Here is a 56218-nt window from a genome sequence, read left to right as displayed (position 1 = left end):
TCGCGCCCTTGCCCTGATAGGCCACGCGGCGGCTTGTCGGATCGGCGGGCTCGGCGATGAGGATGGCGTGGTCGCTCGAGCCCTTCACCGCGCGCGACCAAGCCAGCACCTTCCCGTCCGTGCTGAGCACCGGCGACTGGTTGCGGGTGCCCGGCTCGGTGAGCTGGACCGGCGCACCGGTGATCCCCATTGCGTAGAGCTGAAACCATTCGTCGCCGCCCGCATCGCGGGATAGCAGAAACCGTTCGCTGCCGGGAATGTGCCAAACGCCCGAGACAGGCTCGGAGAAGAACGTAAGCTGGCTGCGGTCAGCGCCGGGGCCGAGCACGCGGTGAACCTGACGCGTCGTGCCGAAGCGCGTGGTGATCAGCATCGACCCGTCGTCCAGCCAGTCTTCGAATTCGGCTTCGCGGTAATTCTGGAAGCGCTGGACGGCCTCGCGCACGATGCTGGGTATCTCTGGCACGTTCTGCAGGGTTGCGCTTCCCACCTGCTGCGTCTCGACCGGACGCGGTTGGGCGGGCAGCGGCGCGGCGGCGGTGAACAGCAGAGCGGCGAGGCAGAAAGCGCGCATGTCGATCCTTCGGCAGTGAAGCGCATTATCCTGCCGCCGCCGAGACCAAAAGAAAAGCGCCCGGCCGGAGGACCGAGGCGCTTTCTTCCGTGTGTCGCTTTGGCGTTAGCGGCAGCGGCTGATCACGTTACGCTGCACGTGCCGGCCAAGGAGCGCTCCGACGGCGGCGCCGAGAACCGTGCCGGTCGCGCGGCTGCCACGGCTGTCGATCTCTCGGCCGACGAGGGCGCCGGCGGCGCCGCCGACGACAAGGCCGGTCGTGCCGTTCGGCTTGCGGCAATAGGTCCTGCCATCCGAGCCGCGCCACGTCTGTCCGTGATAGACTCCCGTGTCGCGGGCGAAGGCGGTGCTCGCCGGCAAGGCCGGAACGGTGAGGCTGGTGGCCGCCAGGGCGAGAACGATCTTACGCATGACTAACTCCTCCGAATCGATGAGAAGTGTCTAGCGCGAGTCGCTTGAGCCCTCGCTGAACTTGGTCGACAGGCGAGGTTCAGCCCTCGCTCTTGTCTCCCTTGCCGCGCCGATTGGCGTAGAGGAGCGCGGCGACGATCGCTGCCGAGCCGATTCCGATCGCAGCCCCGGCGACGATCTTCTTGTTGCGATCGCCCTCGCCGTCTTCCGCCCGCGTGGCCGTTCCGGTCTTCCTTGAGGGGCGGGGAGGGGTTGGTTTCTTGGTCATCGGCTGTTCTCCTGCGTTTATCGCCCTCCTAGAGGAGGGATCCGGCGGTCGCCAAGTCCGCACCGCGACGCAAGCCACGCACGGTCCACCCGCCGGGCGCAGGGGAGGGGCACCCCGTCTCCCGTCGCGCGTTGCCGGGACAATGATGATGCGAAGGAGCAGTGGCCATGACCAACAATAGCGGCGGCGCCACCAACAACCAGGGCGGCGCGTCCAAGCCGCCCCAAGGCGAGCGTGACGCGGAGTATGACGACACCACCGGCAACGTTGCCGTGCGCGGCGAGAAGCCTTCGCCTGAGAGCCGGGCTCGCTCCGAGACCACCAGCCACGCCGTGGGCGGCGCGATCGACGTCGATCACACCCACGATCGCGCGAGTTGACGACGTCATGACCGGTCCCGGCGCTTGCCCGTCGCGGCCCGCACCTGTAGCGCTCTCGGCATGCACTTCGTCGTCATCGGCAAGGACAAGGGCGCCGGCGAACTTCGCCGTCGCAATCGCGCGGCCCATCTCGACTTTGTGGCGGGCGAGCAGGACAAGATCGTCTATGGCGGTCCGCTGATCGAAGATGGTCGAATGATCGGGAGTCTGTTCGTGTTCGATCTGCCAGATCGCGCCGCCCTGGACACCTATCTCGCCTCGGATCCCTATTTCGTGCAGGCGATCTTCGAGACGATCGAAATCTACGAAAGTCGCTGGCTGGTGCCTGAGCGCGAGCCGGGCTTCCTCACGGCTGAGGCGGAGCGCGCACGAGCCGCGTCCTGACGGCAATCGACAAAGCTGAGAGGCGCGGCGGCCGTCATGCCGTCCGCCGCGCCATCCCCGTCATTCTTTGATCGACGCCATGTCGATGACGAAGCGGTACTTGACGTCGCTCTTCAACATCCGCTCGTAAGCCGTTTCGATCTCCTGGATGCGGATCGGCTCGATGTCGGAGACGATGTTGTGCTCGGCGCAGAAGTCCAGCATCTCCTGGGTCTCCGCGATGCCCCCGATCAGGGAGCCGGCGAGGCTGCGGCGACGGAAGATGAGCAGCCCGACGGAGGGGGAAGGATGCGGCTCGGCGGGCACGCCGACCAGCGTCATGGTGCCGTCGCGCTTCAGCAGCATCAGAAACTGATCAAGGTCGTGGGGTGCTGCGACGGTGTTGAGGATGAAATCGAAGCTGCCGGTGTGCGCCTTCATTTCGCTGCGTTCGCGCGACACGACGACCTCATCGGCGCCGAGTGCCTTCGCGTCCTCGCGCTTGGAAGGTGAGGTGGTGAAGGCGACGACATGGGCGCCGAGCGCCTTGGCGAGCTTGATCCCCATATGTCCGAGGCCGCCGATGCCGACCACGCCGACCTTTTGCCCGGGCCCGACCTTCCAGTGGCGCAGCGGCGACCATGTGGTGATGCCGGCACACAGCAAAGGTGCGACCGCAGGCAGCTGATCGCGCGAATGGCGGATCTTGAGAACGAACTCCTCGCGCACCACGATGTGATCGGAATAGCCGCCATAGGTGTTGCCGCCATCTTCCTGAGCGGGGCCATTGTAGGTGCCGGTGAAGCCACGCTCGCAATATTGCTCGAGCCCCTCCTGGCAGGACGGGCAGCTGAGGCAGGAATCGACCATGCAGCCGACGCCGACCACGTCGCCGACCGCGAACTTGGTGACGTCACTGCCGACCGCGGTCACCGTGCCGACGATCTCGTGCCCAGGAACGCAGGGATAGCGAGTGCCGCCCCATTCGCTGCGCGCGGTATGGAGATCGGAGTGGCAGACGCCGCAATGCTCGATTGCGATCGCGACGTCGTTCGGCCGAGGATCGCGCCGTTCGAACGAGAAAGGCTCGAACGGCGTGGTTGCGGATTGGGCGGCATAGGCACGGGTGGGGATCATGACGGTTCCTCCGAAGGGCGTTGCCGCGCGCTTAGCAGAGGTGAAGCGCCTCGCAAGGGCTCGGCGCCCAGGCGCCCGCGGGGATCGACCGGTGCGCGATCGATCCCAGAGCGGGTCAGGCCGCGCGGCGGATCATCGTTCCGCTGCGCACCGACGAGTCCACCCGGAAGCTGCCGGTCTCGGTCGCGAGCGCCTCGGCTTGCGACGTCAAGGAGGCAGCCGCCGCGGAGGTCTGCTCGACCATCGCTGCATTCTGCTGGGTCATCCGATCCATTTCGGTGATCGCGATGTTGACCTGGGCAAGCGCCGAGCTCTGCTGGTCGGCGGCAAGCGCGATCTGACCGACGAGACCCGAGACTTCGTCGATCGAGCCGATGATCCGTGCGAGCGCCTCGCCGGCCTCGCCGACCAGGGTCACCCCGCCTTCGACCTGCTTGGAGCTGTTGGAGATGAGCGTTCCGATCTCCTGTGCCGCGTCCGCCGAGCGTTGGGCGAGGGCACGCACCTCATTGGCGACCACCGCGAAAGCCCGGCCAGCTTCCCCGGCATGCGCCGCTTCCACCGAGGCGTTGAGCGCGAGGAGATTGGTTTGGAACGCAATCTTGTCGATCACGGCGATGATCTTGGTGATCTCCTGCGAGCTCCTCTCGATCTCCGCCATCGCGGCAACCGCGTCGCCGACGACTTTGCTGCTTTCCTGGGCATCCGCCTGGGTGGCGCGAACAAGCTTATTGGCTTCGTTGGCTCCCGCCGCGCTGTTGTGCACGGTTGCGGTGATCTCGGTCATCGCCGCTGCGGTCTCCTCCAGCGAGGCGGCCTGCTGCTCGGTGCGGCGCGAAAGATCATTCGACGCCTGGCTGACTTCGGTCGATCCGGTGCGGATTGCCGACGCATTGGCGCTGACGCTGCCGATCGTGTCGCGCATGCGCGCCAGCGTCTGATTGTAGCTGCGCTCGAGCCCCGCAAAGCTCTGCGGAAGACCGCTGACCTCCGCGGTAAGATCGCCATCGGCCAAACGCTTGAGCGCACCGTCCAAAGCCTCGGTGGCACGGGTCCGTTCAGACTGCGCTTCCTCGATATAGATCGAGATCGAGAGCTCCATATCCATCAACGCCGCCTTGACGATCGCTGCGGTGACGTCTTCTGCGGCGGGCAAGCGGAACAGGCTGAGCAGCCGGCGCCAGGGCGAGTAGCGCTGCGCGACACCCTTGATCAGATTCTCCACGACCAGCGCATAGGCTGCGACATACCATTTCGGCTCGAGGCCGATGCGTGCGTGGACGGATCCGATCCGGCGGACGCTATCATGATAATCCTGGTCGAACCGACCGCTTGCGATCCGGCGCCAATGGGATTGCTGGGCGGCCTTCGCCTGGTTCATGTGCCCTGCATCACGGAAGAAGGCATTCGTCTCAGAATTGGCCCGTGCAGCGGCGTAGAAGCGGTCGAGCGCCGGACCGATCAGTTCGGCCACGTCCGACTGGGCGGACGCAAGCAGATCGCGTTGCGCCCGATCCATCTGCATGAAGTCGAGGCGGGATCGAAGATGATCGGTCATGGAAACTCCGTTCAGACAGGCACCGCTTAGTGCAGCGCTCCTTTGCTAAAGTTTATAGCGGCGTCGATGGCGCCAACCTGCTGCTCCACCTCCGTATTTTCCCGGAATGGACGGCATGACGGCACCGATCTCCGGCCGCGAGGCTTCACATTGCCCGCCACTTCCCCGAGAGAAGGCGCATGTCCCGTCGCCTCCGCCCCCTCAACCAGCTCAAGGACGAGCAGCAGCTTGCCTCAAGTCCCCGCGACCATGCGGCGCTTTCGGCATCGGCCGGCACCGGCAAGACCCACGTCCTTACCGCCCGGGTGCTGCGCCTGCTCCTTTCCGGTGTCGATCCATCCTCGATCCTGTGCCTTACCTTCACCAAGGCGGGCGCCGCCGAGATGGCCGATCGCATCCACGAACGGCTGGCTTATTGGGTCAGGCTCGAAACCACGGAGCTTCGCAGGGAGTTGTTCGCGCTCGGGGAGCCGACGGACGACCCGAGCGTCGCGCGGGCCCGCACTCTGTTCGCACGGGTGCTCGACGCCGCCGGCGGCGGGCTCCGCATCCAGACCATCCATGCCTTCTCGCAAAGCCTGCTTGCCGCCTTTCCGACCGAAGCCGGATTGGTGCCCGGATTCCGACCGCTCGATGGCCGCGAAGAGCAATTGCTGGCGCGCCAGACGCTTGCCGAGATGCTGGTCCGCGCGGAAGAGGGCAGCGATCTACCTTTGATCCGCGATGTCCAGGCGCTCAGCCACCGGTTGGGCGAAGCCGGCGCTGAGGCATTCCTCCGCGCCTGCGCGCGTGCGCAGGCACCGATCGAGGCACTTGGCGCCCGTGAAGGAATTGAAGCCAAGCTCCGCCGAGTCTTCGATCTTCCTGCCGGCGATATCGACGCAGCGCTCGCCGACGGCTGCTGCGACGACGCCTTCGACGTCCGCAGCCTGGAACGGATCGCAGACGCGAATCGCCTCTGGGGCACGGCGACAGGCCTTAGTTGCTGCGACGTAATCTCTGCCTGGCGTGGCCGCGGCAACCCGGCGCGCGCGGATACTTTAGAGGAGCTGGCGGCACTTGTGCTGACCAAGTCCGGTGATCCGCGCAAGGTGACCGCCGGATTGGCCAAGGTGGACCCGAACTATACCGAGCATGCGGGACGGTTGGCCGAATGTTGCCGCGCGCTCCTCCAGATGCGGAGGACGGCAGGTCTGGTGGCGTGCCTCGCCGCCGGACTGCGGGCCGGGCAGACCTTCGCCCTCGCCTATGGCGCTGCGAAGCGCGCCGCAGGGGCCGTCGATTTCGACGATCTCATTCGCCGCGCCGAGGCCCTGCTGCTGACGCCCGGAATCAGCGAGTGGGTGCGCTACAAGCTCGATCAGGCGACCGACCACATCCTGGTCGACGAAGCCCAGGACACGAACGAGCGGCAGTGGAACATCGTCCGCGCGCTCACCCTCGAATTCTTTGCCGGCGAGAGCGCCTCGCAGCGGCCGCGGACCATCTTCACCGTTGGCGACTACAAACAGGCGATCTTCGGCTTCCAAGGCACCGATCCGCAGGCGTTCGAGGTCGCCCGCGCATGGTTCGCCGGAGAGGCGGGCGCGGTCGACCGCGATTTCCTCGATCTCTCGATGGATCGAAGCTTTCGATCCTCGCCCGAGATTCTAGCCGTCGTCGATCGTGTGATCGAAGAACTCGGTCACGGGGCTCTCGGCCTGCCGCGCGCTCCCAATCCCCATGTGGCACATCATGCCAGCCGGCCGGGCTCCGTCACCTTATGGGCGCCGTTCACCGGGGACGGGGGCGAGCCGGAGGACGAAGCCGGCGAGGAGGGCTGGGTCTCCGACACCGTGCGCGTCTACGCCGGTAGGATCGCCAGGCAGATCCGCCTCTGGCTGGACGATCCATTCTTCGTAGCGTCGAAGGCGCGCCCGCTGCGGCCGGAAGACATTCTCGTCCTCGTCCGCCGCCGCGGCGACTTGGCATCGTTGATCGTGGCCAGGCTTCACGCGGAAGGGGTGCCGGTCGCGGGCGTCGACCGCCTGCTGCTGACGGCGCCGCTTGCCGTTCAGGATCTGCTGGCCGCAGCCCGCTTCGCCATGCAACCGCTCGACGACCTCAACCTGGCTTCGCTGCTCGTCTCGCCCCTGTTCGGCTGGACCCAGGACGATCTCTATGCCGCCGCTATTGGCCGTGAAGGCGGGCTCTGGCCGCGGCTGCGCACGCTGGCAGACCGGCCATCGCAGCTTGCCGAAGGGTTCCGGGATCGTCTTGCGGAGACGATGCGCGGTCTGTCGGATATCCTGAGCATGGCTGATTATGCCACGCCCCACCAGTTCCTGGAGACGATCCTCTCCGGCCCTTCCGGCAGCCGCAGGAAGTTGCTCGAACGCCTCGGCCCTGAAGCACGCGATCCGATCGAGGAATTGCTCGCCTCCGCGCTGGAGTTCGAGGCGAATTCGGCGCCTTCGCTGCAGCGTTTCCTCGAATGGTTCGCCCGCGGGGACGTCGAGATCGTTCGCGACCCTTCGGCGCCGCTCGACGCGGTGCGAGTGATGACCGTGCACGGCTCGAAGGGTCTGCAATCGCCGGTGCTGATCCTCGCCGACGCCTGCGCCGACCCGGATCGGAAGGGCGGCGGCATCGGCGGAAGCTTCACCAGCCTGACGCTCGCCGAGGAGGACATCGAAGTGCCGATCTTTCGCCCCCGCAAGGACGAGCTGGTGGAGCCACTCGCCTCCGACATTGCCGCGATTGATGCGGCCGAGCGCCGCGAGCATTGGCGCCTGCTCTACGTCGCGCTGACCCGCGCTGAGGAACGTCTCTACGTCGGCGGTGCGTTGGGTCCGATGGCCAAGGGCGCACCGCCTTTGGCGAGCTGGTATCGCGCGATCGAGACCGCGCTGTCTACGCTCGGCGGCGGTTGGGAAGAGGACATGCTGTGGGGGCGGAGCCTCCGCCATGGCCCGTTGCCGAAGCCGGCGTCGGCCGACCCGCGCCGCGTGCCCGCCGCAGTCGCTCTGCCCGAATGGATTCGCAGGTCCGCGCCGCTCGAAGCCCGTCCGCCGCGGCCGCTTGCCCCGTCCGCGCTCGGGGAAGACGATGTCAGCGATCCGCCGCCGTCTCCAGCCCTGCGCGACGCGGCGGCCCGCGGCCGACTGCTCCACCAGCTGTTCGAGCGCTTGCCGGATGTGCCGCCGGCCGAGCGTGCAACCCGCGCCGAGCGCTGGCTGCAGCAAGCCGCCGGCGTTGGCGACGCAGCACTGCGGCAGTCTCTGGTCGAGGATGCATGCCGCGTGATCTCCGATCCGCGCCACGCCGAGCTGTTCGGGCCGGAGGCACTTGCCGAAGCCCCCATCGCAGCCGTGGTTGCGGACGGACTGGTGGTCTCCGGGACGGTCGACCGACTGCTCGTCCAGCCAGGGCGCGTCGTTGTCGCCGATTTCAAGACGGGACGGCGCGCACCGACGTCTCGTGATGCGATCCCGGTCCCCCATCTGCGTCAGATGGCGGCCTATGCCGAGGCGCTGCGCGTGATCTTCCCGGGTCGTCGGATCGAGGCGAAGCTCCTCTACACCTCGGTGCCGATGCTCCACGATCTGCCGGACGAACTGCTTGCGCGCTACCTGCCGCAAGCCGCTTGAGACGGCGCACCGGGCTCCTTACATCAGGGTCAACTTCAGGAGACTGCAATGGCTACCAAGAGTGTCACCGACGCTTCCTTCGAAACCGATGTGCTCGGCGCGTCCAAGCCGGTTCTGGTCGATTTCTGGGCGGAATGGTGCGGCCCGTGCCGGATGATCGCGCCGGCGCTGGAAGAGATCAGCAACGAACTCGGTGAGAGGGTCGAAGTCGTGAAGCTCAACATCGACGACAATCCCGAGGCGCCGTCCAAATACGGGGTCCGCGGCATCCCGACGATGATCCTGTTCAAGGACGGCCTTCCCGCGGCGACCAAGGTCGGCGCGGCACCGAAGACTCAGCTGCAGACCTGGCTCGAAGGCCAGCTCTGATCAGAATTGCCGTTTAGGCCGACCAAGGAGGATGCGGCTCAGGCCGCATCCTCCTTTTGCTTTTCGACCGGTGCGCGTCCGAGCCAGCGATCGAACGCCTGCTCGGCGCGCAACGTGTAGAGGCGCTTACGATTGGCCTTTTTCGCCTTGCCTTCGACCGGCGGGAACAGGCCGAAATTGACGTTCATCGGCTGGTAAAGATCGACTTCCGCCCCGCCCGTGATGTGGCCGAGCAAGGCCCCGAGCGCAGTCTCGACAGGCGGCGGCGCCAACATCTGCCCCAGCAACTCCGCCGCGGCGAAGCGCCCGGCCAACAAGCCGACCGCGGAGGATTCCACATAGCCTTCGCAGCCGGTGATCTGGCCGGCAAAGCGGATGTGCAGCGCTTTCTTGAGCCGCAGCGTGCGATCGAGCAATTGCGGGGAATTGATGAAGGTGTTGCGGTGAAGGCCGCCGAGCCGAGCGAATTCCGCATTCTCAAGCCCCGGGATGGTCCGGAAGAGCCGAACCTGCTCGGCATATTTGAGCTTGGTCTGGAAGCCGACCATATTCCACAAGGTGCCAAGCGCATTGTCCTGGCGGAGTTGGACGACGGCATATGGCCACCGCCCGGTTCTGGGATCGTCGAGCCCGACCGGCTTCATCGGTCCATAGCGGAGCGTATCGACGCCGCGCTCGGCCATCACTTCAATCGGCATGCACCCTTCGAAATAGGGCGTGTCCTTTTCCCACTCGCGGAATTCGGTCTTCTCGCCATGGAGAAGATCCTGGTGGAATGCGAGATACTGCTCCTTGGTCATGGGACAGTTGATGTAATCCTTGCCGTCGCCTCCGTCGGCACCCGATTTGTCCCACCGCGACGCCATCCAGGCGACATCCATGTCGATGCTGTCGCGATGCACGATCGGCGCGATCGCGTCGAAGAAAGCGAGCGCATCGGATCCGGTCGCGGCACCGATCGACTCGGCCAGGGCCATCGCAGTCAGCGGTCCTGTGGCGACGATCGTTGGGCCGGAGGCGGGCAGAGCATCCACTCGCTCGCGGACGATCTCGATGTTGGGATGCGCCAGCAGCCGCTGCGTCACCGCTTCCGAGAAGCCGTCGCGGTCGACTGCGAGGGCGGAGCCGGCGGGGACCTTGTGCGCATCGGCGCAGGCCATGATCACCGATCCGAGCGCCCGCATTTCCGAGTGGAGGAGCCCCACCGCATTATGCTCGGCATCGTCGGAGCGAAACGAATTGGAGCAGACCAGTTCGGCGAGCCCGTCCGTCTGATGCGCCGGGCTTCGCTCGCCGGTGCCGCGCATTTCCGAAAGGCGCACCTTCATGCCCGCTTCCGCCAGCTGCCAGGCGGCCTCCGTTCCGGCGAGGCCGCCGCCGATGATATGAATTTGATGTGTCATTTGGGCGTGCGATAGTCGCTTTGACCAGGAGGAGAAAGGCGTGTTGGACCACATCGGTCTTGCCGTTTCGGATCTCGCCCGCTCGCGCCGCTTCTACGAGGCAGCTTTGGCGCCGCTCGGCATACTCTGATCATGGAGGTCGGCCCGGGTGAGACCGGGAGCCAAGGCACCGCGCCGGGCTTTGGACTCGAGAACAATCGCTTCTTCTGAATGAGCGACAACGAACGGGTGGGCGAGGGCACCCGAATCGCCTCTCGGGCAGTCACCCGCACCCAGGTGAATGCGGTTTCACGCGGCCGCGTTTGCAGCCGGGGGGCGCGACAACGGCGCCCCCCGGCTGCGGCCGCACTATGGCCCGACTTACTATGCGGCTTTCGCGCACGATCCCGATGGCATCAAGGTCGAAGCCGCCTGCTACCGGGAGGAGTAAAGGGCTGCCGTCCTCAATCGGAACTGCCTTCGATCACCGCGCTGCTGGCGGCGAGGGTCTGATCCTCGACGTCGACGACGACCTCGGCGTCTTCCTCGCTCTCCTCGATCCGTGCCGCGGAGACCACATGCTCGCCATCGGCGACCCGAAACAGGATCACCCCCTGGGTGTTGCGTCCGGTTACCCGAACCGAGCCGACAGTGGTGCGGATCAGCTTGGCCTGATCGGTGACCAGCATCAGCTGCTCGCCGCTATGGGCAGGGAAGCTCGCTACCACCGGGCCGTTGCGGTCGGAGCTGACGATGTTGGTGATGCCCTGGCCGCCACGGTTGGTGCGGCGGTACTCGTAGGCGGAGGTGCGTTTGCCGTAGCCATTGGCGGTGACGGTAAGCACGAACTCCTCGGCGGCCTGGAATTCGGCCATGCGCTCGGGCGACAGAGTCACGTCGCGTTCGCCTTCCTTCCACGGCGCCGCCTTGAGATAATCCTCGCGCTCCTGCGGGGTAGCGTCGAAGCCGCGAAGCACCGACATCGAGATGACCTCGTCTCCGTCGGCAAGGCGGGCGCCGCGGACGCCGGTCGAATCCCGGCTCTGAAATTCGCGGACGTCGGTGGCGGCAAAGCGGATCGCGCGACCGTTGCGGGTCGCGAGCAGGACGTCGTCCTCCTCGGTGAGCAGCGAAACGCCGATCAGGCGGTCGTCCGAACCCTCCTCGAAGCGCATCGCGATCTTGCCGCTGGTGCGGATGTTGGCGAACGCGTCCATCGAGTTGCGGCGCACCGATCCCTTGGCGGTGGCGAACATGACGTGAAGCGCGCTCCACTCCTCCTCATCCTCCGGCAGAGGGAGGACGGTGGAGACGGTTTCGCCCGCCGCCAGCGGCAGCAGATTGATCATCGGCCGGCCCCGGGTCGCCGGACCGCCTTCCGGCAGGCGCCAGACCTTCATCCGGTAGACCTTGCCCAGGGTCGAGAAGAACAGCACGGGCGTATGGGTCGACGTCACGAACAGGTGAGTGACCGCGTCCTCGTCCTTCGTGGCCATGCCGGCACGGCCCTTGCCGCCCTTGTTCTGGGCGCGGAAGGTGTCGAGCGGCGTCCGCTTGATATAGCCTTCCATGGTCACGGTGACGACCATGTCCTCGCGCTCGATCAGGTCCTCGTCGTCGATCCCCTCGACCGAGGGCGCGATCTCGGTGATGCGCGGAGTGGAATAAGCCGCATCGATCGCATCGAACTCTTCCTGCATCACCGCGTAGAGCTTCACGCGGTCGCCGAGGATTTCGAGCAGTTCGGCGATGGTGGTCGCAAGCTCTCGCAATTCGCCGGCGATCTCGTCGCGGCCGAGGCCCGTGAGGCGGTGGAGGCGAAGCTCGAGAATTGCCCGGACCTGGGTGTCCGACAGGCGATAGCTGGCGTCGGCGCCCTGATGCTCGACGGCTTCGACGAGCTTGATATAGGGCGCGATCTCCTCGATCGCCCAATCGCGGGCCAGCAGCGCAGCGCGCGCCTCCGCCGGCGAGGCTGAGCCCCGGATGATCCGTACGACTTCGTCGAGGTTGGTGACCGCGATCACCAGACCGAGCAAGATGTGGGCCCGTTCGCGCGCCTTGTTCAGTTCGAACTTGGTGCGGCGGGTGATCACCTCCTCGCGGAACTTGACGAAGGCCTCGATGATGTCCTTGAGGTTCAGCGTTTCGGGCCGGCCGCCGCGGATCGCCAGCATGTTGGCCGGGAAGCTCTGCTGGGCGGGCGTGTGCCGCCAAAGCTGATTGAGCACGACCTCGGCGGTGGCGTCACGCTTCAGCTCGATGACGACGCGGACACCTTCGCGATTGGATTCGTCGCGGATGTCCGCAATGCCCTCGATCCGCTTGTCCTTGGCGGCCTCGGCGATCTTCTCGACCAGGTTGGACTTGCCAACCTGATAGGGAATGGCCGTGAGTACGATCGACTGCCGGTCGCCGCGGCCGGTCTCGACCACATGACGGGCGCGCATGATGATGCTGCCGCGGCCGCTGTGATAGGCGTTGCGGGCACCGCCCTGGCCGAGGATCAGCGGTCCGGTCGGGAAATCCGGACCCGGTACGATCTCTATCAGCTCGTCGATCGTGATCATCGGGTTCTGGATGTACGCACGGCAGGCGGCGAGCACTTCACCCAGATTGTGCGGCGGGATGTTGGTCGCCATGCCGACGGCGATGCCGCCTGCACCATTGACCAGCAGGTTCGGGAAGCGGGCCGGCAATACCTGCGGCTCGCGCTCCGACGCGTCGTAATTAGGCTGGAAGTCGACGGTATCCTTGTCGATGTCGTCGAGCAAGGCGGAGGCAACGCGGGCGAGGCGCGCTTCGGTGTAGCGCATCGCCGCGGGCGGATCCGGATCCATCGATCCGAAATTGCCCTGGCCATCGATGAGCGGCACGCGCATCGACCAATCCTGGGTCATGCGGGCGAGCGCGTCGTAGATCGAGGAATCGCCGTGCGGGTGGTATTTACCCATGACGTCGCCAACCAGGCGCGCGGATTTGCGATACGGCCGCCCGGCAACGAAGCCGGCCTCGTGCGCCCCGTATAGGATGCGACGATGGACCGGCTTCAGGCCGTCGCGCACGTCGGGAAGCGCGCGGCTGACGATCACCGACATGGCATAATCGAGGTATGAGGTCTTCATCTCGTCGACGATCGAGATCGGGGAGATGTCGCTATTGTCGATGGTCGGCGGTACGCTGGCCACTTACTGTTCCTGTTGCTGCGTGATGCGCCCGTGCGGACGACTGGAAGAATGTGGACGGACCCTAGCGGCTGTTTCCGGCGAGCGCCACCCGCGCGTGCGTACGCGCGCGCAAGCTGACAAGGCCGCCTTTAGCCGCGGTGGAAACGCCAGCGCGCATCGTCGCTATTCTGCGGATCGAATGCGTAGCCGTCGCTGTCGAAATCCTTGAGCTGGACGGGGTCGGTGAGCCGGTGCTCGCACATGTAGCGCGCCATCATGCCCCGTGCGCGCTTGGCGGCAAAGCTGTTGAACCGCAGGCCGTTCGGACCGTCTTCCCGAAAATCGATCTCGATGACGCGGATGTCGGCCGGCAGCTTGCCTTCGACGGCCTGCCAATATTCCTTGCTGGCGAGATTGATCACCGTATTGTCACCCGTCTGCAGAAGGTCGGCGGCGAGGCGATCGGCAATGCGGTTCTGCCAGAACTTATAGAGATTAGGGGTGCGGCCGGGTGCCCATCTAGTGCCCATTTCCAGCCGATAGGGACGGATTTCGTCGAGCGGGCGCAGAAGGCCATAGAGGCCGGAGAGGATGCGCAGGTGATCCTGTGCGAAGAACACCGCGTCTTCACCAATGCTGTGCACTTCGAAGCCGGTGTAGACGTCTCCCGCAAAGGCATAGATTGCCGGGCGGGTGGGCTGCTCGGCGAAACCGCGGTACCGCTCAACGTTCAGCGCGGCCAAGGTCTCGGAGATGTGCATCAATGCGCCGAGCTTGTTCTTCGACAGCTTGGCAGCAGCGGCGGCAAGCGTCGCCGCTTCCTCGGCGAAGCGAGGCTCGGTCGGGTCGAGTGGGGGCAGAGGACGCTTGTAATCGAGCGTCTTGGCAGGTGAAATGACTGCGAGCATCGGGTGCGGTTAGCGATCCGTTGGCGCGCCTGTCAAACGCACGCCGATCGCTTTGGATTAGGTGGCAATTCCGATGGTTAACGGTTCAACGGGGGTTCAGCGCCCGAACGCTAGAAACGCACCACGATTGGCGATAGTAGAGCCCGCCTTACCCAAGGCGGCCTTCGCCGAGGGGCGTTCATCAGGAGGCTTTTCGATTATGGCTTCGGTTTCCAGGCTCGCCCTAGGGATCATCCTCGCGCTTGGCACAGCCTCCGTCGTCGCCACCGGACCGGCCGATGCCAAGAAGAAGCCGCCTTATACGGGGCCAAGCTTTACCCTGGAGGAGCGGACATCCCTCTCCGCGGTGGAGGCGGCGCTTCAGGCCCGGAATTACAGCGCCGCGAGCGCCGCCCTGACGACCGCTCAGTCCGCTGCCCGCGGGGCCGACGCGCGATACCAGCTTGCCGGATTGCAGCTGCGCCTCGGCCGCGAGACCAACAATGTCGCGCTCCAGAGTAGCGCCGTCGAGGCACTGCTTGCCAGCGGCCGTATCCCCGCCGCCGAGCAGGCGCCGCTTTATGCCACTCAAGGCGTGCTGGCATCCTTCGCCCGCAAGCGGGAACGGGCCGAGGCCTCGCTCACGCGCGCCCTCGAACTTGCGCCGACTCCGGACGGGGCGATCGCGCTCGCGCGGGTGAAGCTTGATCTGCGCAAGAATGAAGATGCCGTGGCGCTGATCGATCGGGCGATCGAAATGCAGGCAGCAACCGGGCAGAAAGCTCCGGAAGCCTGGTATCGCCGGGGCCTGACCCTTGCGACGATGAATGCGATGGCGCCGCAGGCGATCAAGTTCAGTCGTGCCTTGGTCGCCGCTTATCCCAGTGCGCAGAATTGGCGCGACGCGGTTCTTCTCTATCGCGATTATGCCAAACCAGATTCGGCGACGACTCTTGATGCTACCCGTCTGCAGCGTCTTTCCAGGGCTCTCGCCGGCGAGCGCGACTATTTCGACGCGGCCCAGGCCTTCGACGGCGCCAACCTGCCCGGTGAAGCGCAGTCGGTGTTCCAGGAGGGAGTCAGCGACCGGATGGTCGATCCCGCCAAGGCGACCTTCAAGGAAGCCATCGCCACGTCGAAGAAAAAGGCGACCACCGCGAAGACCAAACTCGCCGCGCTGCGCACTGCCGCGGCATCGGCGGCGACCGGAACTGCAGCGCTCGAGGCGGGTGATCAGTATCTCAGCTTCGGAGAGTATGGCGTCGCTGCCGATCTTTATCGGACGGCACTGCAGAAGGGCGGGATCGATCCCAATGTCGGCAACACCCGGCTCGGCATCGCCCTTGCGCTTGCTGGCAATCGGCCTGAGGCCGATACGGCCTTTCAGACGGTAAGCGGCACGCGCGGCGATCTTGCCGCCCTGTGGCGCGTCTGGCTTGCGCAGCGCGCCTGAACCCGCCTTTGATTTCTCATCTTCCCCCCAGGAGAGTTTGACATGAAGTTCGTTTCCAGCCTTGCGATCGCCGTCTCGCTGATCGTCGGCGGCGCCGCCGCGGCTCCGGCCGTTGCGCAGGACAGTGGCCAGAAGGCCGAAGCATCGCAGCGCAAGTTCAAGCTCAGCAAGGAGGCCCAGAACGCCATCGCTGCGCTGCAGAAGTCGCTCAACGAGAAGGCGGCAGACTTTCCGGAGAAGCTTGCGGCGGCCCAGGCCGTGGCGAAGAACACCGACGACAAATATGTCATCGCCAAGTTCCGCCTGCAGCGCGCGACCGAGGAAAACAACAAGGACGCGCAACGCGCCGCCGTCGAAGCGATCCTGGCCAGCGGTGGCGCCGATGCCACGGAAACCACGCAGCTCCAGACCTACCTTGCGGGAAATGCCGTCGAGAGCGGCGATTTCGCTGCCGCCGAGACCTTCTACGCGCAGAAGATCGCCGCCAATCCCAACGATCTCGACAGCGTCGTCAACCTCGCCCGCGCCAAGATCGAGCTCAAGAAGGAAGGCGAGGCACTTGCTCTCCTCCAGAAGGCGATTGGCCTGAGCAAGGCCGCGGGCCAGAAGCCGCCTGAAGCCTGGTACCGCAATGCTCTCGGCATCGCGTACAAGCAGAAGAACGCTGCCCTCTCCAACCAGCTCGCAACCGAGGTCCAGCAGGCTTATCCGAGCGCGGAGAACTTCAAGAACCTCGTGTCGATCTCGGTCCCCGCGATTGCCAAGGACGAGGAAGCCTACGTCGATCTGATGCGCCTCATGCAGGACAGCGGATCTCTCGAGAGCGGCGAGTATCTGCGCCTCGCCGAGTATCTCGATTACAATCGTAACTGGGGCGAGGCCAAGGCGGTTCTCGAGGCGGCGGCCCGCTCGGGCAAGTCCGGTCCTGGGCACTCGGCCTTGCTGACCAAGGTCAACAGCCGCGTCGCCGAAGACAAGGCCGCCTTGCCGGGGGTTGAGCCGAAGGCCCGGAGCGCGGCCAACGGCCAGCTGGCGGCCAATCTCGCGGGCATCTATGCAGGCTATGGCGACTACACCAAGGCTGCCGAGCTGTACCGGCTTGCGCTCCAGAAGGGCGGCGTCGATGCCAACATGGTCAACACCCGGCTCGGGATCGCGCTCGCGCGCGGCGGCAACCGCGCGGAAGCGGAAACCGCCTTCAAGTCGGTCACCGGGCTGCGCAGCCAGGTCGCGAACCTGTGGGTGGCGTGGCTCGCGCAACGCGGCTGATTCCTCCGACTGAGAAGAAGAAGGGCGCCGGAGCGATCCGGCGCCCTTCTTCGTCGCAATTTTTCCCGCAGCGGGCCGCGGCGGGTCGCAAAGGCCCAAATGTCCGCTTCCCCCATTGTGTGAGCCTTGTTAACCTCTATCGGCCACAGGTGCCGGCCATTCGCGTGAGCTGAGGACGATGCGCTTCGACGACATGATTGCGACGGTGCTGGGCCAGGGGGAGGGAAATCCCGCTGCCCTGGCGGCCAAGTGGCGCCAGCTTGTCGATCTTATCGCTCAACGCCGAGGCGTTCGCCTCAGCGATCAGGCACTGCAGGCGCTGGACTGGCTGCGCGCGCGGCGCCTGGACATCCCGTCGGACACGCGCTGCGCAACCGCGCGCAGCTTCTCGGGCCGCAGGGTCTCGACCACGATCGTCGCGTTCTTTGCCGAGGACAAACCGGTGGTCGCCGGGCCGCTGATCTCGGGCGCATTGCTGACCCGCGACGAATGGATCGCCTTGCTGCCCAGCCTGACACCGACGGCCCGCGCCCTCCTTCGCCACCGTCGTGATCTCGGCCCGGATGTCGAACATGCGCTGGCAAGCTTCGGCCCATCCGATTTCGCGCTCTCCGGTTCCGTTACGCCGATTGCCGCGGTGGACGTCCGAGCGCCGTCGCTCGAAGTCGGCGAGACACAGATCCGGGACCTGGTTGCCCGGATCGAGAATTTCCGCCGCCAGCGGGAGGCTGCGGCGCCAGTGACAGTCGGTTCGCCGGCACAGCCGCTCGCCACCGGCGATTTCCAATGGGAGACCAGCACCGACGGCATCATCGTCTGGGTAGAAGGCGCCCCGCGCGGCGCGCTGATCGGCCAGAGCATCGCTTCCATCGCCGATCGCGGCGTCTTCGGAGTCGATGGCCAGGCCGCTGGCGCATTCGAGAAGCGGACGCCATTTCGGGATGCGCGCTTCAGCGTTGCCGGCACCGGCGAGGTGTCGGGCGATTGGCGGATCTCCGGGGTGCCCTTCTTCGACCCCGTCCAGGGCAGCTTCCTCGGCTATCGCGGTAGCGCGCGCCGCCCGCGGGTCGACGAAGTCGCGCATCCCGACGCTGTCGCCGGCCGCAACGGCGTGTTCGGGACCAACCTGCCGGCCGATTCGCTGCGCCAGCTCATTCACGAGCTCCGGACGCCGCTCAACGCCATCGTCGGCTTTGCGGAGATGATCGACGGGCAATATATGGGTCCGGCGGCGTCGAGCTATCGCGATCGCGCCTCGGAAATCATGGAGCAAGCTAGTCGGCTGCTTTCCGCCGTCGACGATCTCGACACCGCGGCGCGAATCGAAACTCAGGTGATCCAGTTCGAGCAAGCGCCGGTGGATGCGGTCTCGCTGCTCTGCCGGCTCCACGATGCCTATGAACGAGTCGCCCGGCAGCGGGGCAGCCGCATCGCCATAGAGATCGAGAAGAATCTGCCGTCGGCACGGGTCGAGCTCGCCGCCGCCGAGCGGATGTTCGCCCGCATGCTCGCGGCGACCATCGGCCTCGCCCAGGAAGGCGAGGTCATTGCTGCGACCATGGGGATGGGCATGATGGGCGGGCAACGGATGCTCTGTCTCGCCATAGACCGACCGCACGCAATCGACGGCCTCGACGAGCGTGCGCTGCTCGACCCCGGCTACAGCCCGGACGGCGATTGGCCCGGAGCTCCCGCGCTCGGTCTTGGCTTTGCCCTGCGTTTGGTCCGTAATCTTGCCGAGGCGGTGGGCGGCGCTCTCGTGGTTGGCGAAGAGCGCTTCTTCCTGTTCCTGCCGCCTGAAGATCCGGCTGAGCTTTCGACAGGGCGAAGGCGCTGATCGAAAGCACCGCGGTTCGGCGCCTGCTCGCTTGCCAAGACCGCGGAGGCTCCGCTAATCGCAGGGCCGAGCCGGGATATGGGCCTGTAGCTCAATGGTAGAGCCGGCCGCTCATAACGGCTAGGTTGCGGGTTCGAATCCTGCCGGGCCCACCACCCGCACGCGGACGCTTCAGAAGCGCATCTGCGGCGCAGACCGAAGCGCCTGCTGGTCCGCTTTGAGTTTGCCACAGGCAGACTGCCTGCTAAAGGGGGCGCGCGTCGGGGAGTGGCGCAGTCTGGTAGCGCACCTGGTTTGGGACCAGGGGGCCGTAGGTTCGAATCCTATCTCCCCGACCATTTCCCTGCTCAGCCGTCACCTGCGGCTATTGCTCGAAGACCGCCCCACTTGGGCGGAACGGCGCACCTGGGTCCTGCCAAATCAAACTCCATTCCGATTTGCCTGCGACTATGCGATGCTGACTCTGCATCGGGAGTCGGGGGATGAACGGGCAGGCTGAACACGCGCCGCTTCGAAAACGTATCGTGGGCATCGTCGGCTGGACGATCGCCTATTTGTTGGTCTGGTCGATCCTGTTCCTCTCGCTCGGCGTCAGCGCGGGCGACTCGCGCGGGCGGGCAGATAACATTCGGACTGGGCGCCGCGGCCCTGGCTGTGCCTGTGACGCTATGGTGGCGCCATCAGGTCGTGAACAAGGCGCGGATCGTCGCCGAACGGCACGCCAAAGAGGAGGAGGAGAATCGCGCCTTCGCCGAGGATGCCGAATTGCTCGGCGAAGACGCGGCGCTGCTGAAGCATGTCGGGCCGCTGCTTGTCGTCGGCATCGTGCTGTCGTTTTTCGTCCTGACTGCCCCCAGGCTGCCGATCGGCGTGGCTTTCGTCTTTGGCGGCCTGATCGTCGCCGGCAGCATCCTCTGGAACCGGAGAACGCCTCCCGAAGCCTAATCCGCGGTGCTCGCGATGCCTGTAGCGGCAGGAATGCGGGCAATCACCTTGATCTCGAAATCGAAGCCGGCGAGCCAAGTCACGCCGACGGCGGTCCAGTTCGGATAAGGCGGGTCGCCGATCTCCTCGCTCCGGACGGCCAGCACGACGTCGATCTGCGCCTCGGGATCGGTATGGAAGGTGGTGACGTCGACGACATCGTCGAAGCTGCATCCCGCGGCGTTAAGCACGTTCCGCAGATTTGCGAAGGCGAGGCGAACCTGCTCCTCGAAGGCAGGCTCGGGCGACCCGTCCGCGCGGCTTCCGACCTGGCCGGACACGAACAGCAGGTCGCCGGAGCGGATCGCCGGTGAGTAGCGATGGATGTCGTACAGCGCGTGGCGCTGGGGCGGGAAAACAACGTTGCGTGTGGACATGGGCTAATCCTTTGCTTGAGAATGGTCGTGCGATTTGCGTACGAACAGGGCGATCAAGGCTTGAGGTTCGTGAGCTCTGCCTCGGTGAAGTCAGCCGCGAGCGAGATATGCTTCTGGCGGTCGAGCTCATCCAGCCGCTCGAGCAGCACGCTGCGCACATTGGCATAGGCGTCCGTGCCCAAAACCAGCCGCTTAGGCAGCGGGCCGCCATGATCGGCGAGGTCCATCATCGCGTCCGTCATCCGGTCAGGATCACCCTTGATCGTCCAGGCGCCGTCGCCGAGCGCATCGCGCAAGCTGCCGGCGGGCGTTTCGGCATAGGACGCGAGTGGCTCGGTACGGGCAAGATTGTTGCCGAAGCCCGTGCGGGCGGGGCCGGGCTCGACGAGGGTAATTTCGATGCCGAACGGAGCAATCTCCTGCGCCACCGCTTCGACGAAGCCTTCGATGCCCCATTTGGTGGCGTGATAGAGGCTGAAGCCTGGATAAGCGATCTGGCCTCCCTCACTCGAGACCTGCAGGATGCGGCCGCCACCTTGACGGCGCAGATGCGGCAGCACCGCCCGGATCAGCGCGATCGCCCCGATAAGATTGGTATCGATGATGTCGCGCACCTGGGAGTCGCTCGCTTCCTCCGCGGCGCCGAGCAGGCCATAGCCCGCGTTGCTGACGACGATGTCGATCCTGCCAGAGCCGCCGAACGCGTCATCGACGGCGGTGCGGACTGAACCTTCGTCCTGCAGATCCACCGCAAGGATCCGAAGTCGATTGGGATAGGCGCGGCGCAATTCGGCAAGCGCGTCGGCATTCCGACTGGTGCCGAGGACGCGATCCCCGCGCGTTAACGCTTTCTCGGCAAGCAGCCGGCCGAGGCCCGAGGATACGCCGGTGATCAGCCAAGTCTTCTTCATCGTTGGTACCTCCTGATTGCAAGCATCAGATAGGCCGACACGATTGTTCGTATTAGCCGTTGAATTCGGCATGACCTGGTGCAAAAACGCCAGCAATGTCCCGGCCGACGCTCAACGATCTCACGGCCTTCATGGCCGTCGCGACACATCGCAATTTTCGCCGCGCTGCCGACGCGCTTGGTACGGCGCCGTCCACTCTCAGTCACGCGATGCGCGCGCTGGAGGATCGGCTCGGCGTGCGGCTGCTCAATCGGACGACTCGCAGCGTTTCACCCACGGAAGCTGGATTCCAGCTGCTTGCGCGTCTGCAGCCTGCCCTGGCTTCGCTGGACGAGGCGCTGGCCGGGGTTGCCTCCTTTCGCGGGCAGGTGGCCGGGACCGTCCGCATCAACGCACCGCGTGTCGCCGCCTCGCTGCTCGTCCGCGACATCGTTCCGCTTGTGGCGAAGCGCTTTCCCGACGTGGTGGTCGACATCGTCGTCGAGGGTCAGTTGATCGACATCGTCTCGGCCGGGTTCGACGTGGGCGTACGCCTGGCCGGGTCGATCCCACGGGACATGATCGCGGTGCCGCTAGGCGATCCGGTTTCGTTCCTTTGCGTCGCCGCTCCCGAGTATCTCGCACGCTTCGCCGCTCCGGAGACTCCAGACGAATTGGCGAACCACCGCTGCATCGGCCACCGGATGCCAAGCGGCAAGCTCTACCGCTGGGAGTTCGAGCGTGCCGGTCAGGAACTTGTCGTGGAAGCGACCGGTGCGATCATCCTTGATGATGAAGAATTGATGGTCGACGCTGCCGTCTCCGGCTTGGGGATCGCCTACGTCGCAGGACCGGCGGCGGAAGCTGCCTTGAAGGAGGGGCGCCTGTGCCAGGTTCTCGGCGCCTGGACGCCCGCGCCGGAAGCCGTCGCACTTTATTATCCTGGGCATAGGGCAGTACCCCCGGCCGTGCGCGCCTTTCTCGACTGCGTGAAAGTTGTCGGACGCGTGCCCAGTTAGCGTGCAGCACCGACGTCTCACGGTCTCAGCCTGCATCGCACAAGGCCCTCAGCCTTCCTTTTCCGCGAGAGCGCTCTCCAGCACCTCGGTTAATGTTTCGAGCCGATAGGGTTTGAAGACGACCGGCAGGCCGCCGGTGCCCGAGCGCGTAATTTCGTCGCTGAAGCCGGTGGTCAGCACCAAAGCGGTGGTTGGCGCGCGTTCCCTGACCTTTGCGGCAAGCTCGATGCCGCTCATGCCGGGCATCACCACGTCGGTGAACAGCACGTCGAAACGACCTTCGTTCAGTCGCTCGAGCGCTTCGGCCCCGCTTGCGGCGCGCACGACCACGTGGCCCAATTCGGTCAGCAAATGCTCGGCGAAGGATCCGACTTCCTCGTTGTCATCCACGACAAGGATGCTGCCCGTCCGGTGGCTCGGCGCGCGATCCGTAGGCGCCGTCGGCGCGACCAGAAGGTCGTGACCGGTGCAGGGAAGAACGATCGTGACGGTGGTCCCCACGCCCACCTCGCTGGCGAGCTTCGCGTCTCCGCCGGATTGCGCGGCGAAGCCATAGACCTGGCTGAGGCCGAGACCGGTGCCGCGACCGACATCCTTGGTCGTGAAGAAGGGTTCGAAGACCCGGGCGAGCACGTCCGGCGGGATGCCGTCGCCGGTGTCGCTGACCGCAACCGCCACCGCCGACCGACCGTCGGCGAGCGGCTCCGCCTGCGCCACGCGGATGGTGAGTGTCCCACCGTCGGGCATCGCATCGCGCGCGTTCACAGCGATATTCAGGATCGCCGATTCGAGCTGGGCGGGGTCCGCCTCGATCGGGCACAGATCCGGCATGGCCTCGATCACAACCTTCACCCGTTCTCCCAAGGTGCGATCGAGCAGATCGGCCATGCCCTCGAGATGCCCCGCGAGATCGATCACCTCGGTGCGCAGGGGTTGCCGCCGGGCGAAGGCGAGCAATTGGCTTGTGAGGGCAGCGGCGCGTCCGGCGGTCTGAACGATCGCATCCGCGAACCGGACCCTCTTTTCCTCTGCCAGCCCAGGGCGGCGGAGCATGTCGGCCGAACCCTGGATGACGGTCAGCAGATTGTTGAAATCATGCGCGATGCCGCCGGTCAGTTGACCGAGTGCCTGCATCTTCTGCGATTGCCGTAACTGGTCTTCGGCGCGGGTACGTTCCTCAACCTGGATCTGGAGCTCGGCATAAGCGGCGGAAAGCGCGTCGGCCCGTGCCTCCAGCTCCCAATTGGCGCGGCGAAGAGCAAGCTGGGTGAAGCCGAGCACGAGCACAACTAGAACCGCCATGATCACCAGCAGACCGACGACGCTGTATCGGGCTAGACGGCGAAGGGTCGGCTCGCGCACGGAGGAAAGGTAGACGCTGCCGATAGTCTCCCGCTCGCGTACTACCGGTACGACCACCTGGACGAGCCTGCCACCCGGCTTCCAGCCGCCGGCCAAGCGCGTGGGAAGAGCACCCGGCTGGCGCTCGAATCCCGCCAGGCGGCTGCCGTCGCGATTGTAGATGCCCGCGGCAGCGATTTGCGGATTGACGCCCAGCGCATTCGCCGCCTCGCGCGCGGTCGCGGCATCGCCGAAGTCGAGCGCCGGGGTAACGCTGGCCGCGAGGATCTCGGCCTGTACCCGGGTTTCTTCTATCTTCTGCAATCCGTAGCTACGGTCGCTCTGGAAGATCACGGCCAGCCCGACGGCAAGCAGCACCAGCGCCATCAACGCCGCCGCGATCGGAACTTTCGGCCAGCGTCTGGCGAAGCGAGCGAAGCGGAACATCACGGCCCTCTCTTCACGCTCAAAGCGATCGCGAGCAAGCGCGAGTTGATTTCCAGACCGCTTTTCCGAGCGGCCGCCTCGTCTATACGGAAGCGGACGCGTCCTTCGGCAATCTCGAAATGGACCATGCCCTGTGCCGCGCCGCGATCCGTCACGGTCAGTATGGGCTTGTCAGCGAGCGCGTCCAGGACGGCGCTGGTGGCGGCGGGCGTTACCGCCTGGACGAAAGCGATTTGGCAATCGGATGCCGCCGCCGCATTGCCGAGGCGGCGGACCTGCACGGCATGACCATCGACCTGCTGCCCGCGCGCCGCGGCATCGAGCCGGGGGCCGAACGGATCGCCGCCGATCACGCAGAGCGCGAAAGGCGCGTCGGCGCCCGGTTGAGCCGATGCCGGCCAGGTGACGTAGGCCGGGAACTTGGTCAGGAACGCCGCCTTCACCGCAAGATCGCTGGGCTGCGCTGGCGCCGCGCCGGGCAGGGCGCACAGCAAGGCGGCCGCGGCGAGCCTCAGGCGGCGCAGTCCCGGCGAGCGGGCAGGGAAGGATTGCCAAGCGAGCATCAGAAGCGAACGCGAGTCCCGGCCTGAACGTTTCGCTCGATCCTCAATGCGCGGGGCAGGTCGCTGCTCTCGATGTGGCTCTCATGTAGGAGATTGCTGCCGGCGACGAACAGTTCCAACTCGGCGCTGACCCTCCAGCCGAGCCGTGCGTTCGCCTCGGCATAATCCCCGCGCCCGGTGGTGTTGCTGTCGTCGACCGCCAGCATTGCAATGTCGAGTTGCATGCGTTCTCCGAGATCCATGCTGGACCGCGCGATCAGCTGATAATCCGGATCCATCCCAAGAGCGGCACGAGCTGAAATGTCGAGCGCGCCGTTCTTCACCCGGAAATCCTTGCCAAGCGTCGAGACGCCGAGGCTGCCGCGCCACCAGGACAGGATCTGCTGGGTGAGCGACGCCTCGATGCCCCAGGAACTCCCCTTCAGGCTGTTGGCGAGCCGGATCGGGGTCTGGAAATTCGGTGCGAACTCGATCGTTCGGATGTCGTCGTAGCGATTGTAGAACAAGGACAGCGAAAGGCTGCTTCCAGCCCAGGGCTGGCCCCGATAGCCCGCTTCGAAGGCGATCAGCTTCTCGCTCCGGAAATCCGGAGAGGTCGCGAGCAGCGGCAGGCTTTCCAGTTCGCGATCGATGCGCGACGGTGTGCGTACCGCGCGCGAAACCGCGGCCCAGAGCAGGGCCCGCTCGCTGGGGTGCCAGGCCAGACGCAAATTGGGCAGCCACTTCAGACCAGTGAAGGAGGATTGCTCGAGCTTCAGCCCCGCAATCAGATCGAGGTCGTCGCGCGCCGCAATCCGATCCTGCAGGAAGACGTTGCCCACCCACAGCCGTTTGCTCGGTGGGGTGAGCCGGAATTCGTTGAAATTGTTTACGAAGAGATCGTCCGTGGTTCGCAGACCGGCGCCCGCGACGAGTTCGTGCCGGCCGTGCGTGCTATTGAATTGGGCCTCGACGTCGAAGGTCTCCAATTTGTCGACCGCGCGCAGATATTTGCGGGTGAAATCGTCATAATAAGCCTGCACGCGGACGGCGGACTCGCTGCCGGTGGCGCGGGTCCAGCGGACGAGCAGATTGTGCCCGCGATTGCCTTCACCCGGCAACAGATTGATGTCGTTGTCGTAGATGTCGCCCTGCAGGGTGACCTGCGAGTCGGCGGAGCCGAGATCGGCGTGAAAGCCCGCCTGCCATCCCCGGAAATCGCGCTCGTCGACCGTTGCCGGGCCCGCCGACATGCCGTCGCGGTTGAAGCCGGTCGCGTAGACGCGAATGGCACTATCGGTCCCGATCGCGCTCCCGTAGCGCAGGGCGAAGGTCTGCTCGTCAGGACCGGCGGTCACCCGGGCGAGCCCGCCGGTCGTCGCGCGCGCATCCTTGCTGGTAATGCTGACGACGCCGTTCACCGCATTGGGGCCGTAGAGGGTTCCGCCGGGTCCGCTGATCACTTCGATCTGCTCGAGATCCTCGAGCAAGGGGGCATGCTGTTCCCAGAACACGCCCGAGTGAAGGGGCGTGTAGATCGTCCGGCCGTCGATCTGGACGAGCAATTTGTTCGCCGTCTCGACCCCGTTGAAGCCGCGCGCGGTGATCGCATACTCGCGGGCGTTGGTGCGCTGCACCTGAAGATTGGGGGCGAGCCGGAGCGCCTCCGGCAAGGAGGTTGCGCCGGATCGTATGATATCCTCATCGGTGATGACGAACATCGAGGTCGCCACCCGGCTGAGAGGCTCCGCCTGCTTCGAAGCGGCGCGGACTTCGAGTTGGGCTAGCTCCTCGATGCTGAGGGCGGCAAGATCGTCGCCGACATTCGCCTCGGTACGCGCGGCGATCGTGGCGACCGCGCACAAGGCCGCCGTCGGCAGAAAGCAACAGCGCACGCGCTTCATCACGGACCTCAAAGCAACCCCTTGTTCCAAGGCCCTTAGACCGGCGACAAAAGCGTGGCAAATCAGTTTACTGAGCTAATGGCTCGCTAACCAGAATGCCGCCGGGCGGGGGCTTGGAAGCCAAAGCGCGAGGGCGCAGACTTGGCTGCGAAAGGAGCGCGATCGATGATCGCACCCACCTTCGTTTCACCTGGACGTTGCCGGTCGCCGCCAACTGATCGCCGCGGTTCCGGCCGCTGTGGCGCGCCCGACGGGCGTCATGCCAAGCGTGTGGAGATGGATCTGTCGAGTTTCCGTTTCTCACGCGCCACCATCAACCTGAGGGCAGGGCAGGCGACCCTGCGGCGCCTCGTCAATTCCTGATCAGGGGGTCAAGATTTCACAGCGAAGGGTTTTCGCCGCGGCCGCGATCCGGCCGAAGCATCGGACGAGGACCGTCAAGGCTCGGTGGAGCTTGGCGGGCGCGGGAGCGTCGATGTCGCGCTGGTCCCCGCGAGGACCTTATCCGTTACGCTGCGGACCCTTCTACGGCAGCTTCGGCATGAAGCGCCGTATTCTGGTTCGCCGAGGCTCAGGGTGCCGGCACAGCCGGCTTGGTCGGCACGATCTCCTCGGGCGCGTTGGCAACCACTGAGAGCATTGCCGTCCATGCCGCGACGTTCTGGCGAAGCTGCTCGGGATCGACCTTGTCGAGCGTGTCGTCAGGGGTGTGGTGATAGTCGAAATAGCGGGTGCCGTCCTGCTGAAGATCGATTGCGGCGACGCCTGTCTGCACCCACTCGCCGAGATCGGCGCCGCCGCTGGCAGCTTGGGTGCTGCGGGCGATGCCGAGCGGCGCCAGCGCAGCGGCGACACGATCGGCAAGGGCGGCATTGACCGGGGCGAACCCGGGATCCATCCGCCAGACGCGGTCCGCACCGAAATCGGACTCGGAGACGAACACGATCTTTTCCTTGCCGTGGGCGGCGCGATAGGCCTGATCGCCATTGCCGCCGACCTCCTCGGCGCCAAACCAGACCACGCGGATGGTGCGGCGCGGGCGGCCGGCGTCCATGATCCGCTTCGCGGCCGCGGCCGTGATCGCGACGCCGGCGGCATTGTCGATCGCGCCGGTGCCGAGATCCCAGCTGTCGAGATGGCCGCCGATCAGCACGATGCCGGCCTTGGCATCGGTGCCGGGAACTTCAGCGACGACGTTGCCGCCCTCTTGCATGCCGATATTGCGCGGCGTGAGGGTAAGCCGCATAGTCACCTTCTTGCCGCGCTTCAGGATGCGCTGGAGCTGCTCGGCATCGGGAACGCTGAGCGCACCCGCCGGGATCGGGCTGACCCCTTCGGACCAGATTTGTACGCCGGTATGCGGATTGCGGTGATGATCAGTACCGATCGATCGGATCACGATCGCCGCCGCGCCCTTGCGGCTCGCCACCGAAGGGCCGGTACGCCGAGCGGCGCCGTAATAGCCATATTGCGAGCCATCCTGGGTCGCAGTCATGCCGTGGCTGACGAAGACGATCTTGCCACGCACGGCGGCGGCCGGCGCCGCCTCCAGATCGGCAAGGCTGTCGAAGCCGACGACTTCGGCGTCGAGGCCGGCCGCCGGAGTGGCTCCGCTGTTGCCGAGAGCGGTCACCGCCAGCCTCTGCGGGAAGGGTGCGACGATCTCGGCTCGCTCCTCGCCGCGAACCCAGACCGGCATCTGGTAGGTCTCGATATGGACGTTGGAGAATCCGAGGCTCTTCAGCTTGCGGACGCCCCATTCCCGCGCACGCGCCTCCTGCGCCGTGCCGGCGAGCCGGGGTCCGATCTCCGTCGTCAGACCCTCGACGATGTCGTAGGCGACCTCGTCATCCTCCAGCGCGGCATCGCGCAGGCGCTCGGTGCGATCGGCATTCTGCGCCGGAGCCGCGTCCGGCGCGATCAGTGCGAAGAGGGGAAGGGCGGCGGCGCGAAGAAGCTGCTTGTTCATGGGCCGTGTCGATAGCCAAGGGCAAGCCTATGCCACAAGGGGCTTGTCCGGTCATGGCCGTGCGAAAGCGTGTCGCAGCGTTTGCCAAAAGGCCTCCGAGACACTAGGTAAGCGCTCGAATTTCCCAATCAGATCATCCGGAGACGAGCGCCGCCATGGCAGCACAGTACAGCTTCGTCATGAAGAACATGACCAAGACCTTCCCGGGCGCGCCCAAGCCCGTGCTCAACAACATCAATCTGCAGTTCTACTCCGACGCCAAGATCGCGATCATCGGACCGAACGGGTCGGGCAAATCGACCCTGATGAAGATCATGGCCGGTCGCGACACCGAATATACCGGCGAGGCATGGCCCGGCGAGCATATCCGCGTCGGCTATCTCGAGCAGGAGCCGCAGCTCGATCCGACCAAGTCCGTGAAGGAGAACGTCATGGACGGCGTCCGCCCCGTCGCGGACATGATGGATCGCTTCAACGAGATCTCGACGATCATGGCCGATCCCCCCGCCGATGCGGATTTCGATGCGCTCATGACCGAGATGGGCGAGCTTCAGGAGAAGATCGACGCAGTCGACGGCTGGACGCTGGACAACCAGCTCGAGATCGCGATGGACGCCCTGCGCTGCCCGCCGGGGGATGCCTCGGTCGAAAGCCTGTCCGGCGGTGAGAAGCGGCGCGTCGCGCTCACGCGCCTGCTGCTCGAAAAGCCGGACATTCTGCTGCTCGACGAGCCGACCAACCACCTCGATGCCGAAAGCGTCCAGTGGCTGGAGAAGCACCTCGTCGATTATGCCGGCAACGTCATCCTCGTCACCCACGATCGCTACTTCCTCGACAATGTCGTGAATTGGGTGCTGGAGCTCGATCGCGGCCGCTATTACATCTACGAAAGCAACTATTCGGGCTATCTCGAGAAAAAGGCCAAGCGCCTCGAACAGGAAGAGCGCGAAGAGGAAGGCCGCCAGAAGGCGATCCAGGAGGAACTCGACTGGATCCGCCGCACGCCAAAGGCGCGCCAGTCCAAGTCCAAGGCTCGTATCCGGGCCTTCGACGAACTCGTCGAATCGCAGGAGAATCGGTCGCCGGGCAAGGCCCAGATTCTGATCCAGGTTCCTGAACGCCTCGGCGGAACGGTGATCGAGGCGAAGGGCCTGACAAAGGCTTATGGCGACAAATTGTTGTTCGAGAATCTGGAGTTCTCGCTTCCGCCAGGCGGGATCGTCGGGGTGATCGGCCCGAACGGCGCCGGCAAGTCGACCCTGTTCAAGCTGATCACCGGCCAGGAGCAACCCGACGAGGGCACCATCCGCATCGGCGAGACCGTGCATCTGGGTTATGTCGACCAGAGCCGCGACGCGCTCGACGCGAAGAAGAATGTCTGGGAGGAGATTTCGGGCGGGCTCGACATCTTCAAGCTCGGCAAGCACGAGGTGGCGACGCGCGCCTATGTCGGCGCGTTCAATTTCCGCGGCTCCGACCAGCAGAAGAAGGTCGGTCAGCTTTCCGGCGGTGAGCGCAATCGCGTCCACATGGCGAAGATGCTGAAGGAAGGCGGCAACGTCCTGCTGCTCGACGAGCCGACCAACGACCTTGACGTCGAGACCTTGCGCGCGCTCGAGGATGCTCTTGAGAACTTCGCCGGGTGCGCAGTGGTGATCAGCCACGATCGCTTCTTCCTAGATCGCCTCGCGACCCACATCCTCGCCTTCGAAGGCGACAGCCACGTCGAGTGGTTCGAAGGCAATTTCGAAGCCTATGAGGAGGACAAGCGCCGCCGTATGGGCCCGGAAGCAGACCGTCCGCACCGGATGACCTACCGCAAGCTCACGCGCTGAGACTGAAGCGCTCCGCAAACTGTGGAGCGCTTTCCATTTATGGAGGTCGGTGCGGCATGGTGCCCGCGCATGCCGCCGCCTTCCTGATCCTGCTTGGAGCCTCCGGCTGCTCGTTCGGCACCAACGATGCCGTACCACGGCCGCCTCCGAGCCTGGCGAGGGTCTCCGAGTCCGAGGCTGCAGATCGTCGCCGTCACACCACGCTGCTTGTCATTCCGTTGGATCAAGGGGAGCTGCTCGCCGTTGAAGGCGCCAAGCATGAACGGAGATTCAACATGGCCACGACATCCACAAGCCACCTCCGCATGATCTTCGTGACAGGCCTCCAGAACGTGCATGCGGTCGAGCATCAGGCGCTTTCCCTTATCGATCGCCAGCTCGACCGACTGGTGCGCTATCCGGAAGTGGCCGAGCGGCTGCGATTGCACCGGACGGAGACCCAAGTGCAGATCCGGCGTCTCGACGACATCATGGGATCGCTTGGGGAACGCTCTTCCAGCCTCAAGGACATGGCACTGTCGTTCATGGGTAATCTTGCTGCAATGGGGCACGTCGCGGCGCCGGACGAAGTGATCAAGAACCAGCTCGTCAACGCAGCCTTCGAGAATTACGAAATCGCGAGCTACACTTCGCTGATTGCTCTCGCGGAAGCGGGGGCATTCCCGACAGCGACCGCTTTGCTTCGGGAGACCTTGGGCGAGGAGGTCGCAATGGCCGCCTGGGTGCAAGACAGCCTGCCTGATCTCACCCGCAAATATGTCGCCCTGCGCGCGGGCGGCGGCGGCGCAAGCCATTGATCGTGCGGGACTGGACTGGCCCTTGAGCCCATTCTGCGGCAAGAAGGCGCAATGGCCTCGCAGCGTAGCCTTTACGAGATCCTCAACGTCGCGCCCACCGCTGAAGGCGTGGTGATCGAGGCGGCGTACCGCGCCCTGATGAAGAAATATCACCCCGATCATCTGGCCGGCTCCGCCAGCGAGGGAAGTGCGGCCGAGATCAATCGGGCGTTCGCGATTTTGAGGGATCCCGAGCGCCGCTCGGATTATGATCGGCGCCAGTGGGTGCGCGCGCAGGATATCGTGCTGGTGCAGTCTTCGGCGCCCCCTTCGCCGCCGCGCCGTACGCGCGCAATCATGTTCGGATGGAGCGGATGGATCGTCGCGGTGGTGCTTGGCGGAGTGATCGCGATGATGGCGGAGCGCGCAACCGATCTCGCGCGCTCGCGCGCCGCGAGCGAGAGCGAGTCGGCCTTTGCCGAGCCCGATTTGCGAAGCCAGCCGGCTCTGCCCGATGAGCCCTTCGTGCCCCCCATCGTCGCCGCCGAAATCCGCGCTGCCGCGTTGGCAGCCAAGCCATCCGCAGAGGCGATGCCGAGATCGGCGACCGGAGCACCCGCGCCGGCGGTTCGCACCGGCCAGCGCCCACGTGCGGCAGCCACGAAGCCGCACCGCTCAGCCAAGAGGCAGGGAGGATCCCTGTCCACCTCGGAACGCGAGTTCCTCGAGCGAGAGGGCTACATTTACTAAAGGGGTGAAAAGGCCCGACGATCAGCAGGCTGGGCGAGTCAATGACCGGCTTAGCAAGGGACGCGGCAGGGCAGGGTCCCCGTGTTCCCAGCGGGCACCCTAGCAACGGCTTTCTCGACCCGGGCCTTCACTTCGGCATTGGCCCGCTGGTAGCCCCGCGCTTCGAGGCAATCATAAGCGTTGTACAGCGCCGCGATCGGATCCATCCAGTATCTGTCCTTGGCGGCGGTCGAGCATTGATCGATGTCGATCTCCATCTCTGCGACGCTTTTGGTCGGATGGGTGACCTCTGCCGCGCAGCCGCCGGTAAGCATCACGAGCGGCAGAAACAGCAGGGGCTTCATCGTCGCGGCGTCTCCCGGTTCCGGAAGCCCTTGTGGCATCGGCAATGCCGCCTTTGCAACCGATGCCGTTCGATCGAACCGGCGTGGAACGCTCTTCACAAAGTTGCTCGTGCGTGGTCTTGTCCGCGCAACCAGAAAAGGGGAGGGGAGTGCCTTGAGCAATTGGAATGCGCGGAAGACGGTCCTCGCCGATCACGAGATGGCGCCGGAGCATCGCCTGAAGCGGAGCCTTGGGTGGCCACATCTGATCGCGCTGGGAGTCGGCGCCATCGTCGGAACCGGAATTCTGACCTTGATCGGCGTCGGTGCCGACAAGGCAGGCCCGTCGGTGATCCTGTCCTTTGCGATTGCCGGCCTGATCTGCGCTTGCGCTGCCCTTGCCTACGCCGAGATGGCGACGATGATCCCCGCCTCCGGTAGTGCCTACACCTACTCGTACGTGGTAATTGGCGAGCTCGTCGCCTGGATCGTGGGCTGGAGCCTGATCCTTGAATATTCGCTGGTCGTCAGCGCCGTTGCCGTCGGATGGTCAGGCTATGCTGCGGGCTTCCTGGCGGATACCTCCTGGGCTCTCCCGGCGCAACTCGCCAACGGTCCCGAGCTTGGCGGAGTGGTGAACCTCCCCGCGATCTTCATCATTGCGCTGGTCGCCGGCCTGCTCATCTACGGAACCCGCGAAAGCGCCACCCTTAATGCGATTCTGGTCGTCGTGAAGGTGATCGCGCTGATCGTCTTCGTTGCCGTGACGCTGCCCTACTTCGATGGCGCCAACTTCGAACCATTCATGCCGAACGGCTTCGGCAAGACGGTTGCGCCGGACGGCATCGAGCGCGGCGTGATGGCGGCAGCAGCAATCATCTTCTTCGCATTTTACGGCTTCGACGCGATCGCGACCGCGGCCGAGGAGGCCAAGAATCCGTCGCGCGATCTCGCCATCGGAATCGTTGGATCGATGGTCGCCTGCGTCCTCATCTACATGGCCGTTGCAGCAACCGCGATCGGAGCGCTCGCCTATACGCGCTTCGCCAACAGCCCGGAGCCGCTCGCCCTTATCCTGCGGGAGCTCGGCCAGAACGGCGCCGCCAAATACCTTGCGGCATCGGCGGTGATAGCGCTGCCGACGGTCATCCTGGCCTTCTTCTACGGTCAGAGCCGTATCTTCTTCGTGATGGCGCGCGATCGCCTGCTTCCGCCGGGGCTCGCCCGCGTCTCAAGCCGGGGAACCCCGGTCCGCATCACGATTTTCACCGCGATCATCGTCGGGGTGATTGCAGGGATCTTCCCACTCGACGAGATTGCCGCCCTCGCCAACGCCGGAACGCTCGCGGCCTTCGTCGCAGTCTCCGCCTGCATGCTGATCATGCGCCGCAGGGCGCCCGATGCGGAACGCAAGTTCCGAACGCCATTGCCGTGGGTTGTCGGAACGTTCGCGATCCTCGGCTGCCTGTATCTGTTCATCAGCCTGCCATCGAAGACGCAGCTCTATTTCCTGATCTGGAATGCCGGCGGCATCGTCCTCTATCTTCTGTACGGCGCGCGCAAGAGCCTCGCCGGAGCGAAGATCTAGGGAGTCTGAGCCGGCGCCGCGCCTGTCGACCCAGCGGTACGGAGTCCGCTCAGGCGGGGGAGAAGCGGCCGCTCGTCTCGTCAAGGAGGTGGAGGATGCCGTCGCTGATCGCGAAAAACGCGCCGCGCAGCCTCAGCCGTCCGTCCGCCTCTCTCTCGCGCACCCAGGAAAAGGTGCGCAAATTTTCAAGAGAGACCCTGACTGCCTCCTGCTCCATCGCCAGGAAGGCCGCGCGGTCGAGTTCCGGGTGGGCATCGCGCACCTTATCGCGAGCGTTGTGCAGCAGCTCGATCCAGTCAGCGATGAACCGCCCTTCGCCGGACGGCGCGTCGTCGAACTGCCCGGTCAGCGCCGCAGCGCAGCCGCCGCAGAAACCATGGCCGAGGACGATGACCTCCTCCACCTGAAGCTGCGTGACCGCGAACTCCAGCGCCGCCGAAACACCGTGATGTCCGCCGCCGGTCTCATACGGCGGGACCAGGTTGGCCACGTTGCGGACAGCGAAGATCTCGCCCGGCCGAACGTTGAAGATCTGCGCCGGGTCGACCCGGCTGTCGGAACAGGCGATCACCATCACCTTCGGGCTCTGGCCTTCGGCAAGCTCCGACCAGCGCGCGCGCTCCCGGCTCCAGCCGGTCTTCCGGAACTCCCGATAGCCTTCGATCAGCGCATTGAAGTCCGCCATTTGGATCCTCCTTTGGCCGGGCGGTTAGCCGCGAAGGGGAAGGGGTGGCAAGTCGGACCACGGATCGCTATCTGGCGGCCATGACCGACGCCGTTCTCCCCGCCTCCGCCCAGCCGACCGCTCCCAAGCTAGAAGGCAAGGTTCGCAAACCGGATTGGATCCGGGTCAAGGCGCCGACCAGCGTCGGATTTGCCGAGACTCGCAAGCTGATGCGCAGCCTCAATCTCGCGACGGTTTGCGAAGAGGCCGCTTGCCCGAACATCGGCGAGTGCTGGACCAAGAAGCACGCCACGGTGATGATCCTGGGCGACACCTGCACCCGCGCCTGCGCCTTCTGCAACGTCAAGACGGGCATGCCCCGTGCCGTCGATCCGCTCGAGCCCGAGCATGTCGCGACAGCGGCTGCCGAGCTCGGCCTCGAGCACATCGTCATCACCTCGGTCGATCGCGACGATCTGCCGGACGGCGGCGCCAGGCAGTTCGTCAAGGTGATCGAGGCGCTTCGCCGGAATACGCCGTCGACGACGATTGAGATTCTAACACCGGATTTCCGCAACAAGCCAGAAGCCGCGATCGAAGCGATCGTCGCGGCGCGTCCGGACGTTTACAATCACAATCTCGAAACGGTTCCGAGGCTCTATCCGACGATCCGCCCGGGGGCGCGATATTATGCCTCGCTGCGCCTGCTCGAGAGCGTCAAGCGACTGGACCCTACCATCTTCACGAAATCAGGCCTGATGACCGGGCTCGGCGAGGAGCGCCTGGAAGTGCACCAGGTTATGGACGACATGCGTTCAGCCGACGTCGATTTTCTGACCATGGGTCAGTATCTCCAGCCCACGCCGCGCCACGCCAAGGTCGTCGAGTTCGTCACGCCCCAGACCTTCTCTGCTTATGCGGCGATCGCACGGGCCAAGGGTTTCCTGCTCGTTGCCGCATCGCCGCTGACGCGGTCGAGCTATCATGCGGGAGACGATTTCGCGAAGATGAAGGCGGCGCGCGAAGCGAAGCTCGCCGGGAAACGTTGAGCGAGACGGGCGTTAGATCACCCCATGCCACGTCATTCCGAAACCCGCCATCTGCCCTATCGGCCCGAACAGATGTTCGATCTGGTCGCTGACGTGAAGCGCTACCATGAATTCCTTCCTTGGGTCGCGGCCACCCGTATCCGCTCGGACAACGAGACGGTGATGATTGCCGACCTCGTCGTCGGGTTCAAGGCGATCAAGGAAAGCTTTACGTCGCGCGTCAACAAGCAGCGGCCGCATGACATCAAGATCGACTATGTCGAGGGACCGCTTAAATATCTCCGCAACGACTGGCATTTCGAGCCGGACGGGCATGGGGGCACGAAGATCGACTTCTGCGTCGATTTCGCCTTCCGCTCCCGCATCTTCGAAAGTCTGGCCGGGCAGATGTTCGATCGCGCGCTCCGACGGATGATCGGCGCGTTCGAGGAACGTGCGCATCAGCTCTACGGGCCGGGCGGCGAGGAGCACAGCGCCGCTCAGGCCGACGGCGCCACCGGCATCAGCAGTTCGAGCGCGCAGAGCGCCGCCTGAAGGCGAATCCCGCCGCGGCCGAGATCTCCGAAATTCTTCGTGTCGGCGACGATTTCCTTCGGATCGGCGCCGCGCCGGGCGCGCGCGAAGACGACCGTGCCGACCGGCTTGCGCTCGCTGCCGCCGCCCGGCCCAGCGATACCGGTGATCGCCACGGCGGTGTCCGCCCGTGTCTTGCCCAGCGCGCCCTGGGCCATCGCCCAGGCGGTTGCGATGGACACGGCGCCGAACGTGTCGAGCACGTCCTCGGACACCCGCAGCAGGTCCATCTTCGCCTCGTTCGAATAAGTGACGATCCCGCCCTCGAACACGTCGGATGAGCCTGCGATCTCGGTCAGTGCTGCGGAGACGAGCCCGCCCGTGCAGCTCTCCGCCACGACAATCCGCTTTCCGCGGGCGCGATTGGCTTCGATCACCTTCCGCGCTGCGTCGATCAACTCGGATGGCAGCATGTAATCGCGGTCGCTCACATCGCCTCCGTCGGGCAGAAACGAAAGGGCGGGTTCTTGTCCTTCTTGGTCGACTGCGTGATCAGCAACCGCACGAGATTTGCGAGATTTTCAGGCGGCAAGGGCGCCAGCAACTCGGATGCCTCGTCAATGGTGGCACACTCGCCGGCGCCGATCTTCTTGAACGGTTCGGAACGCGCCATGTCGCGGATGAAGCTGCCGAGCGTCGCGCCGCTGACACCCTCGGGAAGCTTGCTGCCTCCTATTTTCACAAAGCCGGCAATTGCCTCTTCGGCGCGCGCATCGCTCTGCACCTTGAGTCGGGATGCAAAGGTGCGGCCGCCGGTCAGCAGATAGGCGTTCGCGGGCAAGTAGGCCTGGCACTTGGCCGCAGCACCATCGAGCAGGGCCGGCAGAACGAACAGGCTCATGTCGTTGAATTCGGTGCGGGTCATGCAGGGCGACTCGGCCGCTGCTGCGGTCTGCGATCCGGCGAACAGGAATGCGGCGATGATGGTCTTCATGATTTTTCCTCCGGGAGTCGGACGGTCGCGATCGCCTGCGCCGCTATGCCTTCGCCGCGACCGGTGAAGCCGAGCCGCTCCGTGGTCGTGGCTTTGATGCTAACCCCCGCCGGAGGCAGCCGCAACAAGGCGGCCACGGATCGGCGGATCGTCTCGCGGTGCGGGCCAACCTTGGGTGCCTCGCAAATGATCGTCGCGTCGACATGATCGATCCGGCCGCCGCGGGCCGCGATGAGGCCGCGGGCATGCTCGATGAACCGCGACGACGCGGCGCCACGCCACTGGGGATCGGACGGCGGGAAATGCTGGCCGATGTCCCCCTCCCCAATGGCTCCGAGCAGCGCATCGGTGATCGCGTGGAGAACAACATCGGCGTCGCTGTGTCCTTTAAGCTTCCGGCCGTGCGGAATGAGGACGCCGCCCATCCACACGCCGGAGCCGGCCTCGAAACTGTGAACGTCGAAGCCCATCCCTGTTCGGCTTATCAGAGAGGCGGCTAGGCGCTCTTCGGCACGGACGAAATCGGCCTCGTAGGTAAGCTTCTCCAGCATCGTATCTCCCTCGACGACTGCCACTTCGATCCCTGCGGCACGGGCAATCTGAGCATCGTCGGTGGCGATGCCATTCTTCCAGGCCCGGTGGGCTGCGAGGATGGCTGGAAACCGGAAAGCTTGCGGCGTCTGAACCCGAATCAGTCCGGCGCGGGGGACTACATCACCGAGCAAGTCGCCGGACCGGGCGAGGGTGTCGACCACTGGCAGCCCGGGAACGGCACCTCCCGCACCTCGGGCTCCATCGATGAGGGCATCGACGACGCGAGAGGGCAGGAACGGACGCGCGGCATCGTGGATCAGCACGATGTCGGCACCACCCTGCGCGGCGATCGCTTCCAGACCCCGACGCGCGGAATCGTGTCGCTCGGAACCGCCGAGGGTCGGCTCTGGCAGGGAGTAGGTGCGGGTGGCGTCGGCGAATTGGCGTTCCTGACCCTGGCCGATCACCACGTGCACCGCAGCAATGCGCGGATGCAAGAGCCCTTCAATCGCGTGCCCGATCATCGGCTTCCCGGCAATCGTACGATATTGCTTCGGCAGTCCGCCACCTGCGCGTGTCCCGCTGCCGGCCGCGACCAGCAATGCGACTATCTTGCCCCTCGTGTCCATCGGCGGCTGCCTAACGCAGCCTGATCTTGCCCGCTAGCGCCTTTGCCACTATCTGCCGGGCTCCCATGCCGAAGCTGTCGCCAATCTCGATCGGTCCCGTAAGGATCGCGACGCCCGTCATTTTGGCGCCCCTCACTGGCGTCACCGATCGGCCGTTCCGCAAGATGGTGAAGCGCTACGGTGCCGGTCTCACCGTGACCGAGATGATCGCCAGCCAGGCGATGATCCGCGAGACCCGTCAATCGCTGCAGAAGGCCGCCTGGGATCCGATCGAGGATCCGGTGTCTATGCAGCTTGCCGGCTGCGCGCCGGAGGAAATGGCGGAAGCGGCCAAGCTCAACGAGGATCGCGGGGCAGCGATCATCGACATAAACATGGGCTGCCCGGTCAAGAAAGTGGTCAACGGCGATGCCGGATCCGCGCTGATGCGTGATCTCAAGCTCGCCGCCTCGATCATCGATGCTACCGTCAAGGCCGTGGAAGTCCCGGTGACGCTCAAGATGCGGATGGGCTGGGATCATTCGAGCCTGAATGCGCCGGAACTCGCGCGCATTGCCGAGGATCTTGGCGTGAAGATGATCACGGTCCATGGGCGCACCCGCAACCAGCTCTACAAGGGCGAGGCGGACTGGGCCTTCGTCCGCAAGGTCAAGGACGCGGTGTCGCTCCCGGTGATCGTCAATGGCGACATCTGCAGCCTCGAGGATGTCGACACAGCCCTGTCGCTGTCCGGCGCCGACGGCGTGATGATCGGACGCGGTGCCTATGGCCGGCCGTGGCTTCTCGGGCAGGTGATGCACTGGCTCGACACCGGCGAGCACAGGCCAGACCCCTCGGTCGACGAGCAGTTCGACGTTATCTGCACGCAATATCGCGAGATGCTCGACCATTATGGCAGCGTCATCGGGGTCAATGTCGCACGCAAGCACATCGGCTGGTATACGCGCGGCTTCCATGGATCCGCGGAATTTCGCAATGCTTTCAACAAGGAGGCCGATCCCGATCGCGCCTTGACGATCCTGCGCGAATTCTATGCGCCGTGGTTGAGCAGGGCTGCGGCCTGATCCCTGACGTCGACCAAGCCCGCGCCCCGCGCGACGGAGCGTTAGGTTTCAACGCATATACTGTGTTCTTTTTGCCACAACGTTGTGGTAGCCCTGCAGGGTGAACGCTGAAGCGCAGATTCCCGCAGAGACAAGGCCACGCTGGCGGCGCCGGCTTCGAGTGACCTTGGGACGGCGTATCCTGCCGATCGTCGAGCTGCTCACCGTGGCGCTTCTCGTCGCGATCGTCGGCATCACCTACTTCATCGTCAGCACCCAGCAAGGCGAGGAGGGGCTGCTTACCCCTCCGGTTGTCGCGACGCTCCTGGTCGCGAATCTCGTTCCGGCGATGGCGCTGATGGTGCTCGTCGCCCGCCGCTTCGCGATGCGCCGCGCCGCGCGATCACCGATCGGGGGCAAGGGACGCCTGCATGTGCGCCTCGTCGCCATCTTCTCCCTGATCGCCGCGGTTCCGACCTTGATGGTGGTGGTCTTCGCATCCCTGATCTTCCAGGTGGGCAACGAATTCTGGTTCTCGCCGGGCGCACGGACCATGATCGAGAATGCCAATACGCTGGGACGACAAGCCTACACGCAGGAGAGGGACCGAGTCGTCAAGGAAACCGTGACGATGAGCGCCGATCTCTCCGACTATTTCCTCCCTAATTATCCGATCGACAGCCTCGAGTTCATGGAAGGCTTCGGCCGCCAGACCCTGTATCGGAACCTCTCCGAAGCGCTGATCGTCCAGGTGACGCCGGATCGCGGCGTGCAGACGCTTGCCCTGGTCAATCCTTACGACCGGCAGCTGGAGAAGGTGGTCACGCAGGAACGGATCGCGCCCTTGCGCAAGGGGCAGGCCAGCGTGGTGGTCCGCGAAGCAGACCGGATGGGCGTAATCACCCCAATAAAGTTCGGCGAAAACACCTACCTCTACGCGGCGCGTGTCCACGATAACTCGATGGTCGAGCAGCTCCAGCGAGCCGAGGAAGTTCTCAAATCCTATAACAGCCTGGTCAAGCGCGCGCGCGTGCTGCAGCTGCGTTTCAATGCGGCGTTGATTCTCGTATCCTTGCTGATCACCGGGGCCGCGGTGTGGATCGCGCTCAAGGTCGCCGACAAGCTGGTACGGCCCGTGTCCGAACTGGTAGATGCCGCAAAGAAGGTCACTGCGGGCGATCTTTCCGCCCGCGTCCCCCCGTCGACGGTCCGCGACGAGGTCGGTACGCTCGGCAACGCGTTCAATCGCATGACCCGGCGGCTTGAAGAGCAGACCGGTGCGCTGGTGTCGGCCAACGGGCAACTCGACAGCCGGCGAATGTTCATGGAGGCGGTGCTCTCGGGCGTCAGCGCGGGCGTGATCTCGGTTGACGAAGACCGCGAGGTCCGTCTGACCAACAGTTCGGCGGAGGCATTGCTCAAGACCGACAAGGAAGCCGCCGCCGGGCGCAAGCTTGCCGATCTCGCGCCTGAGCTGAACAAGTTCCTCGACGGCCGCGAACGCGAGGACATCATACAGGTTGCGAGCGCGGGCGAGCCACGGACGCTTGCGGTGAAGCGCGTGCGCGTCGAGAGCGGATACGTACTGACATTCGACGACATCACAGAGCAGTTGCTCGACCAACGCCGAGCCGCCTGGTCCGATGTCGCTCGGCGGATCGCACACGAAATCAAGAACCCGCTGACTCCGATCCAGCTTGCGGCGGAGCGCCTGCAGCGGCGATACGGCAAGGAGATCAGCTCGGACCCCGGGACGTTCGAGCAGCTGACCGGCACGATCGTGCGTCAAGTCGGCGATCTCCGGCGGATGGTGGACGAATTCTCGTCTTTCGCACGGATGCCGAAACCAATCTTTCGCCAAGAATCGGTGGCCGAGGTCGCCCGCCACGCGCTATTCCTGCACGAGGTCGCGCACCCGGATATTGCATTCAGCCTCGACGCGCCCGAACCGTCACCGCTTCTCGTCTGCGACAGGCGCCAGCTCGGCCAGGCGTTGACCAACGTCGTCAAGAATGCGGTTGAAGCCATCCAGCAGAAGCGCGACGACGGGCGCGCGGGCAGCGCCGAAACCATTGCAATGATTGTTCGCGAAGGGGCAGGGCGGGTGTGCATCGATGTCCAGGATACGGGCATCGGCCTGCCGCCGGATCGGGGACGCCTAACCGAACCCTATATGACGACGCGGGTGAAGGGCACGGGCCTCGGCCTGGCGATCGTCAAGAAGATCGTCGAAGAACATTTCGGGAGCATTTCCTTCGAGGATGCTCCGGGCGGCGGCACGATCGTGCGGCTTGCCTTCGATGCGGAGACCCTCGCGCGCCTGGACGGGGCGGGCGAGAATCAGGACCTTAGAGACATGGCGGCAAACGGTTAGATATGGCCCTCGACATACTCATAGTCGACGACGAACAGGATATCAGAGACCTCGTTTCGGGGGTTCTCGAGGATGAGGGCTACGCCGCGCGCACGGCTGCCAACAGCAACGAGGTGTTTGCGGCCCTCGCGGAACGGCGCCCGTCGCTGGTGCTGCTCGACGTGTGGCTGCAGGGATCGAAGCTCGACGGCCTGCAATTGCTCGAGGAAATCAAGCGGCGGGATCCGACCCTGCCGGTGCTGATGATTTCCGGGCACGGCAATCTCGACACGGCGGTGGCAGCGATCCGGCAGGGCGCAGTCGATTTCATCGAGAAGCCATTCGAGGCAGGCCACCTCCTTCACCTTGTCGCGCGTGCGACCGAGACCGATCGCCTCCGTCGCGAGAATGCCACATTGCGCGCCCAGATCGGGCAGGAGACCGAGCTCACCGGCTCGAGCATCGCGATCAACGCCGTTCGTGCAACGTTGAAGCGGGTCGCGGGCACCGGCAGCCGTGTGCTGATCACCGGTCCAGCCGGAGTCGGCAAGGAGGTCGCCGCACGTCTGCTCCATGCGTGGAGCAATCGCACGCAGGGACCGTTCATCGTCGTCAGCGCTGCGCGGATGACCCCGGAGCGGGTCGAGGAGGAATTGTTCGGCGTGGAGGAGGGGGGCGAGCTCGCCCGTCCGGGCCTGCTCGAGCAGGCGCATGGCGGCACGCTGTTCCTGGACGAGATCGCCGACATGCCGCTTCCCGCCCAGGCGAAGATCCTGCGCGTCCTCACCGACCAGAGCTTTACCCGGGTCGGCGGCCAGCGCGTGGTCAAGGTCGACATGCGGGTGGTTTCTTCGACCGCTCGAACGCTCTCCGAGGAGATTGCCGGAGGGCGTTTCCGTGAAGATCTATTCTACCGCCTGAACGTGGTGCCGGTCCATCTGCCAGCGCTTGCGGAGCGTCGTGAGGACATCCCCGAGCTCGTCTCGCATTTCGCGGCTCGTTATGCGGCCGAGCAGAGGCTGCAAACGCCGAATTTCTCCTCAGACGCGGTCGCCGCGCTTCAGGCCTATGATTGGCCGGGCAACGTCCGCCAGCTGCGCAACGTCATCGAGCGCACGATCATCCTGGCGCCCGGCGCACGCGTCGGATCAATCGAGATCGACATGCTGCCCCCGGAGCTGCTCAACGAGCAGGCGAGCCTCAGCCCCGGCGAGGCGGTCAAAGCGATCATGGGCACGCCGTTGCGGGAAGCACGCGAGACGTTCGAGCGCGAATATCTGAAGGTTCAGATCCGTCGATTCTCGGGCAACATCTCGCGGACCGCAACCTTCATCGGCATGGAGCGATCGGCCTTGCATCGCAAGCTCAAGGCGCTCGGCATCGCCGACACGCGGGGTGACGACAACGATTGACCGGTTCAAATCGGGACCGTGGTGCGCAATTCTGGCTCCGCATCGTGGCCCATGATATTGAAAGCGGGGCGTTCAGCCCCGATTATCTAAGCGCCGCCCTTGGGACGGCACCACGTGCGGGCTCGTCCCGCCAATAAGGAGAAAAGGGAATGGCCGACAAGGTCAATAACCTCCAGGACATGTTCCTAAACAGCCTGAGGCGCGCGAAGACCCCCGTCACCATGTTTCTGGTGAAGGGCGTCAAGCTCCAGGGCATCATCACCTGGTTCGACAATTTTTCGGTGCTTTTGCGCCGCGACGGTCAGGCGCAGCTTGTCTACAAGCATGCCATCTCAACGATCATGCCGGCACAGCCGCTCAATCTTGAAGAGATCGAGCGGGCGTTCGACGAGCAGATGGAGAAGCGCAAGCCGACCCTCCTCCAGGAAGTGTTCCTCGGCGCCGTCCGCCGCTCCGGCGAGCCGGTGACGATGTTCCTGGTGAATGGCGTGATGCTCCAGGGCGAGATCGTCGCCTTCGATCTGTTCTGCATGCTGCTCGAGCGCGATGGCCTCAGCCAGCTCGTCTACAAGCATGCCGTGTCCACCGTGCAGCCCGAGCGGCCGGTGAGCTTCATGGACCATGAAGACGAGGAGTCGGCAGCCTGAGCGTCTTCAATCGCGATGTCGACGCGGAATTCACCCGCGGCACCCGGGCCATTGTCGCCCTGCCGGACATGGGCGGGAACGACAATCCGCGCGACATCGAAGCGCGTCTCGACGAGGCCGCCGGCCTCGCCGAGGCGATCGGCATCGAGGTCATCGAGAAGCTTCACTTCAAGATCCGCGCCGCGCGCCCGGCAACCTTGTTCGGCAAGGGGCAAATGGAGCGGATCGCCGAAGCGCTCGAGGGCCATCAGGCCGAATTGCTGATCGTCGACTCGCCGATCACCCCCATTCAGCAGAAGAATCTCGAGACCGGCACCAAGGCCAAAGTGATCGACCGCACCGGCCTGATTCTGGAGATTTTCGGGGAGCGCGCAGCAACCGCGGAAGGGCGGCTGCAGGTCGAACTCGCCCATCTCGATTATCAGGCCGGGCGGCTGGTGCGCAGCTGGACTCACCTCGAACGCCAGAGGGGCGGCTTCGGCTTCCTCGGCGGTCCCGGTGAAACCCAGATCGAAGCCGATCGCCGCCTGATCCGTGATCGCATGGCCAAGCTTCGCAAGGAGCTCGAGCAGGTCACCCGGACCCGCAACCTTCATCGGGCGCGGCGGCAACGGGCGCCATGGCCGGTGATTGCGCTGGTCGGCTATACCAATGCCGGAAAGTCGACCCTGTTCAACCGCCTGACCAAGGCGGACGTCATGGCCGAAAACCTTCTGTTCGCGACCCTCGATCCGACAATGCGGGAGATCCCCCTGCCGGGCTTCGACAAGGCGATCCTCAGCGACACGGTCGGCTTTATCTCGGAACTCCCTACCCAGCTGGTCGCGGCGTTCCGCGCCACGCTCGAGGAAGTGATCTCGGCGGACCTCATCATCCATGTCCGTGACATCTCTCACCACGATAGCGACGCGCAGCGCGACGACGTAGAGCGGGTGCTGACCGAGATCGGGGCTCGTCGGGAGGAGGGGGGTGCGCCCCTGATCGAAGCCTGGAACAAGATCGACCTGTTGAGCGCAGAGGATGCGGAGGCCGTGCAGGCCGAGGCGGCGCGGCGTGAGGAGGTGGTCGTCCTCTCGGCGCTGAGTGGAGAAGGGGTCGACAGCTTGCTTGCCTGCGCAGGCAAGCTTCTCCGCAAGGGAGCGATCGTGCGCCGGATCACACTCGACGCCACCGACGGTGAGGCGATCGCCTGGCTTTATGCGAACGGCGAAGTCGTCGATCAGCGGAATGAGGGTCTGACTACCGATTATGACGTGCGCTTGTCGGACGCAGACTGGGCGCGCTTCCAGGCGCGCCAGGGGTAGAGCGCGTAGGAGTCCCGAACGAAGACCGGGCGGCGTCAGATGATGCGCTTCGCCTGTTGCCACAGCGCCTCGAGGTCTTCGATCTGTATCTCTTTCAGGGGTTTATCGGCAATCTCTTCGACCTTGCGAAAACGACGCTCGAAGCGCTCGACGGCGTTTCGAAGGGCGGCTTCCGGGTCGATGCCGAGGTGCCGGGCATAATTCACCACGGAAAAGAGCAGGTCGCCCACCTCGGACTCCCGTTCCTCATCGGTGACCGCGGCTTCGACCTCGGCGATTTCCTCGTCGATCTTCGCACGCGGGCCCGAAATGTCCGGCCAGTCGAAGCCGACGCGCGCGGCGCGTGCTTGGATCTTCTCCGCGCGCTTCAGCGCCGGCAGCGCGCGCGCGACACCGGCAAGCGCGCTGGCATCCTGCTTGGAGCCGCGCTCGGTGGCCTTGATCGCTTCCCAGCCGGGGCTTTCGGCGGCGCCGCCGAAGATGTGCGGATGCCGCCGGATCATCTTGGCGCTGACCGCGCGGATGACGTCGTCGAGCGCGAAGGCGCCGCGCTCCTCGGCGATCCTGCTGTGATAGACGACCTGAAGCTGCAGATCTCCCAGTTCGTCCTGGAGATCGGCCATGTCGCCACGTCCGATCGCGTCGGCGACCTCATAGGCTTCCTCGATCGTGTATGGGGCGATTGTTTCGAAGGTCTGCTCGCGGTCCCATGGACAGCCGCTCTCCGGATCCCGCAACCGCTCCATGATCGTGACGAGCTCGTGCAGCGGGGAAGCCTCACCGGAAGGGCCATTCATCAGCGCGCCTCGCAAAGTGTGATAATATACATTATGTAAAATCCTGGCCTTGACGGACAGTGGACGACGTGACCTATATCGCTCCTCTTCTCCGGTAAACCCGAGGATCAGACAACGAGCACGAGCTCAGCCATGTGCGTCGCTGGCATCGGGCGCGCCCGTCGTCCTGCTCCCCCCACAAGCAAATCTGCTCGTCGTTCGAATTCGCAATCTGATGTCCGATTGCGCTGATCACTGGCAGTTGATCGCACCTATCAGACGTCGCTTACAGCAGGACGCCCGATTGCTTTGATCAACCTGCGATGGCGACGCCGCCATCCCTGACCGGTTCGTCACCGCCTCGGAGATCAACGGGCTCGTGCTCTACCTGCGCGATTTCGTGTCGCTGATCGCCAGCCGGCAATGCGCTCGAGGCGTCGGGGTGCGTCGCGGCGCTGAACATCCAGGACGGAGACGTTCCCGACGAGCATGGGCTGAGCGTGAAGTATGCCGACATACAATTCACGAGGAGCGCGTTCGACAGTGTCCGGCGCGAAACGCTCGCGGCATCGATCACGGAAGCCGGTTTCAAGAGCGCGTTCCTGAACAATCTGGGTCCAACCATCCCACCGGATCTGTAGACGCTGCGTCGGCGAGAGGGGAATTACTGAGTTATGCATTCAGAGTCGCTTGTGGTCTGGAGGTTAATCGCTCGCGCGTCAGGATGCTTGCGGCATCGGCATAGTGAATGCGCGCTTGTGGCCGCGCGGCGTGGGGGATTCTTCATGATCGATCGGGGCTGGGCTCAGTTCATTGCCAAGCGTGGCGAGAGAGTATGGATCGTCGTCACCGGCGCCCTGCTGACGATCCTGTCGATCCGCTACGACGGCTTCGAGGCGCTCACCACCTTCAGCGCTGCGCACGAGCAATGGGAACTCGACGAATTGCTGGTCATCGTCTTCTTCGCGGGCCTTTGCGCAACGGCCTTGCTGGTGCTGCGGGCGCGGGACCTTCGACGCGAATCAGCCGCACGAACCGCGATCGAGACTGCGGAGCGCTTGCGCGTCGAGAACGACCGGGATCGCCTACACAATCTGTTCGAGCAAAGCCCGAGCTTCATGGCGATCTCGCGCGGACCAGAGCATCGGTTCGAGTTCGTGAACTCGGCCTATGAGGCGCTGGTGCAGCGAAGCCGCGATCGTCTGATCGGACGCGAGGTCGCCGAGCTTTTCCCGTCCGTGCTGCGGATCGGCATCATCCCGATCATGGACGAAGTGTACCGCACGGGCGTTCCGTATTCAGCGCGCCGGGTCCGCGTTAACCTCTCCGAACACTATGAGGATCCGCGGTTCGAACGCGTGGTCAACTGGGTTGCGCATCCGTATCGCGACGCCGAAGGGAGGATCATCGGCGTGTTCAGCGAGGGTACCGACATCACCGACCAGGTGGATGCCGAGGACAAGGTCCGTAGGCTCACCTCGGAGTTGATCCACGTTGCGCGGGTCAGCGCGATGGGAACGATGGCGTCGACCCTCGCCCACGAGCTTAACCAACCGCTCACCGCCATTTCCAATTATGCCGCGACGGCGGAGATCGTCTGCAAACAGCGCGAAGCCGCGCAAGACGATCCGATCGTCGGTGCGCTGACGGCGATCAAGGGCGCCAGCCTGCGTGCAGGCGACATCATCCGCCGGCTCCGCCGCATGTGCGCGCGCGAGACCGCACGCACGGAGGTGGTCCGCATCGTCGACCTGGTTGACGATGCGCTAAAGCTGGGCTTGATTGATTTCGCGGAACGGCAGCCGGAGGTGAAGGTCTCAGTTCCCCCGTCCCTCCTTGCCTTGGCCGATCCGATCCAGATCCAGCAGGTTCTCGTCAACCTCGTTCGCAACTCTGCGGAGGCAATGGCCGAGTCTCCAACCCGGATGCTGAGGATCGCCGCAACGCGCATCGGGAACATGGTCGACATCTCCGTCCAGGACAGCGGCCCCGGCCTCTCCGGCGACGCACTTGCGCGCTTGTTCGAGCCGTTCACGACAACGAAAGCCGGTGGCATGGGTGTGGGCCTGTCGATTTCCCGGACGATCATCGAGGCTCATGGCGGCCGAATCTCGGCGCACAACGAGCCGGAAGGCGGCTGTACCTTCCGTTTCAGCCTGCGCATGCCCGAAGCACCCGCGGTTTTGGAGACTTCCCGGCTCGGCTGAACGCGGGAGACAGCCTTCCGGCACGTGATCCCGTGCTCCGAATGGTGCCATCACCGGTCCTCTCGCGCATCAGCCGCGAAGCCGCTACTCGCCTTCGATCCTATAGTCGCCTGTCAGCGGCATCGCCCAGCGATGCGCGCATATTGAATCCAGACATTGCACAGTCCGCGGTAGCGGGAGGCCGCGGCGGCGCCGGCCCGATCCGAATGACCACTAACCTCGCGCAACCCGGCGCCAACGGAGGCTTGCCGCTCAGGGCCGGAGGATGAGCCACTGCCCCTCGACGCCCCAGCTGGAGAGGGACGACAGGAAGTTCATGCCGAGCACGTCGGTGTCGCCGAACGCCTCGGCAATATGCACCGGCAGATCGCGCCGGCGGATCGCGCCGATCTGAATCTCCTCGATACGGCCCCGCTGGGCCTGCACCATTCCGTTGGCGGTATCCACCAGCACGGGCATGCCCCCCGACCCGACGATCCCCGCACGTGCGGCCGTCTCGGCCGAGAGGCTCGTGACGGTTGCGCCGCTGTCGACGAGGAACCGCACGTTCTCATTGTTGACGCGGGCGGTGACCCAGAAGTGACCGTCGAGCGATTTACGGATGCGGAGCGCCTCGCCGGCAGCGACCTGCGCCTCGCCGCCGCCGTCATTCAGGATACGCTTGCCAAGCGCGACGAAATCGTCCTTGAGCGTGAAGCCGATGAACAAGACCAGGAAGATCGCCACCCAGGCCGCTGCCATCTTGAGCCCCAGGCCGATCGGCACACGACGCACCATGAATGCGCTCGCGACGAGAACGAGCAGCAACAGCAGGTAGACGAACGTCAGGGCGTCGTCGCCGTTCGAGCTCAAAGTGCGATTTCCTGCCCGTCATAGGCAGGCTCCACACCCTCGGGCAGCTCGGCGAGCAACGTGTCGTAATCCATGCTGTTGTCCAGATGGGTCAGCAAAGTTCGCTTGGGCTTAAGCTGCGCAACCCACGCGAGAACCTGGCTGAGATGGGGATGAGTCGGGTGCGGTCGACGCCGCAGCGCATCGACGATCCACAGATCGGCATCCTCAAGGCGATAGGCCATCTGGTCCGTCAGCTCGTTGAAATCGGTCGTATAGACAATCGTGCCGCCGCCCGCGTCGAAGCGCAGCCCCGCGCTGTGAATACTGCCGTGCGGCAGGTCCACGGTCTGGACCGAAATGCCGCTTACGTTCAGATGATCGGGCAGGACATTGGCTTCCACGACCGGGGGATAGCCCCCCTTCCCGTCGAATGCATAGGCAAAGCGATCCTGGATCACGTCCAGCGTGTCCTGGCGGGCATAGCCGATCACCGGCCGCCCACGCGCGTGATAGAGCTGCCGGAGATCGTCGATGCCGTGAACATGATCGGCATGGTCATGCGTCCAGATTACCGCATCAACACCCGAAACCTGCGCGTCGAGCAATTGCTCGCGCAGATCCGGGCCGGTGTCGACCAGGATCGACGCGCGTTCGTGCCGGACAAGGATCGAGACCCTGCGGCGACGATTGCGGATCTGCCGCGGATCACATTGACCCCAATCATTGCCGACGCGGGGAACGCCGGACGAAGTTCCGCAACCGAGGATGCGAACGTCCATCAGGCCGCCTTCGAGAAAAGCGTACGGAAATTGGCGCTGGTCTGTCCCGCGAGCGCTTCAAGCGGCTCGCCGCGCAGAGCGGCGAGGAAGCGCGCGGTATCGGCGACATAGGCCGGCTCGCACGGGCGTCCGCGATGCGGAACCGGGGCGAGAAACGGAGAATCGGTCTCGATCAGCAGTCGATCGCTCGGGATGTTCCTTGCCGTTTCCTGGAGATCCTTGGCATTCTTGAACGTCACGATGCCGGAAATCGAAATGTAGAGACCCAGCGCGAGCGCCTTCTCGGCGAAATCGGCACTTGCGGTGAAGCAGTGGATCACTCCGGTGAAGGCGCCCTTCCCCATCTCATCGGCAAGGATTTCGTGCGTGTCCGCCTCGGCTTCCCGGGTGTGGACGATGATCGGCAAACCGGTCTCGCGGGATGCGGCGACATGGGCACGGAAACTTGCCCGCTGCCGCTCCCGATCGGAGTGGTCGTAATAATAATCGAGACCACTCTCGCCGATGCCGACGACACGCGGATGGGCTGCGCGTGCGACCAGCAACGCCGTGTCGACGTCCACATGGGCGTCTGCTTCATGCGGGTGGATGCCGACCGATGCCCAGACGTCCGGCTCGCGTTCGGCGACGGCGATGACGTCATCCCATTCGGATCGCCGGGTGGAGATATTGAGCATCTGCTCGACTCCGGCACTGCGGGCGCGCTCCAGAACAGCGCCCTGCGTCTCGACCAGGCCTTTGTAGTTCAGGTGGCAATGGCTATCGATGAACATCTTACTCCGCCGGCGCTTCGAGCCTGGGAAAAAGCGGCGTGGGCGCCTGGAGCGTGAAGCCCGAGGCGGTGAGCCGGGAATAGCGGCCTGGATCGGCCAGTGCTGCGAGATCTCGCTCTCCGGGCGGGATGCCCATTTGATCAAGAAGCTTTGCGGCAGAGGACGGAATGATCGGCGTGATCGAAACCGCCAGATCAGCGATCGCCTGGTAAAGCGTTTCGAGTACCGCCAGCATCCGCTCCGGATCGGTCTTGCGCAACGCCCATGGTGCTTGTGCGTCAATATATTGATTGCACGCGAAGACCGCCCGTAGCCACGATTCGATTCCCTGCGCGAGTGCGAGATCGCGGAACAGGGCCGGCACTTCGTCGCGAACCGTGCCTCTCACAAAATCCAGCAACTCTTCGTCCGCAGCCTCGCCGCGTCCGCCGCTGGGCAGGACTCCGTCACAATTCTTGGCGATGAGCGACAAGGTGCGCTGCGCCAGGTTCCCGAAACTGTTCGACAGATCGGCGTTGACGCGGGTGACGATGGCCTGCGCGCTATAGCTTCCGTCCTGGCCGAAGGTGACGTCGCGGAGCAGGAAATAGCGAAGCGGATCGACGCCAAACGCATCGGCGAGCTCGAGCGGATCGACCACGTTGCCGACCGACTTCGACATCTTCTCGCCACGGTGGAGCAGGAAGCCGTGTCCGAACACCTGCTTCGGCAAGGGGAGCGCCGCTGACATCAGGAATGCTGGCCAGTAAACCGCGTGGAACCGCACGATGTCCTTGCCGATGATATGCAGATCGGCTGGCCAGAATTTCGTATAAGTATCTGTATTGTCGGGATAACCTATGCCGGTGAGATAGTTGGTGAGGGCATCGACCCAGACATACATTACGTGATTTTCGGAGCCCGGAACCTTGACCCCCCAGTCGAAGCTCGTGCGGGAAACCGAAAGATCCGAGAGGCCGCCTTCGACGAAGCGCATCACCTCGTTGCGGCGCGCCTCGGGGCGGATGAAATTGGGCTGCTCGCGATAGAGTTGCAGCAGCGGTTCCTGGTACGCAGACAGGCGAAAGAACCAGCTTTCCTCGACCGTCCACTCCACCGGCGTTCCCTGCGGCGACAAACGCTCGCCGCCTTCTCCGTCGACGAGCTCCTTCTCGTCGTAAAAGGCTTCGTCGCGGACCGAATACCAGCCTTCGTAACGACCCAAATAGATGTCGCCGCGGTCGACCATGGCCTGCCAGATGGCTTGGCTGGCGCGGTGATGGTCCGGTTCTGTGGTGCGGATGAAACGATCGAAGGAAACCTCAAGTCGCTCGTCCATCGCGCGGAAAAGAGACGACATTTCTGACGCAAGTTCGGCCGGCGTGATGCCTCGGTCGCGCGCGGTCTGCGCCATCTTCAATCCATGTTCGTCGGTGCCGGTCATGAAGAAGACGTCGCGCCCGGCGAGACGGTGGAAGCGGGCGATCGCATCGGCGGCAATCGCTTCATAACCGTGGCCGATATGGGGCCGGCCGTTGGGATAGCTGATTGCGGTGGTGATATAGAAAGGATCGGACATGAATCGGGGCTTTAGCGACTGACCGGCGGGTGCGGTAGAGCGAGTTGCGCGGTTATGCGCGCCCCGGCTCGGCGGCGAGCGTAGCGAGCATGCCCAAAAGCTCGAACACGACGCTTTCCGGTTCCAGCGAGAGACCGCGTGCGCTGGCCGCAAGCGATTGGGCGCGTTCCCACAGACGAATGGCTTCGGCCAGGGCCGCGCCGCGCCGCTCGCGCGCCAGCGCCGCAATCAACGACGGTGCGCGCGCCAGAAATGCCTCGTAGCGTGGCTGAGCGGATTTGAGAGCGAGGCTCTGGGCAAGCGCAACCCGGCGCGCGTTGGTCGGATCACCTTCGCGCGCAATCGTCTGCATGGCGCGATCGAGACCTGCTATGTCGAGCCCGCGAAAGGCGATCGCCCGTCCCGGAGAGCCGTGGCCGGCCACCTTGAGATCAGCGATCTCACTGTCGTCGGCATCAGGCAGTGCAGCACGCAGCGCCCCTTCCATCGCCACCTCGTCGAGCGGAGCAAGCCGCAGCAGGCGGCAGCGCGAGCGGATGGTCGGAAGCAGTCGCTCCGGGGCATGGCTGACCAGCAGGAACAGACTGTGCGCTGGCGGCTCCTCAAGACTCTTGAGCAAGGCGTTAGCGGCGTTGCGCTCGAGATCGTCGATCGAGTCGATGATGACCACCCGCCAGGGCGAGAGCGACGCCGTGGTCGAAAACAGCCGCTGGAGGCCGCGGACCTGGTCGACGCTGATCGAGCGGGCGAGCTCGCCGGTGGTGCTGTTCTCCTTGACCAGCCGCTCGAGGCTCATCAGGTCCGGGTGCGATCCGGCCGCGAACAGTTTCGCCGCGTTATGAGCATCGGGAACGTCGAGCCTGGGTGCATCGACCTCCCCCTGCCCCGCGGCAAGGACGCGAAGCGCGGCCTTGGCGGCGAAGGTCGCCTTCCCGATCCCTTCCGGTCCCGTGACCAGCCACGCATGATGCAGGCGCCCGCTGTCGAGACTGTCGCGAAAGAAAGCGACCGCCGTGTCATGACCGTAAAGCGGAGTCATCGCGTTCCGCTCCCGACAACCGCGCCGCTCACAGCAAATCCTCGATCGCCCGGATCAGGCGCTGCGTCACCTGCTCGGCACTGCCGCTCGCATCGATCCGGCGGAAGCGGTCGGGTTCGGCATCGGCAAGCGCCGCGAAGGCAGAGGCGACGCCGGCATGATAGGTCTCGCCGCGGCCACCGATCCGGTCGGATCCCTCTGCGTCACGTAGCGCAAGCCGCTCCGCTGCAGCCGCGGGCAGAAGCTCCATAAGCAAGGTGCGATCAGGCAGGAAGCCGCCACTTCCGACGGCGTGAAGTTTCCGGATCGCCTCCGCACCAAGACCGCCGGCACCGCCTTGATAGGCGAGCGAGCTGTCGAGAAAGCGGTCGCACAATACCCAGGCGCCACGCGCGAGCGCCGGCCTGATGGTGCGCGCGACATGGTCCGCGCGCGCCGCGGCGAACAGCAACGCCTCGCCCTCGGGGGTCCAGCGCTCGTCCGTGCCTTCCAGCAGAAGACGCCGGATCGCCTCGGCGCCTGGGCTCCCGCCGGGTTCCCGGGTCTCGACGACATCGAGGCCGCGGGACCGCAGGAACGCGGCAAGACGCTTCACCTGCGTGGATTTCCCGGCGCCCTCGCCACCTTCGAGGGAAATGAAGCGGCCGCGCACCTCGTTCAGGCGAACAGCGAGGCGAGCCCCGCCCAGATGCGTCCGAAGAAGCCCGCCTCGCCGACGTCTCGGTCGGCGACCAGCGGCATCACCTGCGGTGGCGTGTCGCCGCTCTGCACGATCAGCTGCGCAACGGCCTGTCCCTTCTTGAACGGCGCCTTGATCGGACCGTCATAAGCGACCTTGACCTTGATCTTGCCGCTGACGAGGCCTGCCGGAACAGTGACGGCGAGGTCGCGCGGCGCGACAAGTCCGACCGTGTCCTCACCGCCGAGCTGCACCTGGGCATCCGCCACCTTCTCGCCCGCCTTGAACAAAGGCTGTGCTTTCCAGGCGCGGAAGCCCCAGTCCATGAACTTGACCGATTCCTCGATCCGCTGGTTGAAGCTCGACAGCCCGGCGACGACCATGATGATGCGCCGGCCATTCTGCACCGCGGAGCCGGTAAAGCCATAGCCGGCCTCTTCGGTATGCCCCGTCTTGAGGCCATCGGCGCCCTGAATCCGCCCGAGGATCGGATTTCGGTTCGCCTGGGTAATGGCCTGCCCGGAGCCCAAGGTCTTGCCCCAGGTGAAATTCTGCAACTCGTAGTAGCGCTTGTAGAGATCGGGGGTGGATTCGATCGTCGCTTCGGCGAGCTTCGCAAGATCGCGCGCGCTCGTATAGGTCACCCCCTCGTCCGGCCAGCCGTTCGAATTGCCGAAATTCGAGTTGGTCATGCCGAGGCGTTTCGCCTCCTCGTTCATCAGGGCCGCGAAGGCTTCTTCGGTACCGGCGATGCACTCGGCGAGCACGACGCTGGCGTCGTTGCCCGACAGAGTCACGATTCCCTTCAGCAGATTGTCGACGCTGACCTGTTCTCCGGGTGAAAGGAACATGGTCGAGCCCGCGGCCGGGCCGTGCCATTTCTGCCAGGTCTCCGGCCGCACCGTGCACATCTGATTCTGCTTCAGATCGCCCTTCTCGAGCAGATTGAGCGCGATGTGGCTCGTCATCATCTTGGCCATCGAGGCCGGCGGCATCCGAACGTCCGCATTCTTTTGGTAAAGAACGGCGCCCGACGAGAGATCGATCATGAAGGCGACTTTGGCCGCCGTATCGAACGGCGGTGCCGCAGCACTCGCGGGAAGTGAGATGGCGGCCCCGAAAGCCAGGATGATGAGAGCGTTACGCTTCATGGCTTGAACAGAATCCTTGGTACGAATGGACGGCTTGGCACGCAATCGGCGCGATCTTAACCGCTTGGCCCGCGCTTCGCCAGCGTTCAGCGCGAGACCGCGTCGGCAAGCAGGCCGACCGACAAAGCATAGAAGTTCGAGCAATTGTAATCGAGGATCGTGCGGTAATTGGTGGTCAGCAGATAGGCGGTCTGGCCAGGACCGTCCGGCTCGAGCAAGGAGGCGAGTTCGGTGTCCCGCGGCCAGGCACTGCCTTCGAGGACGATGCCCATGCGGCGCCATTCGGCGACGGTTATCCAGCGTGTATGCCGCTCATGGACACGCTGGCATCGCGGCGAGGTAACGCGGGATCGGAGCGCCGACCGGTCGAAGCCCGCCGGAACACGCACTGCCACGCCCCAAGGCGTATTCGGCTTCCACCCGGCGTTGCTGAGATAATTGGCGATCGAAGCCAAGGCGTCGGCCTGGCTCTGCCAGATGTCGGCGTGACCATCGCCGTCGCCGTCGGCGGCGACCCGCAGGTAAACAGACGGCAGGAACTGAGGATAGCCGGTCGCGCCCGCCCAGCTGCCCTTGAGACGGCTGCGCGGGACGCCGCGATCGATCATCTTCAGGGCGGCGACGAACTCGCTGGAGAAAAGCGCCCGGCGACGGCCTTCGTAGGACAGGGTGGCGAGCGAATTGAGCAGGTCGAAGTCGCCGGTGACCGCGCCATAGCTGGTCTCATGGCCCCAGATGGCGACGAGCACCGACGGCGTGACGCCGTAGCGCCGGCCGATCTCCTGTAGGCGCGGCAGATTCTGCGCGTAGCGGCGGGCGCCACCGCTGATCAGGGCCGGGTTGACGTGCCGCTGCCGGTAAGGCGCGAACGGCGGCGTCGAGACCGAACCCGAGGTGCCGCCCGGCTGCGCCTGATCGAGTTCGATCGTTCGCGCGCTGAACACCAGCGTCGGGAAGACCTGGTCGACCGTGCGGCGGCTTACACCTTCGCGAAGCGCTTGTGCCCTCAGTTCCGGCAGATATGTCTGGAAACCGGCAGAGGTATAGCCTCCGGTCTGTGCAAATGCTGGCGTCACCGCACTTCCGCCGAGAGGCAGAGCGAATGCGAGCGCCGCCGCCGCCGATTTGATGAGAATACGCATGAACATGCCTCCGCCTGATCCCTCTGCCACAGCCGCCGAAGCTTCGATACTCCGCTTGCCGCGCCGCTTGCACGAGCGGCCTTAAGCAGCATAGAGGCAAATTCAACGGATGGGTGGCCGAGTGGTTTAAGGCAGCGGTCTTGAAAACCGCCGTAGGTGGAAGCCTACCGTGGGTTCGAATCCCACCCCATCCGCCAATTTCCTGATTCGGGTCCGGGCAATGAAGGCCAATAGTCTCGGCGGAAATCTCCTCTTCTCGGTGTCGCGCGATTCTCGCCCGAGATCGAAGCCATCGCCAGGAGGTCGACCCGGTGCCTCCGGACCTAGGGTCCAGTGACCACTCGGCCAGCGACGGCCTTGAACGACGGCCATTTGGACCGGCGCCGCGAGACGCAGGGGCCATCGATCCTGCGTCCATGAGTGCCGGGACCAAGAGACCGCCCACATGGGCGGAGTTCATCAGACGAATCACTGCGATCGGCTTCGCTGTCTTTGCCGCCTTCTGTCTTGGACGGCGGGGCGCCCGCGCCCCCGGTTTGTCCGGCTAAACGGCAGTTCCGGACGGGATCGGCAGCAATGGCGGCTAGAGCATGATCATTTTTCTGTGAATCTGGCAGGGGATTCCCAAAGGGCCTGGATCGTGATTCAAGGTGCTGGCTGGAAGGAGGCCAGCATGGATGACGCGGCCTTATTCAAATGATCTTCGCGA

General features: G+C 64.8%; 51 protein-coding genes and 3 tRNA genes (1 of these 54 cut by a window edge). 26 read left to right on the top strand and 28 right to left on the bottom strand.

Features of this window, described 5'->3' with window-relative positions; genetic code table 11:
- The 3 genes from C7I55_RS22305 to C7I55_RS22295 form a co-directional block, all read right to left on the bottom strand.
- Positions 1-574: the 5' portion of a S9 family peptidase gene (locus tag C7I55_RS22305; protein WP_106515249.1), read on the bottom strand. The gene continues 1367 nt to the left of window position 1, outside the view; only the first 574 of its 1941 coding nucleotides appear in the window; it begins with the start codon at positions 572-574; its stop codon lies beyond the left edge, outside the window.
- Positions 575-679: 105 nt separating this feature from the next.
- Positions 680-985 (bottom strand): glycine zipper 2TM domain-containing protein, encoded by a 306-nt coding sequence (locus C7I55_RS22300; protein WP_106515248.1) that lies wholly within the window; start codon positions 983-985, stop codon positions 680-682.
- A gap of 79 nt (positions 986-1064) precedes the next feature.
- On the bottom strand, positions 1065-1253 hold the full coding sequence (locus C7I55_RS22295) for a hypothetical protein (RefSeq protein WP_106515247.1): 189 nt from the start codon (positions 1251-1253) through the stop codon (positions 1065-1067).
- 167 nt (positions 1254-1420) lie between these two features.
- On the opposite strand from C7I55_RS22295, the gene C7I55_RS22290 reads away from it, so the two are divergent.
- Complete coding sequence (locus tag C7I55_RS22290) at positions 1421-1633, top strand: hypothetical protein (protein WP_106515246.1); 213 nt, start codon at positions 1421-1423, stop codon at positions 1631-1633.
- Positions 1634-1693: 60 nt separating this feature from the next.
- The gene (locus C7I55_RS22285; RefSeq protein ID WP_106515245.1) at positions 1694-2017 is read left to right on the top strand and encodes a YciI family protein; all 324 of its coding nucleotides are present in this window, start codon (positions 1694-1696) and stop codon (positions 2015-2017) included.
- A gap of 60 nt (positions 2018-2077) precedes the next feature.
- Here C7I55_RS22285 and C7I55_RS22280 read toward each other — a convergent pair whose 3' ends face one another.
- Positions 2078-3130, bottom strand: coding sequence for an NAD(P)-dependent alcohol dehydrogenase (locus tag C7I55_RS22280; protein WP_106515420.1), 1053 nt, complete (start codon positions 3128-3130; stop codon positions 2078-2080).
- 118 nt (positions 3131-3248) lie between these two features.
- On the bottom strand, positions 3249-4691 hold the full coding sequence (locus C7I55_RS22275; protein ID WP_106515244.1) for a globin-coupled sensor protein: 1443 nt from the start codon (positions 4689-4691) through the stop codon (positions 3249-3251).
- A gap of 179 nt (positions 4692-4870) precedes the next feature.
- On the opposite strand from C7I55_RS22275, the gene addA reads away from it, so the two are divergent.
- Entirely contained in the window at positions 4871-8320 is a 3450-nt protein-coding gene (gene addA / locus C7I55_RS22270; protein WP_106515243.1) for a double-strand break repair helicase AddA, read from the top strand.
- Between the two features lie 48 nt (positions 8321-8368).
- Entirely contained in the window at positions 8369-8689 is a 321-nt protein-coding gene (trxA, locus tag C7I55_RS22265; RefSeq protein WP_106515242.1) for a thioredoxin, read from the top strand.
- Between the two features lie 38 nt (positions 8690-8727).
- Here the strand turns inward: trxA and trmFO are convergent, their stop codons facing one another.
- Positions 8728-10092 (bottom strand): methylenetetrahydrofolate--tRNA-(uracil(54)-C(5))-methyltransferase (FADH(2)-oxidizing) TrmFO, encoded by a 1365-nt coding sequence (trmFO, locus tag C7I55_RS22260; protein ID WP_106515241.1) that lies wholly within the window; start codon positions 10090-10092, stop codon positions 8728-8730.
- A 40-nt stretch (positions 10093-10132) separates the two neighbouring features.
- Here trmFO and C7I55_RS29365 point away from each other — a divergent pair, with 40 nt between their 5' ends.
- A complete protein-coding gene (locus tag C7I55_RS29365) occupies positions 10133-10222 on the top strand; it encodes a VOC family protein (protein ID WP_332888436.1) in 90 nt (29 codons plus the stop codon).
- Between the two features lie 313 nt (positions 10223-10535).
- Here the strand turns inward: C7I55_RS29365 and gyrA are convergent, their stop codons facing one another.
- Positions 10536-13259, bottom strand: a complete 2724-nt coding sequence (gyrA, locus tag C7I55_RS22250) for a DNA gyrase subunit A (RefSeq protein WP_199193017.1) — start codon at positions 13257-13259, stop codon at positions 10536-10538.
- Positions 13260-13387: 128 nt separating this feature from the next.
- Positions 13388-14146, bottom strand: a complete 759-nt coding sequence (yaaA, locus tag C7I55_RS22245; protein WP_106515240.1) for a peroxide stress protein YaaA — start codon at positions 14144-14146, stop codon at positions 13388-13390.
- Positions 14147-14345: 199 nt separating this feature from the next.
- Here yaaA and C7I55_RS22240 point away from each other — a divergent pair, with 199 nt between their 5' ends.
- The 6 genes from C7I55_RS22240 (at position 14346) to C7I55_RS22215 (ending at position 19629) form a co-directional block, all read left to right on the top strand.
- Positions 14346-15578, top strand: a complete 1233-nt coding sequence (locus C7I55_RS22240) for a tetratricopeptide repeat protein (protein ID WP_106515239.1) — start codon at positions 14346-14348, stop codon at positions 15576-15578.
- A 42-nt stretch (positions 15579-15620) separates the two neighbouring features.
- Entirely contained in the window at positions 15621-16847 is a 1227-nt protein-coding gene (locus C7I55_RS22235) for a tetratricopeptide repeat protein (RefSeq protein ID WP_106515238.1), read from the top strand.
- 178 nt (positions 16848-17025) lie between these two features.
- Positions 17026-18684 carry a sensor histidine kinase gene (locus C7I55_RS22230; RefSeq protein ID WP_106515237.1) on the top strand — a complete coding sequence of 553 codons (1659 nt, stop codon included), beginning with the start codon at positions 17026-17028 and terminating at the stop codon, positions 18682-18684.
- A gap of 80 nt (positions 18685-18764) precedes the next feature.
- Positions 18765-18839 (top strand) — tRNA-Ile (locus C7I55_RS22225).
- 106 nt (positions 18840-18945) lie between these two features.
- Positions 18946-19022, top strand: a tRNA-Pro gene (locus C7I55_RS22220).
- A 322-nt stretch (positions 19023-19344) separates the two neighbouring features.
- Positions 19345-19629, top strand: a complete 285-nt coding sequence (locus C7I55_RS22215; RefSeq protein ID WP_106515236.1) for a hypothetical protein — start codon at positions 19345-19347, stop codon at positions 19627-19629.
- On the opposite strand, the gene C7I55_RS22210 is transcribed toward C7I55_RS22215, so the two are convergent.
- Both C7I55_RS22210 and C7I55_RS22205 read right to left on the bottom strand, forming a co-directional pair.
- A complete protein-coding gene (locus tag C7I55_RS22210) occupies positions 19626-20045 on the bottom strand; it encodes a RidA family protein (protein WP_106515235.1) in 420 nt (139 codons plus the stop codon). The genes C7I55_RS22215 and C7I55_RS22210 overlap by 4 nt on opposite strands.
- 53 nt (positions 20046-20098) lie before the next feature.
- On the bottom strand, positions 20099-20956 hold the full coding sequence (locus tag C7I55_RS22205) for an SDR family oxidoreductase (RefSeq protein WP_106515234.1): 858 nt from the start codon (positions 20954-20956) through the stop codon (positions 20099-20101).
- 95 nt (positions 20957-21051) lie between these two features.
- Between C7I55_RS22205 and C7I55_RS22200 the strand changes: the two genes are divergently transcribed.
- Positions 21052-21954 (top strand): LysR family transcriptional regulator, encoded by a 903-nt coding sequence (locus C7I55_RS22200; protein WP_106515233.1) that lies wholly within the window; start codon positions 21052-21054, stop codon positions 21952-21954.
- Between the two features lie 48 nt (positions 21955-22002).
- On the opposite strand, the gene C7I55_RS22195 is transcribed toward C7I55_RS22200, so the two are convergent.
- Genes C7I55_RS22195 through C7I55_RS22185 form a run of 3 tightly spaced genes read right to left on the bottom strand, consistent with a single transcriptional unit; the run spans position 22003 to position 26188 of the window.
- A complete protein-coding gene (locus C7I55_RS22195) occupies positions 22003-23742 on the bottom strand; it encodes an ATP-binding protein (RefSeq protein WP_106515232.1) in 1740 nt (579 codons plus the stop codon).
- Positions 23742-24305 carry a YfiR family protein gene (locus C7I55_RS22190; RefSeq protein WP_106515231.1) on the bottom strand — a complete coding sequence of 188 codons (564 nt, stop codon included), beginning with the start codon at positions 24303-24305 and terminating at the stop codon, positions 23742-23744. Before C7I55_RS22190 ends, C7I55_RS22195 begins: the two co-directional genes overlap by 1 nt.
- On the bottom strand, positions 24305-26188 hold the full coding sequence (locus C7I55_RS22185) for a TonB-dependent receptor plug domain-containing protein (RefSeq protein ID WP_106515230.1): 1884 nt from the start codon (positions 26186-26188) through the stop codon (positions 24305-24307). The genes C7I55_RS22190 and C7I55_RS22185 overlap by 1 nt, the downstream gene beginning before the upstream one ends.
- Positions 26189-26353: 165 nt before the next feature.
- On the opposite strand from C7I55_RS22185, the gene C7I55_RS27850 reads away from it, so the two are divergent.
- A complete protein-coding gene (locus tag C7I55_RS27850) occupies positions 26354-26551 on the top strand; it encodes a hypothetical protein (RefSeq protein WP_146151114.1) in 198 nt (65 codons plus the stop codon).
- Positions 26552-26759: 208 nt separating this feature from the next.
- Here the strand turns inward: C7I55_RS27850 and C7I55_RS22180 are convergent, their stop codons facing one another.
- A complete protein-coding gene (locus C7I55_RS22180; protein WP_106515229.1) occupies positions 26760-28157 on the bottom strand; it encodes a M20/M25/M40 family metallo-hydrolase in 1398 nt (465 codons plus the stop codon).
- Positions 28158-28312: 155 nt separating this feature from the next.
- Between C7I55_RS22180 and ettA the strand changes: the two genes are divergently transcribed.
- The 3 genes from ettA to C7I55_RS22165 all read left to right on the top strand — a co-directional run bounded on the left by ettA (position 28313) and on the right by C7I55_RS22165 (position 31518).
- Positions 28313-29992, top strand: coding sequence for an energy-dependent translational throttle protein EttA (ettA, locus tag C7I55_RS22175; RefSeq protein ID WP_106515228.1), 1680 nt, complete (start codon positions 28313-28315; stop codon positions 29990-29992).
- A gap of 275 nt (positions 29993-30267) precedes the next feature.
- Positions 30268-30789 carry a ferritin-like domain-containing protein gene (locus C7I55_RS22170; RefSeq protein ID WP_106515418.1) on the top strand — a complete coding sequence of 174 codons (522 nt, stop codon included), beginning with the start codon at positions 30268-30270 and terminating at the stop codon, positions 30787-30789.
- 51 nt (positions 30790-30840) lie between these two features.
- Positions 30841-31518, top strand: a complete 678-nt coding sequence (locus C7I55_RS22165; RefSeq protein ID WP_106515227.1) for a J domain-containing protein — start codon at positions 30841-30843, stop codon at positions 31516-31518.
- Positions 31519-31568: 50 nt separating this feature from the next.
- On the opposite strand, the gene C7I55_RS22160 is transcribed toward C7I55_RS22165, so the two are convergent.
- Positions 31569-31901 (bottom strand): hypothetical protein, encoded by a 333-nt coding sequence (locus tag C7I55_RS22160; RefSeq protein WP_146151113.1) that lies wholly within the window; start codon positions 31899-31901, stop codon positions 31569-31571.
- A 160-nt stretch (positions 31902-32061) separates the two neighbouring features.
- On the opposite strand from C7I55_RS22160, the gene C7I55_RS22155 reads away from it, so the two are divergent.
- Positions 32062-33429, top strand: coding sequence for an amino acid permease (locus tag C7I55_RS22155; RefSeq protein ID WP_106515417.1), 1368 nt, complete (start codon positions 32062-32064; stop codon positions 33427-33429).
- 49 nt (positions 33430-33478) lie between these two features.
- Here C7I55_RS22155 and C7I55_RS22150 read toward each other — a convergent pair whose 3' ends face one another.
- On the bottom strand, positions 33479-34114 hold the full coding sequence (locus C7I55_RS22150) for a carbonic anhydrase (protein ID WP_106515225.1): 636 nt from the start codon (positions 34112-34114) through the stop codon (positions 33479-33481).
- A gap of 80 nt (positions 34115-34194) precedes the next feature.
- Between C7I55_RS22150 and lipA the strand changes: the two genes are divergently transcribed.
- Both lipA and C7I55_RS22140 read left to right on the top strand, forming a co-directional pair.
- Complete coding sequence (gene lipA, locus C7I55_RS22145) at positions 34195-35142, top strand: lipoyl synthase (protein WP_106515416.1); 948 nt, start codon at positions 34195-34197, stop codon at positions 35140-35142.
- Between the two features lie 24 nt (positions 35143-35166).
- A complete protein-coding gene (locus C7I55_RS22140) occupies positions 35167-35676 on the top strand; it encodes a type II toxin-antitoxin system RatA family toxin (protein ID WP_106515224.1) in 510 nt (169 codons plus the stop codon).
- Here C7I55_RS22140 and C7I55_RS22135 read toward each other — a convergent pair.
- Genes C7I55_RS22135 through C7I55_RS22125 form a run of 3 tightly spaced genes read right to left on the bottom strand, consistent with a single transcriptional unit; the run spans position 35622 to position 37812 of the window.
- Entirely contained in the window at positions 35622-36128 is a 507-nt protein-coding gene (locus tag C7I55_RS22135; protein WP_106515415.1) for a CinA family protein, read from the bottom strand. The genes C7I55_RS22140 and C7I55_RS22135 overlap by 55 nt on opposite strands.
- A 14-nt stretch (positions 36129-36142) precedes the next feature.
- Entirely contained in the window at positions 36143-36649 is a 507-nt protein-coding gene (locus tag C7I55_RS22130; RefSeq protein ID WP_106515223.1) for a hypothetical protein, read from the bottom strand.
- The gene (locus C7I55_RS22125) at positions 36646-37812 is read right to left on the bottom strand and encodes a bifunctional 2-C-methyl-D-erythritol 4-phosphate cytidylyltransferase/2-C-methyl-D-erythritol 2,4-cyclodiphosphate synthase (protein ID WP_106515222.1); all 1167 of its coding nucleotides are present in this window, start codon (positions 37810-37812) and stop codon (positions 36646-36648) included. Before C7I55_RS22125 ends, C7I55_RS22130 begins: the two co-directional genes overlap by 4 nt.
- 65 nt (positions 37813-37877) lie before the next feature.
- Here C7I55_RS22125 and dusB point away from each other — a divergent pair, with 65 nt between their 5' ends.
- From dusB to hflX, 5 genes are all read left to right on the top strand, one after another.
- On the top strand, positions 37878-38876 hold the full coding sequence (gene dusB / locus C7I55_RS22120; RefSeq protein ID WP_106515221.1) for a tRNA dihydrouridine synthase DusB: 999 nt from the start codon (positions 37878-37880) through the stop codon (positions 38874-38876).
- Positions 38877-39036: 160 nt separating this feature from the next.
- Positions 39037-41229 (top strand): sensor histidine kinase, encoded by a 2193-nt coding sequence (locus tag C7I55_RS22115; protein ID WP_233222355.1) that lies wholly within the window; start codon positions 39037-39039, stop codon positions 41227-41229.
- Positions 41230-41231: 2 nt separating this feature from the next.
- The gene (gene ntrX / locus C7I55_RS22110) at positions 41232-42620 is read left to right on the top strand and encodes a nitrogen assimilation response regulator NtrX (RefSeq protein ID WP_106515220.1); all 1389 of its coding nucleotides are present in this window, start codon (positions 41232-41234) and stop codon (positions 42618-42620) included.
- Between the two features lie 149 nt (positions 42621-42769).
- Entirely contained in the window at positions 42770-43267 is a 498-nt protein-coding gene (gene hfq / locus C7I55_RS22105) for an RNA chaperone Hfq (protein ID WP_106515219.1), read from the top strand.
- Entirely contained in the window at positions 43264-44571 is a 1308-nt protein-coding gene (gene hflX, locus C7I55_RS22100) for a GTPase HflX (RefSeq protein ID WP_106515218.1), read from the top strand. Before hfq ends, hflX begins: the two co-directional genes overlap by 4 nt.
- 35 nt (positions 44572-44606) lie before the next feature.
- Here the strand turns inward: hflX and mazG are convergent, their stop codons facing one another.
- Positions 44607-45368 carry a nucleoside triphosphate pyrophosphohydrolase gene (gene mazG / locus C7I55_RS22095; RefSeq protein ID WP_106515217.1) on the bottom strand — a complete coding sequence of 254 codons (762 nt, stop codon included), beginning with the start codon at positions 45366-45368 and terminating at the stop codon, positions 44607-44609.
- Positions 45369-46132: 764 nt separating this feature from the next.
- Between mazG and C7I55_RS22090 the strand changes: the two genes are divergently transcribed.
- Positions 46133-47554 carry a PAS domain-containing sensor histidine kinase gene (locus C7I55_RS22090; RefSeq protein ID WP_158266539.1) on the top strand — a complete coding sequence of 474 codons (1422 nt, stop codon included), beginning with the start codon at positions 46133-46135 and terminating at the stop codon, positions 47552-47554.
- Positions 47555-47806: 252 nt separating this feature from the next.
- Here C7I55_RS22090 and C7I55_RS22085 read toward each other — a convergent pair whose 3' ends face one another.
- The 8 genes from C7I55_RS22085 to C7I55_RS22050 form a co-directional block, all read right to left on the bottom strand.
- Positions 47807-48406, bottom strand: coding sequence for a retropepsin-like aspartic protease family protein (locus tag C7I55_RS22085; protein WP_233222354.1), 600 nt, complete (start codon positions 48404-48406; stop codon positions 47807-47809).
- Complete coding sequence (locus C7I55_RS22080; RefSeq protein WP_106515215.1) at positions 48403-49167, bottom strand: MBL fold metallo-hydrolase; 765 nt, start codon at positions 49165-49167, stop codon at positions 48403-48405. Before C7I55_RS22080 ends, C7I55_RS22085 begins: the two co-directional genes overlap by 4 nt.
- Positions 49167-49940 carry a TatD family hydrolase gene (locus tag C7I55_RS22075; protein WP_106515214.1) on the bottom strand — a complete coding sequence of 258 codons (774 nt, stop codon included), beginning with the start codon at positions 49938-49940 and terminating at the stop codon, positions 49167-49169. The genes C7I55_RS22080 and C7I55_RS22075 overlap by 1 nt, the downstream gene beginning before the upstream one ends.
- A 1-nt stretch (position 49941) precedes the next feature.
- A complete protein-coding gene (gene metG, locus C7I55_RS22070; protein ID WP_106515213.1) occupies positions 49942-51498 on the bottom strand; it encodes a methionine--tRNA ligase in 1557 nt (518 codons plus the stop codon).
- Between the two features lie 52 nt (positions 51499-51550).
- The gene (locus C7I55_RS22065; RefSeq protein ID WP_106515212.1) at positions 51551-52537 is read right to left on the bottom strand and encodes a DNA polymerase III subunit delta'; all 987 of its coding nucleotides are present in this window, start codon (positions 52535-52537) and stop codon (positions 51551-51553) included.
- Positions 52538-52565: 28 nt separating this feature from the next.
- Positions 52566-53189, bottom strand: a complete 624-nt coding sequence (gene tmk, locus C7I55_RS22060) for a dTMP kinase (protein ID WP_106515211.1) — start codon at positions 53187-53189, stop codon at positions 52566-52568.
- A 5-nt stretch (positions 53190-53194) separates the two neighbouring features.
- Entirely contained in the window at positions 53195-54367 is a 1173-nt protein-coding gene (locus tag C7I55_RS22055; protein ID WP_106515210.1) for a D-alanyl-D-alanine carboxypeptidase family protein, read from the bottom strand.
- 86 nt (positions 54368-54453) lie between these two features.
- Positions 54454-55509, bottom strand: a complete 1056-nt coding sequence (locus C7I55_RS22050) for a lytic murein transglycosylase (RefSeq protein WP_106515412.1) — start codon at positions 55507-55509, stop codon at positions 54454-54456.
- A gap of 107 nt (positions 55510-55616) precedes the next feature.
- Between C7I55_RS22050 and C7I55_RS22045 the strand changes: the two genes are divergently transcribed.
- A tRNA-Ser gene (locus C7I55_RS22045) sits at positions 55617-55706 on the top strand.
- Positions 55707-56218 lie beyond the last annotated feature (512 nt).

Origin of the sequence: Allosphingosinicella deserti (assembly GCF_003012735.1) — a bacterium.
Classification (GTDB): domain Bacteria; phylum Pseudomonadota; class Alphaproteobacteria; order Sphingomonadales; family Sphingomonadaceae; genus Allosphingosinicella; species Allosphingosinicella deserti.
This window is presented reverse-complemented; position numbering and strand designations above follow the sequence as displayed.

Bases quoted from the DNA above. Each gene is read 5' to 3' on its own strand.
- metG (WP_106515213.1), bottom strand. From the start codon at position 51,498: ATGTCCGATCCTTTCTATATCACCACCGCAATCAGCTATCCCAACGGC.
- C7I55_RS22135 (WP_106515415.1), bottom strand. From the start codon at position 36,128: ATGCTGCCATCCGAGTTGATCGACGCAGCGCGGAAGGTGATCGAAGCC.
- C7I55_RS22080 (WP_106515215.1), bottom strand. From the start codon at position 49,167: ATGGACGTTCGCATCCTCGGTTGCGGAACTTCGTCCGGCGTTCCCCGC.
- ntrX (WP_106515220.1), top strand. From the start codon at position 41,232: ATGGCCCTCGACATACTCATAGTCGACGACGAACAGGATATCAGAGAC.
- C7I55_RS22160 (WP_146151113.1), bottom strand. From the start codon at position 31,901: ATGCCACAAGGGCTTCCGGAACCGGGAGACGCCGCGACGATGAAGCCC.
- C7I55_RS22290 (WP_106515246.1), top strand. From the start codon at position 1,421: ATGACCAACAATAGCGGCGGCGCCACCAACAACCAGGGCGGCGCGTCC.
- C7I55_RS22090 (WP_158266539.1), top strand. From the start codon at position 46,133: ATGATCGATCGGGGCTGGGCTCAGTTCATTGCCAAGCGTGGCGAGAGA.
- C7I55_RS22235 (WP_106515238.1), top strand. From the start codon at position 15,621: ATGAAGTTCGTTTCCAGCCTTGCGATCGCCGTCTCGCTGATCGTCGGC.
- C7I55_RS22300 (WP_106515248.1), bottom strand. From the start codon at position 985: ATGCGTAAGATCGTTCTCGCCCTGGCGGCCACCAGCCTCACCGTTCCG.
- C7I55_RS27850 (WP_146151114.1), top strand. From the start codon at position 26,354: ATGATCGCACCCACCTTCGTTTCACCTGGACGTTGCCGGTCGCCGCCA.
- C7I55_RS22195 (WP_106515232.1), bottom strand. From the start codon at position 23,742: ATGTTCCGCTTCGCTCGCTTCGCCAGACGCTGGCCGAAAGTTCCGATC.
- C7I55_RS22240 (WP_106515239.1), top strand. From the start codon at position 14,346: ATGGCTTCGGTTTCCAGGCTCGCCCTAGGGATCATCCTCGCGCTTGGC.
- C7I55_RS22170 (WP_106515418.1), top strand. From the start codon at position 30,268: ATGGCCACGACATCCACAAGCCACCTCCGCATGATCTTCGTGACAGGC.
- C7I55_RS22130 (WP_106515223.1), bottom strand. From the start codon at position 36,649: ATGAAGACCATCATCGCCGCATTCCTGTTCGCCGGATCGCAGACCGCA.
- ettA (WP_106515228.1), top strand. From the start codon at position 28,313: ATGGCAGCACAGTACAGCTTCGTCATGAAGAACATGACCAAGACCTTC.
- trmFO (WP_106515241.1), bottom strand. From the start codon at position 10,092: ATGACACATCAAATTCATATCATCGGCGGCGGCCTCGCCGGAACGGAG.
- C7I55_RS22155 (WP_106515417.1), top strand. From the start codon at position 32,062: ATGGCGCCGGAGCATCGCCTGAAGCGGAGCCTTGGGTGGCCACATCTG.
- C7I55_RS22275 (WP_106515244.1), bottom strand. From the start codon at position 4,691: ATGACCGATCATCTTCGATCCCGCCTCGACTTCATGCAGATGGATCGG.
- C7I55_RS22065 (WP_106515212.1), bottom strand. From the start codon at position 52,537: ATGACTCCGCTTTACGGTCATGACACGGCGGTCGCTTTCTTTCGCGAC.
- lipA (WP_106515416.1), top strand. From the start codon at position 34,195: ATGACCGACGCCGTTCTCCCCGCCTCCGCCCAGCCGACCGCTCCCAAG.
- C7I55_RS22140 (WP_106515224.1), top strand. From the start codon at position 35,167: ATGCCACGTCATTCCGAAACCCGCCATCTGCCCTATCGGCCCGAACAG.
- C7I55_RS22180 (WP_106515229.1), bottom strand. From the start codon at position 28,157: ATGAACAAGCAGCTTCTTCGCGCCGCCGCCCTTCCCCTCTTCGCACTG.
- C7I55_RS22165 (WP_106515227.1), top strand. From the start codon at position 30,841: ATGGCCTCGCAGCGTAGCCTTTACGAGATCCTCAACGTCGCGCCCACC.
- C7I55_RS22210 (WP_106515235.1), bottom strand. From the start codon at position 20,045: ATGTCCACACGCAACGTTGTTTTCCCGCCCCAGCGCCACGCGCTGTAC.
- C7I55_RS22200 (WP_106515233.1), top strand. From the start codon at position 21,052: ATGTCCCGGCCGACGCTCAACGATCTCACGGCCTTCATGGCCGTCGCG.
- dusB (WP_106515221.1), top strand. From the start codon at position 37,878: ATGCCGAAGCTGTCGCCAATCTCGATCGGTCCCGTAAGGATCGCGACG.
- C7I55_RS22295 (WP_106515247.1), bottom strand. From the start codon at position 1,253: ATGACCAAGAAACCAACCCCTCCCCGCCCCTCAAGGAAGACCGGAACG.
- hfq (WP_106515219.1), top strand. From the start codon at position 42,770: ATGGCCGACAAGGTCAATAACCTCCAGGACATGTTCCTAAACAGCCTG.
- yaaA (WP_106515240.1), bottom strand. From the start codon at position 14,146: ATGCTCGCAGTCATTTCACCTGCCAAGACGCTCGATTACAAGCGTCCT.
- trxA (WP_106515242.1), top strand. From the start codon at position 8,369: ATGGCTACCAAGAGTGTCACCGACGCTTCCTTCGAAACCGATGTGCTC.
- mazG (WP_106515217.1), bottom strand. From the start codon at position 45,368: ATGAATGGCCCTTCCGGTGAGGCTTCCCCGCTGCACGAGCTCGTCACG.
- C7I55_RS22230 (WP_106515237.1), top strand. From the start codon at position 17,026: ATGCGCTTCGACGACATGATTGCGACGGTGCTGGGCCAGGGGGAGGGA.
- C7I55_RS22205 (WP_106515234.1), bottom strand. From the start codon at position 20,956: ATGAAGAAGACTTGGCTGATCACCGGCGTATCCTCGGGCCTCGGCCGG.
- C7I55_RS22125 (WP_106515222.1), bottom strand. From the start codon at position 37,812: ATGGACACGAGGGGCAAGATAGTCGCATTGCTGGTCGCGGCCGGCAGC.
- C7I55_RS22075 (WP_106515214.1), bottom strand. From the start codon at position 49,940: ATGTTCATCGATAGCCATTGCCACCTGAACTACAAAGGCCTGGTCGAG.
- C7I55_RS22285 (WP_106515245.1), top strand. From the start codon at position 1,694: ATGCACTTCGTCGTCATCGGCAAGGACAAGGGCGCCGGCGAACTTCGC.
- addA (WP_106515243.1), top strand. From the start codon at position 4,871: ATGTCCCGTCGCCTCCGCCCCCTCAACCAGCTCAAGGACGAGCAGCAG.
- C7I55_RS22185 (WP_106515230.1), bottom strand. From the start codon at position 26,188: ATGAAGCGCGTGCGCTGTTGCTTTCTGCCGACGGCGGCCTTGTGCGCG.
- C7I55_RS22055 (WP_106515210.1), bottom strand. From the start codon at position 54,367: ATGAAGCGTAACGCTCTCATCATCCTGGCTTTCGGGGCCGCCATCTCA.
- C7I55_RS22050 (WP_106515412.1), bottom strand. From the start codon at position 55,509: ATGCGTATTCTCATCAAATCGGCGGCGGCGGCGCTCGCATTCGCTCTG.
- C7I55_RS22150 (WP_106515225.1), bottom strand. From the start codon at position 34,114: ATGGCGGACTTCAATGCGCTGATCGAAGGCTATCGGGAGTTCCGGAAG.
- C7I55_RS22190 (WP_106515231.1), bottom strand. From the start codon at position 24,305: ATGCTCGCTTGGCAATCCTTCCCTGCCCGCTCGCCGGGACTGCGCCGC.